This is a genomic window from Bacillus sp. MMSF_3353 (genome assembly GCF_030733445.1).
Lineage (GTDB): Bacteria > Bacillota > Bacilli > Bacillales > Bacillaceae_G > Bacillus_A > Bacillus_A wiedmannii.
Genome location: NZ_JASHJA010000031.1, coordinates 1 through 42523, shown reverse-complemented (window position 1 = coordinate 42523; position 42523 = coordinate 1). Strand labels below are relative to the sequence as shown.

Annotated in this window: 29 protein-coding genes and 4 pseudogenes; 8 read left to right on the top strand and 25 right to left on the bottom strand. The window is 31.8% G+C overall.

The annotated features are described in order from the left end of the window. Positions 1-109 precede the first annotated feature (109 nt). The 11 genes and pseudogenes from RBB48_RS27735 to RBB48_RS27685 form a co-directional block, all read right to left on the bottom strand. Positions 110-3391: a VaFE repeat-containing surface-anchored protein gene (locus RBB48_RS27735; RefSeq protein ID WP_306008461.1), complete on the bottom strand. Its 3282-nt coding sequence runs from the start codon at positions 3389-3391 to the stop codon at positions 110-112. 735 nt (positions 3392-4126) lie between these two features. Then, positions 4127-5056 (bottom strand): DUF3994 domain-containing protein, encoded by a 930-nt coding sequence (locus tag RBB48_RS27730; RefSeq protein ID WP_306008462.1) that lies wholly within the window; start codon positions 5054-5056, stop codon positions 4127-4129. 278 nt (positions 5057-5334) lie between these two features. After that, the gene (locus tag RBB48_RS27725; RefSeq protein ID WP_306008460.1) at positions 5335-5724 is read right to left on the bottom strand and encodes a hypothetical protein; all 390 of its coding nucleotides are present in this window, start codon (positions 5722-5724) and stop codon (positions 5335-5337) included. Between the two features lie 291 nt (positions 5725-6015). After that, on the bottom strand, positions 6016-7128 hold the full coding sequence (locus RBB48_RS27720) for an RNA-guided endonuclease TnpB family protein (protein WP_306008459.1): 1113 nt from the start codon (positions 7126-7128) through the stop codon (positions 6016-6018). An 11-nt stretch (positions 7129-7139) separates the two neighbouring features. Further along, on the bottom strand, positions 7140-7538 hold the full coding sequence (tnpA, locus tag RBB48_RS27715; RefSeq protein ID WP_000762752.1) for an IS200/IS605-like element ISBth16 family transposase: 399 nt from the start codon (positions 7536-7538) through the stop codon (positions 7140-7142). A 157-nt stretch (positions 7539-7695) separates the two neighbouring features. Next, positions 7696-7821, bottom strand: coding sequence for a hypothetical protein (locus RBB48_RS27710; protein ID WP_017658030.1), 126 nt, complete (start codon positions 7819-7821; stop codon positions 7696-7698). Next, the gene (locus RBB48_RS27705) at positions 7818-8891 is read right to left on the bottom strand and encodes a response regulator aspartate phosphatase (RefSeq protein ID WP_306008458.1); all 1074 of its coding nucleotides are present in this window, start codon (positions 8889-8891) and stop codon (positions 7818-7820) included. The genes RBB48_RS27710 and RBB48_RS27705 overlap by 4 nt, the downstream gene beginning before the upstream one ends. Positions 8892-9141: 250 nt before the next feature. Next, entirely contained in the window at positions 9142-9285 is a 144-nt protein-coding gene (locus RBB48_RS27700; protein ID WP_252196083.1) for a hypothetical protein, read from the bottom strand. Between the two features lie 268 nt (positions 9286-9553). Next, positions 9554-9858: pseudogene (gene tnpA / locus RBB48_RS27695) on the bottom strand (IS200/IS605 family transposase); the annotation flags it as partial. 74 nt (positions 9859-9932) lie between these two features. Next, complete coding sequence (locus RBB48_RS27690; protein ID WP_071732440.1) at positions 9933-10160, bottom strand: hypothetical protein; 228 nt, start codon at positions 10158-10160, stop codon at positions 9933-9935. A 160-nt stretch (positions 10161-10320) separates the two neighbouring features. Beyond that, positions 10321-10920, bottom strand: coding sequence for a hypothetical protein (locus RBB48_RS27685; protein WP_088063461.1), 600 nt, complete (start codon positions 10918-10920; stop codon positions 10321-10323). A gap of 260 nt (positions 10921-11180) precedes the next feature. Here RBB48_RS27685 and RBB48_RS27680 point away from each other — a divergent pair, with 260 nt between their 5' ends. Beyond that, entirely contained in the window at positions 11181-11387 is a 207-nt protein-coding gene (locus RBB48_RS27680) for a hypothetical protein (RefSeq protein ID WP_088063460.1), read from the top strand. Between the two features lie 237 nt (positions 11388-11624). Here RBB48_RS27680 and RBB48_RS27675 read toward each other — a convergent pair. Next, positions 11625-11822 (bottom strand): annotated as a pseudogene (locus tag RBB48_RS27675) (5-deoxy-glucuronate isomerase); the annotation flags it as partial. Between the two features lie 868 nt (positions 11823-12690). Here RBB48_RS27675 and RBB48_RS27670 point away from each other — a divergent pair. Continuing rightward, on the top strand, positions 12691-13410 hold the full coding sequence (locus tag RBB48_RS27670; RefSeq protein ID WP_306008457.1) for an S-layer homology domain-containing protein: 720 nt from the start codon (positions 12691-12693) through the stop codon (positions 13408-13410). Between the two features lie 697 nt (positions 13411-14107). Then, the gene (locus tag RBB48_RS27665) at positions 14108-14404 is read left to right on the top strand and encodes a hypothetical protein (RefSeq protein ID WP_215559195.1); all 297 of its coding nucleotides are present in this window, start codon (positions 14108-14110) and stop codon (positions 14402-14404) included. Between the two features lie 100 nt (positions 14405-14504). On the opposite strand, the pseudogene RBB48_RS31760 reads toward RBB48_RS27665, so the two are convergent. Continuing rightward, a pseudogene (locus RBB48_RS31760) lies at positions 14505-14606 on the bottom strand (IS3 family transposase); the annotation flags it as partial. Between the two features lie 550 nt (positions 14607-15156). Here RBB48_RS31760 and RBB48_RS27655 point away from each other — a divergent pair. Continuing rightward, positions 15157-15831, top strand: coding sequence for a hypothetical protein (locus RBB48_RS27655; protein ID WP_088063447.1), 675 nt, complete (start codon positions 15157-15159; stop codon positions 15829-15831). A gap of 217 nt (positions 15832-16048) precedes the next feature. Here the strand turns inward: RBB48_RS27655 and RBB48_RS27650 are convergent, their stop codons facing one another. The 3 genes and pseudogenes from RBB48_RS27650 to RBB48_RS27640 all read right to left on the bottom strand — a co-directional run. After that, entirely contained in the window at positions 16049-16438 is a 390-nt protein-coding gene (locus tag RBB48_RS27650; RefSeq protein ID WP_306008456.1) for a hypothetical protein, read from the bottom strand. Between the two features lie 258 nt (positions 16439-16696). Continuing rightward, on the bottom strand, positions 16697-17110 hold the full coding sequence (locus RBB48_RS27645; protein WP_000212604.1) for a CDI toxin immunity protein: 414 nt from the start codon (positions 17108-17110) through the stop codon (positions 16697-16699). Between the two features lie 9 nt (positions 17111-17119). Next, positions 17120-17677, bottom strand: a pseudogene (locus tag RBB48_RS27640) (pre-toxin TG domain-containing protein); the annotation flags it as partial. Between the two features lie 164 nt (positions 17678-17841). On the opposite strand from RBB48_RS27640, the gene RBB48_RS27635 reads away from it, so the two are divergent. Beyond that, positions 17842-18468 (top strand): ATP F0F1 synthase subunit alpha, encoded by a 627-nt coding sequence (locus RBB48_RS27635; RefSeq protein WP_088063445.1) that lies wholly within the window; start codon positions 17842-17844, stop codon positions 18466-18468. 239 nt (positions 18469-18707) lie between these two features. On the opposite strand, the gene RBB48_RS27630 is transcribed toward RBB48_RS27635, so the two are convergent. Next, on the bottom strand, positions 18708-26306 hold the full coding sequence (locus RBB48_RS27630) for a non-ribosomal peptide synthetase (RefSeq protein ID WP_306008455.1): 7599 nt from the start codon (positions 26304-26306) through the stop codon (positions 18708-18710). Positions 26307-26672: 366 nt separating this feature from the next. Here RBB48_RS27630 and RBB48_RS27625 point away from each other — a divergent pair, with 366 nt between their 5' ends. The 3 genes from RBB48_RS27625 to RBB48_RS27615 all read left to right on the top strand — a co-directional run bounded on the left by RBB48_RS27625 (position 26673) and on the right by RBB48_RS27615 (position 30484). Further along, the gene (locus RBB48_RS27625) at positions 26673-27599 is read left to right on the top strand and encodes an aldo/keto reductase (RefSeq protein WP_306008454.1); all 927 of its coding nucleotides are present in this window, start codon (positions 26673-26675) and stop codon (positions 27597-27599) included. Positions 27600-28083: 484 nt separating this feature from the next. Next, complete coding sequence (locus tag RBB48_RS27620) at positions 28084-29736, top strand: pyridoxal phosphate-dependent decarboxylase family protein (protein WP_306008453.1); 1653 nt, start codon at positions 28084-28086, stop codon at positions 29734-29736. A gap of 103 nt (positions 29737-29839) precedes the next feature. Next, positions 29840-30484 (top strand): GNAT family N-acetyltransferase, encoded by a 645-nt coding sequence (locus RBB48_RS27615; protein WP_001019440.1) that lies wholly within the window; start codon positions 29840-29842, stop codon positions 30482-30484. A gap of 833 nt (positions 30485-31317) precedes the next feature. On the opposite strand, the gene RBB48_RS31755 is transcribed toward RBB48_RS27615, so the two are convergent. From RBB48_RS31755 to RBB48_RS27575, 8 genes are all read right to left on the bottom strand, one after another. Next, positions 31318-31671 carry a hypothetical protein gene (locus RBB48_RS31755; protein ID WP_371878399.1) on the bottom strand — a complete coding sequence of 118 codons (354 nt, stop codon included), beginning with the start codon at positions 31669-31671 and terminating at the stop codon, positions 31318-31320. Positions 31672-31720: 49 nt separating this feature from the next. Next, complete coding sequence (locus tag RBB48_RS27605; protein ID WP_088063441.1) at positions 31721-32287, bottom strand: acyltransferase; 567 nt, start codon at positions 32285-32287, stop codon at positions 31721-31723. Beyond that, on the bottom strand, positions 32280-33410 hold the full coding sequence (locus RBB48_RS27600) for an aminotransferase class I/II-fold pyridoxal phosphate-dependent enzyme (protein WP_306008452.1): 1131 nt from the start codon (positions 33408-33410) through the stop codon (positions 32280-32282). The genes RBB48_RS27605 and RBB48_RS27600 overlap by 8 nt, the downstream gene beginning before the upstream one ends. 19 nt (positions 33411-33429) lie before the next feature. Next, positions 33430-35988, bottom strand: coding sequence for a glycosyltransferase (locus RBB48_RS27595; RefSeq protein ID WP_306008451.1), 2559 nt, complete (start codon positions 35986-35988; stop codon positions 33430-33432). 176 nt (positions 35989-36164) lie between these two features. Beyond that, the gene (locus RBB48_RS27590; protein WP_306008450.1) at positions 36165-36956 is read right to left on the bottom strand and encodes an enoyl-CoA hydratase; all 792 of its coding nucleotides are present in this window, start codon (positions 36954-36956) and stop codon (positions 36165-36167) included. A 746-nt stretch (positions 36957-37702) separates the two neighbouring features. Beyond that, a complete protein-coding gene (locus RBB48_RS27585; protein ID WP_306008449.1) occupies positions 37703-38512 on the bottom strand; it encodes a class I SAM-dependent methyltransferase in 810 nt (269 codons plus the stop codon). A gap of 395 nt (positions 38513-38907) precedes the next feature. Next, on the bottom strand, positions 38908-39318 hold the full coding sequence (locus RBB48_RS27580; protein ID WP_306008448.1) for a hypothetical protein: 411 nt from the start codon (positions 39316-39318) through the stop codon (positions 38908-38910). A gap of 540 nt (positions 39319-39858) precedes the next feature. Continuing rightward, a partial coding sequence (locus tag RBB48_RS27575; RefSeq protein ID WP_306008447.1) for an amino acid adenylation domain-containing protein occupies positions 39859-42523 on the bottom strand: 2665 nt, incomplete at its 5' end.

The window sequence follows — 42523 nt, the reverse complement described above, 5'->3', positions numbered from 1 at the left end:
TTCTAACCGCAAGGACTGCGGGGTTAGCCTAATCAATTAGAGTTCGATAGAACTCTTTACTTAGGAATCCCCCACTTTCACTTCTAAACGAAGTGAAAGTGGGGGTAGTTCAAGCGTTTTTACGTTTTAAGAAAATAACTCCACCAACAATTAACAGTAATGCACCTGCAGCCATAGAGATCCAACTTGTAAGGTCAGCACCTGTTTGCGGTAACCATCCAATTTTAGATTGAATTTCTTTCTTAGGTTGTGGTTGTTCTTTTACTTGCTCTTTTGGTTGTTCTGAAGTTGGAGTATTTTTATCTTGATGTGGCTGTTCTGGTTTTGGTTGTTCCGGTTTTACTTCTTTAAATTTCACCGTTTGACCCTTATCTTCGATGTCAACGTGAATAGCTACCAAGACATTATCTTGATACAATTCTTCAAACACTACCACTTCTTTTCCTTGTAATGCAGAAGCATTAAATGTGAAATCGAGTGTGATAGAACCATTTTTCTCTTTTGGAGTAAACTTAGATTCTACTGTTACTTCTTTACCATCAACTAATAATGGTTTTTTTGTTGCTTTATCCATTAGTTTACCTTTTACTACGTACTCTTTACCCACGATTAAGTCTTTGTATTCCACTTTATCTTGGATTGTTACAGTTTTAGAAGCGTCTAACTCTTTAGAACCATCAGCTTTATTTGTAGCTGTCGTTTTAACAGAAGGCTCTACAAATCGAACTGTTTGACCTACATCGTTAATATCAGCGTGAGTTGCTATTACTTGACCTTCATGTAATAATTCTTCAAACACTACTACTTCTCTTCCTTGCTGTTCAGCACCAACAAAAGTAAAGTCTAATGTTACAAAACCATTCTTTTCTTTTGCAATAAACTTAGTCTCAGCTGTTACTTCTTTACCATCAATTAATAATGGTTCATTAATAGCTTTGTTCATTAATTTACCTTTTACAGTGTACTCTTTACCAACAACTAAGTTAGTGTACTCCACTTTATCCTGGATAGTGATAGAATCCTTTGAATGAATCTCTTTTCCACCATCAGCTTTGTTTGTAGCAGTTGTTTTTACTGATGGCTTAACGAACTTAACTGTTTGACCTTTATCATTAATATCAGCATGTGTAGTAACAACTTTTCCGTCTTTCAGTAACTCTTCGAATACTACTACTTCTTTTTCTTCTAAACCAGTTGCATCAAAAGTGAAATCTAATGTAATAGAACCAGCTGCTTCTTTTGGTGTAAACTTCGTTTCAGCAGTTACTTCTTTACCATTTACAACTAATGGTTTATTAGTCTTTTTATCCATTAATTTACCTTTTAAATTGTACTCTTTACCTACTTGTAGGTCTTTGTACTCCACTTTATCTTGAATTGTTACAGACTTAGAAGTGTGCATTTCTTTTGTACCATCTTTTTTATCAGTTGCTGTTGTTTTAATTGAAGGAATCTTCTCATCTTTGACGATATGTTTAATTATTTGACCATTCTCTTTGATTTCAAAAGAAAACGTCTCTTCATTTAAAATGTAACCGTTTGGTGCAATAGTTTCTTTATATGTGTATTTTCCAAATGGTAGCTTTTCAAATTTAGCGATACCTTTATCATCTGTTTTACCTTTTACTACTTCTTTTCCTGCTTCGTTATAAATCGTAAATTCTGCATTTGGAAGCTTATTGTTTCCATCCGCAACATCTACCTTTGTAATTTCCAGATCACCTTTGATAAGATGATTAACTGCTAATAGCTCAATAATTTTTCCATGTTCCTTTATTTCGAACACAATTGGTTCTTTAACAAGAACGTAACCGTTTGGAGAAGTCTTTTCTACAAATGAATACTTACCATACGCTAGATCTTTAACGTTAATTTCGCCATATTTATCTGTCTTATATTCGCCAATTACTTTTCCACTTGCATCTTTTAACTCGAATACTGCACCTTCTAATTTTTTACTAATATCTTCGTTATCTACTTTTAGTAGTTTTACACTACCTTTTACTTCGGTGTTTTCTACTGTAAAAGTCAGTGTTTTATTGTGTTCTTTAATTTCAAAAGGATACTTTGTTTTATTTCCAATATATCCATTTGGTGTTTTTGTCTCTAAGAAATAATACTTCCCAAATGTAAGGCCTTCAACATTTGCAATTCCATTTTCTTTTGTTACTGCCTTTTTCACTTCTTTTCCATCTTCAGTAAAAACAGTGAATTCAACATTAGGTAGCACTTTACCTGAATCACTAAGTTTTTTTATTTCAATGTTCCCTTTTGCCTTGTTGTTTACTATTTGAACAACCCCTGTTTCTCCTGTCTTAACCTCAATAGTTTGTGGTTTATCACCTAAAACATAGCCTGTTGGCGCTTTTATTTCTTTTACAGTATAAGTACCAATTGGTAGGTTATTTAATCCTGCCGTACCATCAGCACCAGTCGTGATTTTTCCAACTGATTCATTATTTGCATTAAAGACCTCAAATACTGCACCAGCTAATACTTCTCCATTTTCTCCAACCTTTTTAATTTTTAAAGCACCAGCAGCTTCCCAATTTACTGCAAGGTCACTACTAAGCTTTTCTTCATTTCTTTCTAGTAATACTGTAGCATTCTGAACAGTATCCGTACCGCGGTAAGCAATTGCTTGAACTTTTGTTAAGTTTGCAGCAACACTTAGATTAAATTCACCTGTTTTTGTATTTTTAGGAATTTGGATACGGAATTTCTCTCCAACTGACAGTTGATCTTTCACTTCACCATTTTCACTAACAATTTTTACTCCATTAGGTGCATTTTTCGCTACTACTTTATAAGAACCACTCTTAGCATTTGTTTGTACTGTATATAGATTCGTTTCGAAGAACTCACCTTTTAATTCTGCTTTTTGTTTTTCAGCTGGGATAACATTCATATAGATATCTTGTGTATCGCCGCTATTATTAGCAGCATTGATAATTGCCTTAGCCGCTTTTTCAACATTTTTATTTTCATGTTTCAGTTCATTTACATCAAGTTGACCTAATGCATTCCAAACTGCAAGCTGAGTCGCGTAATGTGCTTCATTCTGATTAGCTACTCCTAGCTGCTCAACATTTTTTTGTGGGAAACCGTTTAATAGGACCCTATATACTACATTATCTGTTTTCCCCATTTCAGGAAGATCTTCACCATTTGGTGATTTTAGTCCCAGAGTTAAGCAATAAGCAATTTGACCACTTGAATTTTTAATCATTTCAGTTCGAATGTACTTGCCTAAACTATTACTATAACTCCAGTTCATTGAATATTTCTCGTGCGTCATAACCTCTGCACTAGCCCTTGGTAAAAACACATTAAGGCATAATGCTAGTACTGATAATAATGTAAAAACTCTTATAATAACTCTCTTACCCAATTTTGAAACCTCCCTAAAATAAATTAATCCGATTGTATATCGCAATATCTAAAACATTCACGACCAACCCGAGTATCATTATAAAACAACAAATTACAAATATTAAATGCATTTAATAAAAAATTCGAAAAATTTACACATTTTAATGTTTTTCAAGTTTTCAAATGAAATTACTATATACAAATCTCAAAACACGCCCACAATTAACAAAACAAATATGTATGTTAAGTATGTTAATAGCAGTTCTTTTACTCAAGTTATTAATTTTCCACATTTTTTTAGCTAGCGGAATAGGCAGATTTAATTCCCCTGTTCTTCATTCTGCTAGGGCTCAACAATAATTATGAAAACTAAATTTCAAGTCTATTTGTAGGTACTACAGTCTCAAAAACTCGGAAAAGGAGGCACTAAAATAATGAGGAAAGTAATTTAAGTTTTAGGTATCACTCTAGGATTGGTAGCCGTTTTTCAGATTTAGTTTTACCTCAAACAACATTACTCAAAATGCTGAACATGGGGAAACATTTTAATACTTAAAAAGAGCCATACAATCTGGCTCTTTTTTCATGACATTACTTTGCCTTTTATGGGGGGAATATTTGGTGTATACGAATCAGCACGCTTTAAAATCAATTTATTGCTTGCAGCGGCTTCCATTTGTTGCAATTGTCGCATCCGTTGTAGTAATGCTACAGTATCATAATTTATGAATCCCCCACCCTTTGTAAACAATATTTACTTCTGTCTTTCTACTTCCAATTTGTTACCTTTATTATCTACCATTCTTAAAGAACCTGCTCTGAGAAACTCAACTGTATAATCTACTACCGCATTCATTTGTCTAGCATCTATCTTCTTACCGTCTTTAACAAATTCAGTAGGAATCATAGTTACTTGCTTCTTGTCTGCATTATATAACCATGTACCTGTCATATGGTTATCTTCATAAGAAGACTTACCAGTATCATCATAGGCCGTGAATGAATTATCTTCTCTAAGGTCTAAACCTTTATGAAACTCAGAACCTCTGTAACTACCCCACGTGCCAAATAACTCTTTACCGTCTGCGGATAATTGCACATTATCATCATCGGACTTAGAAGTTGAAGGAGTATCAGTTTTTGCCCCTGTACCGAAACCAAGATCGTTTGCTTTTTTTACTGTAGCATCTTCAACTGGTTTGAAACCAGTTTTCCAATAACCATTACCTTCTCTGATTAAATCCATTGTTTCTTTTGCTTTTGATTTATCTATGTCTTTAGCATTCGTTTTTGCCATCTTAGCCTGAATTGCATATGCCTTACTATAACAGTCTACCGCCTTTAATATTTCTTTATGTGAGTCTTGATACTCTTTAGGCGCTTCTATTTTATTAAACTTAGTAATAGTCTTTTGTAACTCAGCTTCTTCTTTTACTAACCCTTTTACTAATTCCTTTTCGTCCTTCGTTTTATCTAATGCTATCTCAGTTATAGAAGAAATTTTATTCATTAATTCAGAAGATAAACCCGTCATACGAACTGGATACTGCTCTTTTGATAACTTTTCCTTAGTTTCTGATTTAGACTCTACTTTTTCTTTTGGCTTTGCGTCTGTTTTATCGGTACCACAACCTGCCAATAGCATAAATGGTATCGCTAACGTTACTAGTTTCTTTGCTTTCACGATGCCCCATCCCCTTAGAAAAAATTGTATATAATTAACATATTGTACCATAACATAATTTGTATAAATAAGATAGAAATTTTACCCATCATTAATTAAAATGTAGACTCTACATAAAAAAAGCACTTAAACATTAAATAGCTGTTCGAGTGCCTTATTTCTTCCCTATTTTTCATGTAATTTAAAAAAGAGTCTCCAATTAAAGCGAATGCTGCCCCTGCTGCTACATGAGTCGGTCCTCTCAAATATATCCTCCTTTCTACTATTCAAGCTTTATCTTAACAGTTGGCGAAAATATAATATCCTTTCACCCAGCGCTCTTTTAACCATCTCAGTTTATATTCCATGCTTGGTGTATGAGTTGCTGCAGAATCCATTAAGTTATATCTATCTATAATCTCCAAACATCTAATAGGGTTTGTTAAAGTATTTAGAAATTCCAAGTCCTCGCTTTCGAGAGACTTCCATACAATTCCTTTAAAATTAATTGGCAGCAGTTCTAATATCATATCTCTATCCAAACCTGATGTTTCTAAGAAATTTTGAAGATGCGAGAGAGATAAATAACTCCAGTTTGTACTTTGGTATTCTTCCCCTAAAAATGTATATCGATCTAAGTCATTACAATTTAATTCATAACTCTTTATTGCTTCTATTCCCCATTTCATCTTTTTCCCCCACAATCACTATTTCCGTACTCAACCGATAGTTATGTTCACGAATCCCTATTATTAAAAAAGATCCAAGCATCAGTAATACGCTCAGATCTCTGTTTAATAATTAGATTAAATAAAACTTTATTAGCCTCTTTTTAGAAAAGTGAACTACCCGCCACTTAAGATCCTAACGGACTGTTTGAAGTGGGGGCTTCTCGGTTAGTCGTTACTTTTGGTAGCTAACGAATTCGTCCTAAGACAGCCGAGCTAACTCCCTTGTTCCAAGGGTTATTTTATTGCTATCTATGCTAACACCAATAGGCGTATTGCTTCATTTTTGATATTGATAGCTGCGTTATAATCTCTATCGATATTTACACCGCATATACAAGAATAAACTCGCTCAGACAATGACATATTTTTCACATTTCCACAACTGCTACATGTTTTTGTGGAAGGAAACCATTTGTCTATTTTCACAAGCTGTTTGCCTTGTTCATTTAGTTTATAAGCTAAGAAAGAAGTGAACATACCCCAAGCATTATCAGCGACGCTTTTTCTAAAATGAAGTGCTTGCGATATTCCCTTCATATTTAGATCTTCAATAGCTACAACATCAAAATAAGTAGCTAACTCTTTAGACTTATGATGAAGGAAGTTCTTACGTTGGTTCGCTACTTTTTCATGTAATTTAGCTACACGGATACGTTGTTTATTCCAACGAATAGAACATTTTGTTCTTCTTGATAATACTCGTTGAGCCTTTGCTAATCGGTCTAACATTTCACGATAGAACTTAGGATAATTGGCTCTCTCATCCTCAGAACTGACGTATAATTGATCCATCGCAAAGTCTAATCCAAAAACTGTTTCTACTTCTTTTTGTACGATCTCTTTTTCGTATTCAGTCAAAATGGACACATAGTATTTACCAGTGGGTGTCATAGAAATCGTACATGACTTGATTATATGGTCTTGTGGTATTTCTCTATGCTGTTTGATACGTACCATTTTCAGTTTTGGCAATTTGATATGACCGTTAAGCAACATAATATTTCCGTTCACTACATTCGTTGTATAAGACTTTCTGTCTTTTTTGCTTTTGAATGTTGGGAAGTCATTTTGACCACGAAAGAAATTTTTATAGGCAGTTTGCAAGTTTAGTTGAGCATTTGCCAAAGCTAATGAATCAACTTCTTTTAACCACTCAAATTCTGCTTTGTATTTCGCAGGAGTGGGAATCTTTTGTTTCTTTAGTTGATCCTTATCATCTTTATGTTTTTCATACGCTTCTTTCCGTTCAGCTAACATTCTGTTATACACGAAACGTACACAACCGAAGGTTTTACGCATAAGATGTGCTTGTTCTTCTGTTGGATACAAACGGAATTTATATGCTTTATTCTGCTTTGTCATATCATTTCACCTCACTTTTCACTTTGATTTTCAATATATGTTTTTACTACGTCTATTGGCGAACCACCAGTAGTTAGCAAGCAAAAACTTCTTGACCAAAACATCTCTTTCCAAAGTTTCTTTTTCACTTGTGGAAAGTCTCTTTTAATAAGTCGAGAACTTGCACTTTTATAAGCATTGATGAATTTTGTCATTTCTGTATTAGGGTGTGCCTTGAACAAAATATGAACGTGGTCTACATCATGATTCCATTCAACTAATGTGATGTTATAGTTTTCAGATAGTCGAACAAACATATCTTTTGCATAGTCTGACATATCATCATCAAACACATTTCTTCTGTATTTCACGACCAACACAAGGTGATAATATAACAAGAATACTGAATGGTTATTGCTATCTAATTTCATTTATATACCAGCCTTTATAATTTATAAGACTGATTATATCAGAGGCAAAATAAAAAGGAAAACCTTTTGGCTACGCCAAACCGAAATTCATCTCCCACCTACCGTTGGGCTAAGCCCTTCACACGCTTGAGGAAGGAGAATTCTTTCGGGAAATTCGTTAAATATGTTCCCCATGATCCATAAATACTTCAATTGATTCTTGTTGTGGTACGTCTTTTACATTAGTAAGACCAAAAGTAAAAACGGTGGACAACATCATCATTAATAAGATAGCTTTTTTCATTTTAGCGCCCTTCTTTCTTTGCTTATTTTGTCTGCGTCTAAAGCAATGTGTAAATATTTGCTTGCCTTTTCATGATTTTTTGAATTGTAGAATTGGTCACCTAAAAGAGAAGCATACTCTTTTACCCACTCATATAATTCTTCTGCTTCAAAATACGAAATACCTTCTATAACTAATTTCTCAAATTCTTCGAGTGGCGCTTTATTATGTAATGCCCTTAAGATTTCGAAATGATGACGATAACCTACATCACTAAGCTTATAACCTTGTTCAATATATTCATTAGCAATAGTATGCTTTCCTAGCTTGAAATGTTCTCTCGCTAAAAGAAACATAGTTTTAAAGTTATTCTCTAATGAATTCTCTAAATGTTTAACTGCTAACTCTGGCATGTTTTGACTAGCATATAAAAGTCCTAAATTATGCTTAACGCGTTTAATTAGAATTTCATCACCTGATTTTTTGAAAGTGTCTAATGCTGAAAGTAAATATTCTTCTGCACTTTCAAATTCATTTAGTCGTATGTTTGCCATTCCTAAAGTATTTAAACATGCAGCTATTTTCAATTCATATCCTGCGTTATTTATAAATATTTCATTTGCCTTCATAGCATATTGAATTGCTTGAATTGGTTTCATTATATGGTAGTAGTAAACAGCAACCCAATAATTAAATTCTGCTTTTTCAATTTCATCATGCATGTAATCTAGAAGCTTTTCAGCTTCTTCAAAATGAACCCTTGCTTCACTATTGTTTGCCGTATTGATGGCGTAAATAGCTTTAAATAAATGATAATAGTACTCTAAAAATGTTTCATTTTCGTCTGGTAAAGGTTCGACTTTGTCTAAAATATCTTTCGAACCCTTCGTATCACGAATTAGAAGGCTGTACCGCGCATTTAGTAAAGCGTAATACATTAATATTGTTTGATCTTCCTTGATATAATTAATTTTACTTTCAATATCTTCTTTTATCTTTTCGGACTGTAATACACGTTGTGCAATCATAGCTTGATACCAGTCATTTAATAATTTGGTGATTTTTTCGTTAGAAATGAGGTTAACACTCATCTGCTCCTACCCCCTTTTATCAAATATTATCACGGTATACTTGTATTTATAAATATATTCACAATATTTTAACTTGAGAAACTTATTTTTGAATATTCACAGAAGAAAATAAAGAAAGTAATTCAAGTTTTAGGTATCACTCTAGAATTAGTAGCTATTTTCAGATTTAGTTTCACTTCAAGCAACAAAATACTGAACATGGGAAAATATTTTAATACAAAAAGAGCCATTCTATCACAAATGGCTTCTTTCATTTCATATATTTTCTTTGCTGTGCCATTTCAGATACAAGTGCATTGATTGTAGAGATATATTCTCTTTCAATAGCCTTTATGATGAAAGCCTGTTCTTTTGTAGGAAGTAGCTCGATTTTTACTGTTATCGTTTGGTACATTTTTCTTCAACTAAATTCCTAATAAATCTAGCTCTCTTAAGACTTTTGTATTCGTCTAAAGTTATAACTCTTACAATTGACCACGAACCAAGCCACATCATTTTTCTGATATAACCACTCGGAATTTTAATTTGAGAAGTATCACAAGCATTTCTCCCACACAGAACAAACAAGGCATTATTGTAGTCATCTCTATATTCTCTGTTGAATTTATGGTCTTTCATAAATTGTTCAAATCCGCAATTACTACATTTAATTTGCACCTTTCTCAGCTCCTTGTTTTTTGTTTTTCTACATATTTTTTAAAAGTTGCACTCGATACATTTCCTGCGGTAGATACAAAATAACTACATGCCCATAAACTTGGAAAATGTTTAGGGTAAGGAAATTCCTCTCTCAATTTTTTTGAAGTTACTCCTTTGATTTTTTCCATAATATCAAAGGAATAAATGTTGACAGCGTGTTTAAAAACATATGTGTATGGTCTTTGTTACACTCTAAAGCGACAATGACAATTTCTAATTCGTCGCATATTTCTTGTACCAACTCCCTAAAGCACTCTTCTAAATCTGTCCGGTATGATGCTCCCTACTTTGTTCAAAGAAATCCGTTATCCATTCTATCCCTTTCCCCTTTTAATTAAAAAGCTATCTGTTACTCTTTATTTTATATATACTTTTCTTTAATTTAGGCTTTTTATGTAACCTTACTTTGCTTCCATTAATATCAAAATCCAACTTTTCTTCTTCTAAAGCCTCCATTTTCTGCTTATGTTCTTTTTCTATTCTATCTTTTTCTTCTTTTCTCTTAGTCGCTTTAGGACCAATTACGAATAGAATTAAGAAAATACTAACCATTACAATGAACGTAGTCACTAATACTCATCCTCCCTTATCAAAACCTCATACACCAAAAGCTTTTTAACTTATTAGATTTAAATTAGAAACCTAAAGGAGAATAAGTACTAGTATATATAGAAGGAATAAATATAGATGTTACCTTCACTATTCCTCTATCTCCTTATATAAACCAAAATTATAAATGGCGCAGTAAGGCTGGTACTAACAATGTCGTTACAAATATAAAAATGGAACTATATCTTAAACTTGAACTCCATTTCCCATATTTCGGATGTTCAAATTTCTTATAAAGCATACCTAGTGCTAGAGATATTAAAAACATTAATACAGCTGTCCCTAAAATTATAGAAGTGATTAAACCCACCATATTACTCATAAAAGTTTGAAAATCAAAAGAACGTGTTGTCAACATTAACACCGGTAAAATCCTTATTAATAGTATGAGAATGAAAGACCCTACTCCAAAATATATTGATCTTTTTTTCCACTTTATATGTTTAAACCATAAAGAAGCGCCAAAAACTAATAATGATATTAAAATTACTACAGAAAGGATCAGGAAAATAACATCAAAGAATGCAGGCACACTCGCATGAACTGCCCCATCTATTTTGTCTCCCCCATCTTTTATTACATCACTGCCTCCATTAAACAAAGAACCAAACCAATCTACAATCCAATCGGTCATCCAGGAAATATCGAATGGTAGATCTTCATTTTTTGTTTGTGCAGGAGCAACTGAGTTATATACCTCCAAATTATTCTCCCCCTTAATTGAAATTAAGCCCTTTACTTTAAGTATATAAACTTAACGAACCAAAACTAAGAAAATATCAAATCATATCTTATCTTATTAGATAGAAGAACCACACTTTCGAACTTGAATTCTGTATCCCTTTATTCATCACCAATATTTTTTTGTTAGTTAACTTTGCAATATAAGTTTGTATATAATTCCTTTCAAAGACACAAAATATCGAAGTGTCTATTAATAATTCCATTTTTTTATCTCATTCCAAAAAGGAGCTGTATAATATGGACAAAGAAAATCTATTGAGCGAACAGATTAATCGCGTCCCTTCGGATGCCCTGAATACCCCTAGTAAGGAACAAGAACAACTGCTAGAAACATCATCTCAAGTGAAAAATAATCCAAACAATAACAATAACGAAAGTAACCAAGACCTATACAGCACAGACTCACCCATTTTAGATGTAGATAGAACAACAAACAAAAAATAAATTACAAAGAAAAAACTTAATAACAGTAAACTGATTTTTCCATAAAAAATAACTATCAGGTCAGAAGCAAACGTCAAAATAAAGGATCATTTCTACATACTTACTGAAAGAATTCTCCTTCTTCAAATGTGCGCAGAACGATAGCCCGACAGTAACAGTAAAAAGGATCTTCCTTTCTGCGTATAAATAGAAAAACGAGCACCCTATCACTATAAATAGGAGTGCTCGTTTTTCTATTTATTCCTTTTCTGGCCAAATTTTCACGTTTGGTTCTAATAACCACTTGTGGTCTTCCTCCATAATGCGATCATTCCATGGGTTATTCTCAAGATGTCGAATCATCCAACAAAAATACATTGCATATCCAGGCGCGGTTGCTTGCGGGTGGTCTAGCTCACCTGGAATTGTAATAAAGCTATTATGTACAACGCGATAATTTTGCTTCTTGGTACACAAAAGGAATTCTTTTAAAATTTGTAAGTATTTCTATCTTCCAGCGTAGTGTTTCATATTTACAAGCTAATCAACCTTGAGGATACACCGGTAGAAACATTTCACCGATTTGCTTATTAGACATTTGATGTCCATATGCAAGGCTCATTAGAACCAGAGCATGCAGGAGCATTCATAGTTCTTTCTCCCATTTACACCAACTCACAGTAATCTCTAATTAATTTATTGTAATTCCTAATATTAAGATGTAAAATAATATTATCTTATATGCGCTTAAGATAGATCGGAATAAGAAAAGGAACCCTTCTGGGTTCCTTTTTCTATGCAAAATAAAAAGCATTCTATTTAAATGCTCTGTGCTCTTATTGTTTCTATATGACACTAATTCCTACTGCCATAAGGATACCTCATACAATACATACTAACCCTACTAATATTGAAAACTCTGGTAACCCAAAATGTCCAAGTATCATACATAGAATTAAGCCTATAGGATATACAAAGACTTCTATCCAATTTATCCATTGATTTTCCCTAGCTATATAAGACGAAGTTATACGATAATTAAAACTCCTAATACAATTAAAACAACACACTTTCTTCAAATGTAATCCTTATTACTTGTCCTTTTACTGTCTCGATAATTGAAACTACCCCTTTCCTCTTTATAAAATCAAAAATATTATAACCAAATCTAGTTACTGGCCTATCTTGCAATTTTTCAAATATGGCACCGTTATATTTTTCATCCACAAAAATATATCTTTTAAACCTATTATATTTATATATAATTAAAATAGGTTTCAATATACTTATTAAGATAATATATCGTTTTTAAGGAGGAAATGTTTTGAAAAGAAAATTAGTTGAATTATGCTCAGCACTATCTATTAGTACCTTAACAATACTTGGAGTTGGACATTATAACGCTCATGCTGAAGAAGCCTTTGCTGATGTACCACAAAACCACTGGTCATATACAGCGATACATGACTTAAAAGAAAAACAAATCCTATTTGGATACGGAAATGGGATCTTTGGATTTGGAGATGATGTAACACGAGAACAAGTAGCCATCCTTATGTACAATTACCTCAAACCAGAAAATAAAGAAACATATACTAACCCTTATTTAGATATCAATTCTCTCACAACCCATTACTCAAAAGAGATTTTATCTCTCACAAACTTAGGAATATTCACTGGAGATGAACATGGTAACTTCCGTCCTAAGGATACTTTAACACGTGCTGAAATGGCTTCTGTATTAACGAAGGCATTTCAGCTAAAAGTAACAGGAGCATTTACTTTTAAAGATATACCAAATGGATATTGGGCAAAAGATGCAATTCATGCTATTCATTCCAACCATATTGCGGAAGGCACAGGTAACAATAACTATAGTCCATATATGAAGGTATCTAGAGAACAGTACGCACAATTTATTTATAATGCTATGAACAGGAATAATAAACAAGGTAATAATAATTTACCGCTTATTCTTGTTGAAGAAGTTGGAGAAATTGGAGAGTCCCATGTTACTAATGGAGGAACAATATTTAAAGGATAAAACGCACTAATACAATATTAATAATTAACCATCTATATCTACTATTGAATAATACACCGTAAGTTTGCTAATACTATAAAAACTAAGTCTCCAATTCCCCTGGAGCTGAGCAGTTAGTTCATTCTAACTGCTCTTTTTATTTTTTATCGTCACCCTTTCATAGCACCTCCATATGTTGTATAGAGATATCTCCTTCTAAATTATCATTGATGCCTCTTTCAAGTCCTAATACACACCTTAAAAAGAGCACTTTTAAAAAGTGCTCTTTTTACTTTGCATGTCACTCATCCTACGATGAATTGAGATTTTAACTTATGAATAATTTGTGTAATTATTCCCAATACTAATAATAGATTGGTAACAGCCAATCTGTATTCATAATGAATCTCTGATTTTCTTGTATAAATTATAAATATTTACACATACTATTAACGGAATGGTTGAATCATTGTCATTGAAAATGTTCAGCACTTCCGCTCCTTAAGAGAACAGTCTACGCAACTGTTCTCTTTCCTATTTCCTTTTTTCACGCATATAATCTGACAAGCATTATTAACTCTAACTCCCCTACAATCAATCGCTTTGCAACATTCTCATCATTTCCTCAACAAATTCTCAATATTTTTCATGGACAACAGCACACTTTCTCAACAGTTTTAATATCTTAATATTAAATACTGAAAGGAGATGTTGAAAAATGACTTGCTTCATTATTTTAGGGTTTATGCTTATTTTAATAATAAGCGGTTTTCATGCACATAGTATTCATATCATTTTCAAAATAGGTTCAGATACAAAAGCTGTGCCAAGTTGGTCTTTCGTTAATAAAATAAACTTCCAAACATTAAAAGAATTAATAAAAGGACTAAATAAGGATAAACTTAAAATCCTTACAATAGGAGAACTTGTTATTCCTTTAAGTTTCTTTAATAAATTATTTATCAAAACATTAATTTTTCTATTCCTATTCTTTTACTCTCAATACTTAAACTAACGTAATATGAGATGAGTTAAAGAATAACAATCACTAATCGTAGCAAGCCAAAAATTGATCACCTATTATAAAAACTGGTTCAGAAGAGTTAAACAAAACATTAAGCGGCCGTTTGAATGTGAGTCCGGTATTGTACTGGACTCATTCCTTTTAACTGCGCTTTAATTCTTTTGTGATTGTAATAACCTATATAATTATCTAATTCTATCTTAATATGTTACATATTTTCGAATTTTGTAAGATAAATTACCTTCGCTTTGTCTTGTTCTGTAATTCCCATAGCTGGATCCCCTTTCTTCTTTTATATAGGAAATCCATGTCTTATAAATCATATATTTCCCTTCATCTACGGACTATTTCAATGAATTCCTTAAGACAAACGATTCATTTATTTCCTTCGTATTTAATCTATTTCTAAACATTTCAGATATATTCTTTGATAAATCCCACTATATTCATTCCATATTTTTCTCTCCTAAATGAACCGTCGTACATATTATCCACAACATATTTATAGGTTTTTATATTATTTTTAACAAAATCTGCTTACATTTAAATAGACATACAACTTTAATCTGTCAACTCCACCTATATTGATAAATATAAAAAATCGGATTTATTCGACAATTCAATGACTTATAACAGGAAAATATATACATTAAATGAAACCTGATATATCTTTAATTTGTAAGTTGTAGTTAGTTGGCCAACTTTCTATACAATTTAATAATTAAAAATATGGGGGATCTAAAATGAATCAAGTATTAAGAAAAAGTAAGAAAAAAATGATGTATCTAGTTGGTTCACTTCTAATTTCTCTATCAATGTTTTCAACTACTAGTTTTGCAGCTACAGAAGGTGCTGTAAAAAGTGTTACAAATAGTACCTATACTGGGATTGCAGCTGATATAAATCTACCAAAATCAGTTGTTGTTAAAGATGGGTATGTGAATTGGTATTTAGGTATTGGAGCATCTAAAGTTGAGGGTGGTATTTCCAAAACACCAAGTGGATATAAAGTATTTCTAAATTCAGGATATAATGAATCAGGTCAAAACAGTAAGTATTGGAACACACAGTATGATGCATCAATTAAAGATGGTGATCGAGTAAACCTTAAAATAGTTAATAACGGAAATGGTACGGTTACTATGTATGTAAATGGAAGCCCTAGATATGCAAATCAGCCTGTATATGGCTCATTTTCTCAATATGAACCTGTAAAAATGGTTCAGGGGGTTGAAGATACTGGACGCAATTCCTTTAGCCAAGCTAGCTTTTCAAACGTACTTCTAAGAACAGATACATCTGGGGCTACCTACAAAAGTTGGAACGGTTCAATTTCTTCCTCATTTTCAAGACACGGTACTTATGGTAACAATTTCACAGTTTATTCTCAAGTACCATTAAGCGCAAGTTTACGCTAAAGGTGTTATTTGAATCATAATGTTTTTGAAAAAAAGTAGTTGCACATGCAGCTACTTTTTTCTATAGAGTACATTGTAATAGATATCAGCGCCAATATAAATAACATCTTTCAACTTTTTCAAAAGTAAGCTGTTTATTTAAATGTTATGTACAAAAAAACGTAGAAATATTTAATCTCTACGCTTTTTATAGGTTAATCAATTCATTAATTTACTATTACAATTCCTCAAATTCATCAATTTCAGCCTTACGCTTTAAAAATAGTTCCATATCTTTATTCTCTCTTTCTATTAAACCAAGAGCATGTGTATCATCCAAGGCTAACTCTTTATATCCCCATATATAATCTATAGTTGTATCTTTGACATGTCTGTGTTCTGCACAATACCATTCTATAGGTTGTAACGCATCAGATATTTTAAATAATTCTGCTGGATACCATGATGGCATATTTTCACGTTCTCCTAAGATTAAGTATGTTAATTCACCACTTTGTAACTTACATATGCCATAAACAACATACTCCTTCTTAATAACTAAGTTAAATATTTCCTCGGTTGCCTTTGTTAGATAATCTCCAATGTTGTACAAACAAGCTACTTTCATAATAAACGCCCCTTATTCATTTTTTATCTTTAAATTTAAAATCATCAAATTCACCAGTTTTTGTATTTTTTTACATAATGTATTTCCACACCATTTACACTATGGGCCATTTTGACCTATCCATCTTCATTAGGCTATCTAGAATCGTTCATAGTTACAGTTACCCTTATTTTCTAATACTCTCTGGTGATTAAATTTTTACTTAATACTAAACAAACGTAGGAATCAATGATCCTACGTTTGTTTATAAAAATCTATTTATTTAACAATATTTTTTACGTCTCCAATACGTATATCACCATCATGATGATACTCAATAACATACCCCATATCTGGTGAATATATCCAAGTATCAAAACTAACAGCTGTAACATCATATATTACATTTAAAACTTGATGTAAATTTGTTTTGATTACTGGTACTCTAGCATTATCCCAAATAATATATACTGTCTGAGAATATGTTCCAAAACAGTTCTGTAGATATAATTTTATTTCATCCTCATTATATAAATCACCATAGTTTTCAATGTTGGACCAATCTACTCTCCCCCATTGTGTAATAGGGAATGCATTTTCAAAACTTTTTACTACCATTTTCCCTTGAGTATTCTCTAAAATTTCAATGTCTTCACCTAATGCTTCAATACACTCTTCCAACAATGTTGCCATTTTATTACCTCATTTATTTAGATATTTTAATAATGATTTAAAGGTTTCTTCGTCTCCTTCAAAAGGAATTGCATATTTAATTGCTTTATCTTTTTTTCCATTTCTAAAATCTTCTACATTTATATGCATCCCTTTACTAGGATCATAATCTAATCGCCATCTTGCTTTATGATCAGCTGTCTCTCTGCCAACAATTTTACCATAACCAGCGCTTTTTTCCATTGTTCCTATAAATGGTTGTGAATCTGCCCCAAAATCCCCCAATAAGCTCATTGCTTTATTTCTTGCTTGTTCATATATTTGAACCTTATCAAGAACAATCTCACCTGAACGACCACCTTTAGCAGCTGCTTCTAGTGCCTTTCCTTTCTTTTCAAGATCGCCAATCTTCCCTACAACCTTACCAACAACTCGTGTTGTACCACCAGATACAACGGCCAATGTGCCCCATACATAATCGTCTGGACCGTATTTTTGACCTGTTACTAAGTCTTCACCTTTGATAAGTTGTCCAATTTCTTTTCCTGTACCAATTATTGGTATAATACCCAATACGAATGATAAATTATTAAATCAAGATTTATTATTATGCAAAATTACATTTAAATTGTAGTTGATAATCATTCTTATTGTAACTATAATGATTACATGTTAGGTGATATACGAAAGTTATTTACCAATTAAACCTAACTGCGCATTTAACTACAACCGGAATGGAGATGTTATAAGGTATGAAAAAAATCATTTTAGCTGGTGCATTAGGAATTGCAGCTCTTGCAGGCACAAATCTACCAGGATTAGAAGTAACAAAAGCAAGTGCAGCTTCTATCGAGTCAAATTTATCAACAATTGAAGGGCGTGTAGTTGAGGTTACTGATAATGTTATCTCTGTTGAATCAACAAAGTATTCAGAGCCTATTAGTATTTATTTCAACTCTACACCAAATGTAAAAGTTGGTGATCAAATAAAAGCTACTGGTGCAATGATGCGTAATTTTACGGACTATATGGTTGCAGAGTCAATTGAAAAGGTTCAAGGTACTGATACATTACACCAGGGAAGTTATTTAAAACATGTTTTTGCATACGAATATGAAATAGGACATGTTACAAAAGTAGATAAGTTTAAATCTGGAATAGAAGAATATAATTATGTAATTGTTCAATATACTGGAAATGACGGAAGTAAACGTAATGTTACAGTTTATTTGACACACGGGCAGAAATTTAATGTAGGTGAAAAGGTTAAAGTTCATATGGCGAACGCTGAAAGAAGTAATGAGTGGTCGATAACAGATGAGATTGAAAAAGTTAATGATTCTCAAGCATTAACTGATGATCGATGGATTTGGTCTTAATATAAAATTGTATTTTTTCTCTTATTGAAAAGAATTATTTGTCTTGGTTAATTTCTTTTGTTAGTAATATGAAGAATTGAAATATTATCCAACTAACTAAATGTATAAACCTTTTAATCGAAAAGAACTTGTAGATAAAACTACAAGTTCTTTTTACTTTTCCAAAAAACAAGCGAAAGTAAACAAATATTCAAAACTTCATATTTATAAACCAATCTGTTCAAAATCGATTGTATATTCTATAGCAATATTGGTTCTTTAACGGTTGGTAAAAACTCGATACTCATAGCGTAATGTAATAGCAAATTGATATACTCTTGATTTGGCTCTAAACAATGTATATTCTTCAAATATCCTTGCGTGTATAAACAAGATGGTATAGCTACTGATAACTCTTCTACAGATTCTAATAAAGGCATTATGAGCTCTAAAGCTTTCTGTTCATCAGTAGTTAGATTCGTATTAAAAAACTTCTCTATATACTTCTCTTGTTTCATTAGCAGGATATCGTATCCAAAAGATTGTAAACTATTAATAAATTGATCCCATTTAAGCTGATTTGGATTACAGATATGCATGGTTTTATTTACTGTATTGGCCTTATAAGATAATTCAGTAATAGCTAAACTTCCATAGTCTACAGGCGTTAAATCTACATACGTATTGACGTCAGGAGCTATGCTAGATAGGCATATCCCTTTTAATAATCTATAAAATGCGTTTTCATTAATATTGTATTGAAATTTACCTGTTTTAGAGTTACCCACTAAATTCCCCACACGGTATATCGTGGCACGAACTCCTTTTTCCATTGCTTCTCTGACCATTTTCTCGCCTTGAAACTTACTTTCTAGGTACAGATTATCTAAATTTTGCCCTCTATCAAAATTAGACTCAAAGAATTCAAATTCTTTTGGATCGCTTTCAGCCTGACCTACTACACTTAAAGTCGATATATAATGAAAACGTGCATTTGTGTTCTTAGCTAATTCCAATAAGTATTTTGTAGACTGAACATTTACCTTTTGAAAATGCTCACGTTCTCCATAGTGTCTAACTTCTCCACCACAATGTATGATTGACTCTACCTTATTCTTTAAATGGTCCAATTGCTTTGAATCTAGACCTAGATTCATCAAAGATAAATCTCCTTCAATTAATTCTACTCTCTCCTCTAACTTTTGAAGGATTTCTTTACCGAAATAAAACTCCATTCTTTCTTTTAACTTTGCACCAATTACTTGATTCTCATTTTTTCTTACTAAACAGTATATAGTCGTAGATGGCAACTGTAATAACCGTTCTAAAATATGTGCCCCTAAATATCCTGTTGCCCCTGTAAGAAAAACTGCTTTTGGATAATTCACCATATCTAACTCACATTCTTCTAATTTAGTTGTTTCATAAACAGGAGTCGTTTTCGTTTCATTTTCCATACGAGCTACATTCATATTTTTCTCTTTCTTGAACGACATATCTTCCATCTCTTCAATATGAGAGGCTAATTTTTCTATTGTTCTATACTTAAAGAAATCTTGAATTTTCAAGTTAGGGTATAACGGTTTTAATTTGACTAATGCCGGCATAATTTTTAAAGAATGTCCACCCAAATTAAAGAAATCATCTTTTAAACCTATAGATTTTATGTTTAGAACTTCAGACCATACTTTTGCAATGTTTTTTTGCACTTTAGTTTGAGGCTTAAGTATACACTCATCGTTTTGCTCATTATCAAACTCTATTTCTGGCAGTTTTTCGAAATCAATTTTCCCATTAGCCGTTATTGGTATTTCTAACACATGAGAGTAATATTTAGGGATCATATATTCTGGCAATACATTTGATAAATATAAAGCTAACTTATTTTTCTCTATTTCTAAACCGTCCACTGTTTTATAATAAGCTTGCAATAGCATTCCATCTTTCGTTTGTGTTACCACAGCCTGATTTATCCCCTCAAATTGTAATATTGCATCTTCTATCTCCCCTAGTTCAATTCTGTGCCCTCTAATTTTAACCTGCTTATCTTTTCTTCCCATAAATTCTATATTTCCATTTGATAACCACTTTGCTAAATCACCTGTTCGGTATAACCTTTTACTGTTATCTTCTGAAAATGGATTTGCAATAAATGCCTGTTTTGTTTTTTCTTCCTGCTTCCAATACCCTTGGGCTAATCCTAAACTCTCAATATATAATTCGCCAATGCCCCCTACCGGACAATGTTGCATATATGAGTTCAATATGTAAACCTTTGTGTTAGAAATTGGAATGCCAATCGGTATACTACCTAAAATGTTATTTTCGCATTCTAAGTCTGGTATGAAATAATACATCGCTGAAACAGTTGCTTCCGTAGGACCATACTCATTTACCAGTTGTACTTGGTTTTTAAAAGTATTTTGCCAACTCCTAATAGCATTTGTTGATGCGGCTTCCCCTCCCATTATCATAAATCTTAACGAACGTATCTTTTCACTATCCAGTTTATTTAATGAAGTCGATAGTTCATTAAAAAATACTGTTGGTAAATCAGAAATAGTTGCTTGTATTTCTTGGACAGCTTGGGCATATGCTGCAGTTGAATAGCGCTGTTCATCACTTAATACATATAGTTCCGCCCCATTTAACAAAGTAGAAAAAATTTCCGATACAGAAGAATCAAAACTATGGGAATAAAACTGTGTTACTTTATCATTTGGTGAAATATGAAATACTTCATTTCTCCATTCAACTAAATTTAATACTCCTTTATGAGTTAATAATGTACCTTTTGGTTTGCCTGTTGATCCTGAAGTATAAATTACATAGGCCAAGTCATCTGGTTTATTTAAAATTTTCACATCACCATTTATTTTCGTACAATATATATCCTCTATTATTGAAACGTTATAACTACTTGAATTCAAATGATTTTTGTATTTGTAATTCGTTATAATTCTACATGCCTCGCTGTCACTTACTATATAATTTATTCTATCCTCAGGGTATTTAACATCGATTGGTATATAGGCAGCACCGGCTTTTAATATTCCAATCATAGAAACGATACTACTCATACTTCTATCTAAAAATATGGCTACCTTGTCACCTTTTTTTATACCTTTATCAAGCAAATGTTGCGCTACTTGATTAGAACTCCTATTTAATTGCCTATATGTTAAAGACTCTGTTTCAGTCGCTATAGCAATCCGATTTGATTGTGTTTCTACTTGCTTATAGAATTGCTCCTGTATATTTTGAAAATAAGGATACGGTCTTTCTGTATGATTTACCTTTCTATATAGAGATTCCTCTTCCAGTGATAGGAATGAAAGATTCTCATATGCCACTGTTCTTTGATGAATAAATGCGTCCAGTATATTAAGTAAATTTTGAGTAAACCTATTAATTGACTCTTCCTTGAAAAGATTAATATTATACTCAAATGAAATCTCTACATAATCCGATCCTTCTTCAACAGCTAAAGAAATGTCAAACTTACTAACATCTTGTTTATTAGGTAACAATTGAAGCTTGTACGCATCATGTTGTTGCAAAATATCTTTCTGGTAACTAAACATAGTAGAAAAGATCGGGTTATTTCCAAAGCTTCTATCAGGATTTATTTGCTCAATTACTTTATCAAATGGGTATGATTGGTTTTGGAAAGAATTCAAACATTTTTCTCTCACTACTTGTAATAGCTGTTTTAAATTTTTTACATCATTTAATTGTGTTCTAATAGCTAAAGTATTTACAAAAAATCCTTGTATTTGTTCAAATTCTTGATAATTCCTTCCAACAACCGGTGTACCTACAATAATGTCTTTTTGATCCGTTAGATAATGTAACAATTGAATATATGCTGCGAAAAATAGCATATACATCGAAACATTCTCTTGTTCACATACTTGTTTCAAAGACTCTTTCATTTTATTATCTAACTTCATTTCAAATACTGTACCTCTATTTGTACCTTGATGATTCTTACTAAAATCTAAGGGAAGATTTAGTATAGGAAGAGGTGCTGCAAGTTCGGCCATCCAATAAGATTTTTCTGTATCCCACCGACCTAGATTTAACTGCTCTTGTTCCCACTCAACATAATCTACATATCGATTAGAGATAGTTGGCAACTCAGGATTTCTTCGTTTAGCAAAGGCACTATATACCTTCATTAATTCATCTAATAAATTCCTTACACTCCACTCATCAGTAATAATGTGATGTAAATTGATATATAAATAGGATTTTTTCTTATCAAGATTAAAAATTCTAATCCAGAAAAGCGGTCCATTTTCCAAATCAAATGGTGTATGATCCGTTTGATTTATTGTTCTACGTATATATTCTTGTTGTTCCTTTTTAGCCATGTGTTCAATCTCATGGTGTATCAAGTCAATCGCTATTGATTTTAATATGACTTGTCTAGGCTCCCCATTTTTTTCAATAAACACTGTGCGGAGCATCTCGTGTCGTTCAACTAAAAACCTTATGGCGTCCTGTAAAATATCTTTTTTCAAACTCGGCTCAATATATATGTGTAGTGGTGTATCGTATACTCTATTAATAGCGTTTGATTTATTTAAAAACCAGATTCTTTTTTGAGCACTTGATAACTGATAACTTTCCTTATCTGCAACTTTTAATATTTGCATCTTCTGTTCTTCTCTATCATGATTTGCTTCCATTAATTTATCGATGTAAGCAGATAGACTAGCAATTGTTGTATGCTCAAAAATATCTCTAATTTCTATTTTCAAATGAAACTTTTTTTGAATTTGATTTAATACTTGCACAGCAATTAGTGAATGTCCCCCAAGTTTAAAAAAGTCGTCATCTCTACTGATTCTATATTTCCCTAAATTTAAAATCTCTGACCATGTTTTTGCCAACCTTTTTTCTGTGCCACTTATTGGTGGTATATATTGATTTTGCATATTTTCAAGTAAAGATGGGATTTGTAATTCTAATTTTTTTCTATCAACCTTACCACTTGGTGATAATGGAAATGTTTTAAGATGAAATATATAATTTGGCATCATAAAATCTGGTAATCTTTCACTTAAGAATGTTTTTAAGTTCTCTTGTTTTATCTCTGTATTGTCTTTTGATACATAAAAGCTAGCAATTTTGTCATTTTGATAAGTTACTACTACTGCATCTTTTACCTCTGGGTGTTTAAATAATGCTCTTTCTATTTCATCAAGCTCAATTCGATACCCACGTAGTTTTACTTGATTATCTTTCCTTCCGATAAATTCTAAGTTTCCATTTGGTAAAAGACGTACTAAGTCCCCAGTATGATATATTTTTTTATTGCGATTATATGATTTTTCGAAAGAAATAAATGCCTCTTCTGTTTTTTTCTTTTGATTTATATATCCTTTAGCAACCCCATCACCACTAATGAATAATTCACCTACTACTCCTGACGGGCATAACGTGTTGAACGGACTGACCACGAAAACTTTACTATTAGCAATTGGTTTACCTATTGGGATATTAGAAATTTCTTCTTTTATCTCATGATTTACTTCATAAATGGTTGTACATACAGTAGCTTCAGTAGGACCATATGCGTTAAGAATTGGAATCTTTAACCCTACTTTACTTTGCCATTTACGAACTGATTCAGCAGGTATGGTTTCCCCTCCCACAAATACACATTTTAAGGAATTTAATTTAAGCAACATTTCTTTAGGCATATCAGCTATTAATTTAAAAAATGCAGTTGGTAAAAGAACAAATGTAATACCATTCTTGTTAATTACATTTATAAATTCTTCTGCAGAACGTTTTTCCATTTCAGAAATTACATGCATTCTTCCTCCGCATAACAAAATCGGAAACATTTCCATAATGGAGGCATCAAAAATCATTGTTGCAAATTGTAAAAATACATCATTTTTGTCTAAATTAAATTGATTCATTAATGAATATGATAAATTAATTACTCCTCTATGTGGTACAACTACTCCTTTTGGTAAACCTGTTGAACCTGACGTATAGATAATATACGCAGCATCTTCTATGGTATGTGTAGGCGCAATATTTTCTATAGAATTAGCGTAATGAAAATCTTCTAGATAAATTGTATGAATCGCAAAACTTTCAACCAATCTCCTGTATTCTTTCTTCGTAATAATCATTTGACTTTCGCTATCTTTTAAGATGTATTCTATTCTTTTTTCAGGAAACTTTGGATCGATTGGTACATAAACTCCACCTGATTTTAGTATACCTAGAATGCATACAATTGTATCGATCTCTCTCACCATAGTAATACTTACACGCTGTCCCTTTTTTATATCATTTTCACGTAAATAATTCGCAATTTGATTTGACCTTTGCTGCAATTCATAATAGGTAATCGATTTATCCCCCATTGAAATCGCTATTTGATTTGGCGATTTTAATGCTTGTAGATCAATTAATTGATCTAATGTTTTTAAATTAGGATATGCAAGAGTATTTGAGTTTATATCTTTGTATAAACGATGATCCTTTTTTAAAAGTAAATCCAATGAATGGATAGGTTCGTTCACATTCTTCATTAGTTTTTGTAACAAATATATATATCTTTCAACTAAATCATTCATACTATCTGGTTTATATAATGCTGAATTATAGTCAACCTCAATTTTATTCTCTGTTTCCCCTTCATATCTCATTATTCTCCAGGTCATGTTAAAAGGATTTACTCTTTTACAATCTGTTAAAACTGTGGACTCAATATCGGGAATTTTCAATTGAGGTATCCTTACCGTATTAAATGCTGTTGAATAAATCATATTATGATGTGTATTATTATTTAGATTTAAATCTCTTACTATATGTGAATATGGATTATGTTTATACTTAATAGCCAAATGAACAGATTTATTCACCTTGTTAAGTATTCCCTTAAATGTATCACCTTTTTCTATTGTTATACGTATAGGTAATGTATTAACAAAATAACCAAAAGCATTCCCTTCTTCCGTTTGTGGTCTAGTATTAATTGGAATACCTACAATAATTTCTTCAGCATTTGTCATTTGATGAAGCAAGGCACAATAAGTACTTAACATAACCCGATAGACACTTATGTTATTTCTTTTAGCAAAACATTGTATTTGATAAAATAGATCGGCATCAATATTCTTGCTTATATTTTTGTTCGTATACATCGGTTCATTCATTTTATTAATAGTAGCAGGAAACTCTGTAGGAGGTAATTCACCTTGTAAATAATCTTTCCAATAGGATGATCCTTCTATATATATTGCACTGTCAATAAAACCTTCCTCAAATTCTACAAGGCTCTTATAAGGAGATTCTAATACTAAACCCGTATTTTCTTGAAGTAATTCACAATACGTATGAGACAATTGTTGGATAAAAATTCCTAAACTACATCCATCATAAATAATGTGATGAAAAATCATATGTAAAATAAATTCATCTTCACAAAATTTAATGATGTGGAATTTAAACAAAGGTCCCTCTTCTAAACTAAATTTCTCATTCACTATAGAGTCTAAAAATTTTTTAAAAATAGATTTTTGTTCTGTGTTTTTAAAAGCAGTTAAATCCTTAATTGGTATATCAAAGTCTATACTCTTTTGAATGAATTGTTTAATTTTTTCGTCCCTCTTAATAAATAGTGTACGTAGCGCCGGGTGAGATTGCACTATTAAAGTAAGCGCTTTCTTAAGGGTATCTATTTGAAGATTTCCTTTTAGCTTTATTATGTTAGCTTCATTGTTCATAGCATTTTCTAATTCCATTTGATGAGCTATCCATAATGCTTCTTGCCCTACTGTTGCATCCAATTCTTCTACAATTTCATATTGCTTTTGTATTTCCTTCATATGAATTTCTCCTTTTATAAATATTTCAAAACGAATAATATTTACAATTACAACTATATGTACACATTCTGCGATTTGTAAATGTATATTTTCCGACTAAATTCAACATTTATTTCGCTTATTGCATAGTTATTAAAATGATGAATAAAATTCATATTTATACCGTGAAAGTCCATACTTTTATTCAATTTAAGCATAAAAAACCATTTCACTAATAATTCCAATTACTTTTTATAAATTAATCTCATATATATTTATTAAAATATATACTCTAATTTACACCTCGAAAACAAATTCAAGAATATTCCAAATGGTGGCTATATATATTTCTAATAATATAAACTGAAATGGAGGAGTCCGTACATAATGGAATATAGATTATTAGGTAACACGGGATTAATAGTTTCTGAGATAGGATTCGGCTCTTGGGCAATTGGTGGAGATGAATGGGGAACAGTAAAAGATAATGAATCACTTGATGCAATTGAGAAAGCAATCGACTTAGGGGTTAATTTTATTGACACTGCTGATGTTTATGGACTAGGTCATAGTGAAACACTCGTTGCAAAAGCTATAAATAATCGCAGGAAAGATATAATCCTTTCTACAAAAGGTGGTTTAATTGGTCATCATTATGACCCCAATCAACCAGCCGTTTATGGAGATCCTCAAAAGATCATTGATGCGTTTGAGGCTAGTTTACTGCGGCTTAAAACGGATTATATAGATGTGTACTTTTGTCATATTTGGTGGGATAAACCTGAAGAAACAGAAGCCTTTCTACAAGCTTTCCAAACCTTAAAAAAATCTGGAAAAGTGAGAGCTGTTGGCGTTTCTACTAATGATTTAGATTATATAAAACATTTTAATCAGAATAATGATTTAGATGTCGTACAATTCGATTATAGTATTTTGAATAAAGAACCTGAAAAAGACATCCTTCCTTATATTGAAAAACATAATTTAGGTGCTGTGATAAGAGGTCCACTTAAGATGGGAATTTTAACTGGGAAATTTAATCATGAAACTCAATTTCCAGACGATGATTTAAGAAAAGATTGGCCAAAAGAAAAGTGGTTTAAAGATAGCTTAAACACAGTAGAGAAATTACGTTCACTTTTACGTTCAAATCGAAGTTTAGCGCAAGTTGCTTTACGTTATGTTTTAAGTCACGCAGCCGTTTCAGTTGCTATTCCTGGTGCAAAAAATTCTACTCAGGTTGAAGAAAATTCTTCACACTTAACTCGTCCATTATTATTAGATAATGAAATTGAATTCATTAAAAAGCTTTGATCAGATCATTATTCACCTACAAAAATTATGCTGATTCTTCTACCAAATCCATACTACTACTTCTTCTCAACTAGAACATATTTTTAACACTTCCACCCTATTTTTTTCTCTTTCTCCAACAATATCTACAGTTTATAAGGTAGTTGAGCTCTTATATTCAACTACCTTATAATAGTTCTACATTAGAGTAAATTATCTACTACATTAGTTGAATACATGCTAGGACATCATGCAAACCAAATAAACAATTAATTCAGAAATATTTTTAGAAACTTCATTATCTCACAATTACTTTTTTTAAAATAAATCAAAAAATTTTTCTTTACTTTAAATTCCATAGTTCATATAATCTTCTATGGAATTACATTTTTTTCTAAATAGCTCCTCATTTCTAAGTATTCAAAAGGGCAATTACAAATTATTACACCCTTATGTTTAACCAAGTAAAATAAAAATCCAGTTTTTCACAAGGAGAAGTGACTGCATGCAAGATATTTTAAAATTATTTCCGAGCGTTGACGGAAATGAAGAAAAACAACAACTTTTATTAGAATCTATGCAGAAAATAATTAAAAATCTTGACCGATTAAAAAATGAAGAGCGAGCTACTTTAGGTAAATGTGAGGAAAAATCCGAAGGATACTACAATGGCTTAATTCACCAAAGTCATATTCCACTAGCTGGAATCACTATGTCTGAGGTTATAGAAGAGCTAAACCAATTTATGAATGGTCATCCTTATCCAAATAAATATTACTTGTCTAACGCTGTACCACTACCAAGTATACCTTCACTATTAGGTGTAATAACCATGGCCCTTTTAAATGGTAATGGTGTTTGGGATGTATATGGTCCAGGGGCAGCTGAAGCAGAAGTAAAAGTTGTATCCATGCTTTCAAAACTGATTGGTTATAATCCGCATAATAGCGGTGGCTATACAACATGGGGTGGACAAGGATGCGTGTTTTCGAGCTTGCGCTTAGCAATTTCTAAACAATTCCCATCAGCAAAAGAACATGGCGCTCCACAAAATGTATATTGCTTTGCTTCTGAAAATGCACATTATAGTTTATTAAAGTCAGCTGAAGCAACTGGCATCGGATCAAATCACTTAATAAAAGTGAAAACTGATCCATATACAAATTCTATGGATATAGAAGATTTAGAGAATAAAATGATACAGGTTATTAAAAATGGCGGTATCCCCCTCTATATTCTAGCTACTATGGGGTCAACAGATACATTTACCATTGATGATATAAAAAAAATTAAAGAGAGTGCTGAAACAATACAGAAAAAATATAAATTAAAGCCTATTTATATCCATGCTGATTCTGCAATGGGCGGATTCTATAGCTTCTTTAATAATTATAATTTTGAAGAAAATCCACTCTCATTTGAACCTAATGTAAAAAACGCCTTACAATACGTACAAGATAAAATGCAATATATGTCTCTTGCAGATAGTGTATGTTTTGATTTTCATAAATTAGGACAAACACCTTATGCTTCAAGTATTTTAATCGTAAAAAATCATACTGATTTACAACTGATGGACATTGAACAAGATGATACACCTTATCTTGGTAATAGATCATATGGTAGTTATCATACAGGCTATACCTTAGAATGCTCACGAGCTGGTAGTGCTATTCCCATGTATATCAATCTATTAGCCTTTGGAATTGAAGGATATCAAAAATTATTAGCAAATTATATTCGTGTAAATCTATTATTTAGAGAGAAGTTGCGCAAGGCCTTGCCTCAAGTCGCAATCACAAATGATTTTACATTTGGGCCAATTACAACTTTCCGTTTCTATATGAATGGAGATGGCCAAGAAAATTGGGAAAAAGAACGAATAGGCCTTGCAACAAAAGAAGAGATTGAGGATACAAACCGATTAAATATAGAACTATTTAATTACCTAGGAAAAAATCGCGATCAAGTATTTTTTGGTGACACAACTCGTTCTTGTGTAGTAGATGTAATAAACAGTTATGATAGAAATCCAATTTCTACATTAAAATTCTTTTCTATCTCTCCATATACAACTGTTGAATGTATAGATGAGATCGTAGAATTTCTTTATAAATATATTTCAATTGCTACTAAACAGATTTATTTATATGTTTAATAATCATTTTTGTTAGCGCTTTAATAGTTAAACTTAACTAAATTAAATAAAATTTTTAATCCTTTTAATTACTATTAATTACATCAGGAAAGAGGAAAAACATATGAATATAGAGCTACTTGATACACACCACGTGAAAGATGCAGCACATTTACTTGCACATTCTTTTGTGAATAATGAACCTCTTGTAAGCAGTTTACAAATTCCTTTTGCTCCTTTTCACAAAATGTGCGAAGAAATGATGAAACAAGCTGTATCTCAAGCTATGTCATTTGTAGCAATAGAAAATTTTCAAATTGTTGGGGTTCTTTTAACAAAAAAAGTAACTCAGCCACTAATAGATACAGAGAAAGCGATTGAACTATGCCCGCAAATGGAACCTATTTTTCAACTTTTAGATACATTAGAGACAGAATCTATTGAGTTTTCTCATTTAGATAAAGAAAAATTGGTTTATCTAGATATGGGCGCTTGTCATCCAGATTGGATGGGAAGTGGTATAGTCACTACCCTTCTTTCACATGCCATTCAAGAAATAAGTAAAAGAGATTATGATTTTATTGCTGCTTGTACAAATAAAATTTCTCAAAAAATCCTAAAAAAACTGTGTACGACCTATGAAATGAATGAAATAGTGTATAGTAATTTTCTTTATAAGGAAGCATACCCATTTGCTAACACAACAACTTCCTTAGCAGCACAATTACTATATATACCTCAATCCCAATTCGTCATTAAGGCCATATAAATTTGCGAAGAAGACTAGCTGTACTTTTGTGCAGCTGCTTTTTTATATAGAGTAAATAAGTAATAGATATTCTTACATAAGTGATACCTTTCACAATTTAACTTCTTCGAATTCAATAGCCACTTTCTCAGCATGCCTTATTTCTCTGCTTAACCTACCTAAAGATCCCCTTCTATTTATTTCAACATGTTTTCATTTCATACGCTCCATTATTTCGTCTATACCAGGAACTTAAATACTTTTCCCCATTTTAATGTCTAATCTTTTATTGTTTAAGTAACGAGTTATACACAGACTCCCACTCTTAAACACTTTAAAACATATTACCTGATAACCCCTTAATATTCCCTATAATACTGACGGTTACAAGTCTCTTTCATTTCATTTATCTATTCATATTACATACCCTATAGCTATCTAATCTTCCTTAAAGAATTCCATTTAAAATACATGATAAAAGGAAACAAACGTGTGATATTTAGCATTTAAGAAAAAAGAGTGAGAATTACTGGATTCCCCTTTCTTCTCTTCCTTTTAAAAAGCTCTTTTAAGTCTAATTCAATTGTATTCCTGCTTAATAACATGCTCACTAATCATTAACAATTTGTATAGCTATATAAAGACTCTACTAATTCATTAAAGGAATCTCCTTCCCCCTATCGAATTATTGTAGAGGAAAGGAGAGGAATACATGGAAATTCTAGGATTAGACCCTCGCGCATTAGCGACTTTAGGTGCACTTGAATACACCAATCGTCGCAATAAATTAATCGAAGACTCGGAGAATAACATATACGAGTGTAAAGAAATAAAAGAAATACTTCAATCACTCCCTAAAGAGAAGCAGATTGAGGTTCTTGAGAATCAAGCTCACTTTGAAGCTGTGGCAAAGATGATTGAACAAAACAATTTAATTCTTTTAGAACAGATGAAAGCTCTACAGCTAATTCAGAAATAACAAACTTATGATTAATTAATTCTACATATGCTTCCATATATAATGTCTTTTTATCTATACCATTAGCCTCTGTTTTGATAGGAGCTTTTATTATGCTTTGATTCATATTTTGAATTTGAATTGTTTCTTTCACATGTATGAATAGATCTTCTAATAAACCTGGTGTAGACTCTACTATAAAGATAGCCCCATAAATAATACAGTAATCACATAATATCCCCTCATACATGTCTTTTTTAATTTTTTTGAGAAATGCTGCAACAAAATCTTTTAAACACTCAGGAATTAAGGCTTTTTAAAAATTCATTTTCTAATTCTACTATCTTTTTTTTACGAGCTTTTATTTTTCTTACAGGCACCCCAGCATACATATACCATTCATCTAAACTTTCTTTTACCATACTCATCGCACCAACTGCCGCTCCTTCTCCTATTACTACATTTGGAAAGATAATAGCGTGCGCACCAACAATAGCATGCTTTTTTAAAGTAACTTTTCCAGCTTTCACATTTTTATATTGATGTGGAACAGTCGGTCCCATTAATGTATTTCCGCTAAAATCATCAATTGCTGCATATACAATTGTTTTTGATGAAATATTTGCAAAATCATGCATTTCAATCCCCATTTCTCCTCCATATAAAGCTGTATATGCCGCTATATGCGAGTAACTTCCAATTGTAATTTTGCCACTTAAAATGCAAAAGTCATCGATTCTTACATTATTTCCAATAGATATAGCACCTGGATTATATATGCTGGTTTTTTTACTTATTAATACATTTTCCCCGACAGATAGAAAGCCAATTTCGCTCAACTCTTCTTGACTATAAAAACTATTCATCTGTGGACATCCCCTTCTGCATTAAACACATTATAATTTTCTCTACGATTTCTTTTGTCATTCCTTCCCATAAAGGGAGACTAATTATTCGTTTTGCTATTTTATTTGTATTTGTTAAATCTGTAGACTTATATTTTTTAAAAAAATCTTGTTGATGACAAGATGGTGAAAAATATGATCTAGCTTCTATCTTTTGCTTTTTCAACTCTTCTATTATCTGCATATTGTTAATTTTTTCTGAACAGAGGATAGGCATAAATTGATGAATAACTGCTTTAGTCTTTTGAACTTGCCAGCCTTTTTTTATTAATGCCGTACTTTGTAATAACTGTTTATACCATTCAGAGATACGAGTTCGTTCTTGCATTTTTTGATTCCATTTATTTATCGTTGTAATCCCAATAGCTGCTGCATATTCAGTCATTTTACAGTTAAACCCCATCATCGTACATTCACGATTATGATCAAATCCAAAATTACCCATTCTTTTAATTTGATTTATCTCTTCCTCATTATGGCTATATATCATACCACCTTCACCAATTCCGAAAGGCTTTGTTGCATGAAAGCTATATACAATCATACCACTAAAATTCTGACCGTAATGTACACCCTCATGCATTAATCCAAACCCTGGTGCCGCATCTACAACAACCGGAACGCCCTTTTTCTCTAATTCTTCATAGTCTTTCAAGTCCATCCATGATCCGAATGTTGCATATGGAACAACAACTGCAACCTCTTCTTTTAATTCATCAATCTTATCCAAAAGTACCGTTTTATCCATACACCAATCATCTAATGAAATATCAATAAAATAAGGCTCCAACCCACACCAAATAGCTGCCAATGGAGTAGCAGGGAAAGTAAAACTAGGCATAAGAGCATACTTTCCTTTTTTTCTTTTCTTACATTGAATTGCCGCCATTAACCCTAGCGTTGCGTTTGCTACTGTTGTAACTGTTCCCCTGTTCTGAAAAAATTCCGACATAATTGTTTCTTCAAAACGTTGATTTATAGGTCCATAATTTGTATATATGTGGGATATATCAATTCGCTCTAATTCATCTAAGTACTCGTTTGCAGGTACAATTGACGCACGTAAAAAAGGAATATTCTCCATATGCATCTATTCCTTTCTATCATTTTCGGACAATATAGAGCATATCCGTTTCAGATAATCCGAATTTCCTAGCAATTTCTATTCCTTGTTTCTGAGCTATGTTATACAATTCCACCTTAAATCCCGCATCTGTTAATCGTTGAATAAATCCCGGTCGATTATAAATCCTAACATGATCTTCTTGACCAAAGGCTATTTTTCTCAATAATGGCGTTACAATAGATTTATCCTCTATAATAAAATCTACATTCATTACGATTGGCACTTGAATAATTCCCCATCCATTTGGCTTTAGTACCCTATATAATTCTCGCATTGCTTTTTCATCGTCAGGCACGTGTTCTAATACATGACTACATAAAATAACATCGAAGGTATTATTTTCGTATGCAATTCTCGTAATATCAATTTCCTCCATTAAAGAATCCTTTGGTTCTAAATCCCCACATATATAAGTAATGTTTTCAAACTGGTTAAGCCATCCCCTTACCTTCACTTCAGGTGCAATATGAAGCATAGTATAATTCCTACTTAACAAATCTGTTTCTGTTTCAATGTACGCACGATACAACCTGTCACGATCCATCGAATAGCAAACTGGACAGATACCTGTATCTTTATTCCACATCTCAAATTCATATTTTAGAAAATCATAATGTGCTGGCCAAGGAGAAAAACTTTTAAATTCTTGATTGCAATATTGGCAATAACAAATATTTTTCTCAAATATTTGAGTAACTAGTTTAATTAACCCACTTTTTATCTTTTCATTATAAATTTGATCTAGTTCTCCACTTCTTACTGCATCCTTAAGTATAAATCCCGCATTCTCCAAACAATAAGATAAGCTCTCTTTATAATCTTGTTCAGTATTTAAAAACCCACTATTATGTGCATCTGTAATTAATTCAATCCATTCTTCAATTGTCATTAATATAAAGTACATTTGTTTTTGATTTTGTCCACTATGTTGTCTAAAGTAGCTAAGAGGTTCCTCTATATAAACTACTTTTCCTTTCCTCATCATATCTAACCAAGTTGCAATGTCATTAATAGAAGAATACGCTTTCCCCTTAAAATAACCAAATTTCCCTCCAAAAAAATTGCGATTAAACAAAACCGTTGTCGGTTCTCCAACTACGTTTTTCAAGTTTTTCAACATATAATTCCCTAGTGTTTCCCCTTCAAAAATTGTAGTTTCTGTGGCAATTTTCAAATTCAATGTTGAGGGGGGTAATACCTCTCCATTCTCATCAATCAGTTCACGGTACGACGTCACAAATGCAATGTTTTCTAATTCAAAAAAGTATTTCATCATTCTCTCAATCTTTTCAAGATGAAATAAATCATCATCTAATAAAAAATTTATATATTCACCAGTAGCAAGCTCTATACATTGATTAAAATTTTCAGCCACCAATGGATTTTCATTTTTAACATATGTTATACATTCATGTTCTTTTAAGTATGGCTGGATCATTGTTTTTACTTCATCATTTGTACTATCGTCAGAAATTATAATTTCAATATTTTCATAGGTTTGATTCAAAGCACTTTTGAGGGCTAATTCTAAGTAATGAGGTCTATTGTAGGCAGGAATTAGTATACTGACTTTTGGGAGGTGCGAGTTGATATTCATACGCTCTTTTTTCTTTTCAATATTTATTTTCTTTAGCTTGATTTGTTGATAGTAGTCCAATGAATATAATATGGATGATGGAACAATTCTTCTTGCATAGTCTAGAAAATTTGTAATAGCTCTGTCTAACTCCTCTTCGGAGGATAAGAAACCATATTTTTCTCCAGCTATAATAATACTATGAGAAAAATCTTCTAACCCATCCATCATTTTATTAGATTCATTTAACTGCTGATTAGAATGTAATCGAAAGTAACTGAGTGTCTCCGCTATATATACTGCTTTCCCTTTACTCAGTAAGGATAACCATGAAGCTACATCTACGTTGCAAAGATACCGCCTTTTATCAAATACACCATACGGCTCTGTTAAATCACTTTTACGAAATAAAACCGTTGTCGGTTCTCCTATATAATTCTTTTGATTCATAATCACCATTTTTCCTAATTGTGACCCATCTATAATCGTATCTGTATAAAATAAACGCATCGTTGAATAAACATCTGGCAATAGGTTTCCTTCTGCATCCATTACTTGGCGATGGGATGTTACAAGCTTAATTTCATTATCTAGGTCATTTAAAAAGTATTTCATCATTTTTTCAATTTTATTTACATGAAATAAATCATCATCCATTAAGAAATTTATATACTCACCTTTCGCTTTATGAAATAACATACGTGAGTTCTCAAATTGTCCAAGAGTTGACCTATGTTTTATATAAATAATATTTGAATGATCATACAAGTACTTTTGTAACACTTTCTCTGTTTCGTCGTTTGTACTATCATCCCCTATTATAATTTCTATATTAGGATACGTTTGTTCTAATACACTACATAAAGCTTTTTCAAAGTAGTGCGGACGATTATACGTAGGAATTAATACACTTACTAAAGGCGTTTGATTTATTTCCTTTTCATTTGTACCATTTTCCATTCTATTCCTCCGCCTTTTTATTTATTTTCACTTTTGAAATATACATGCTACTACAAATCTATTTATTAGACGAACTAGATCTGAGAGGTGTTGCGAAAAACAAATAAATAGCTTTAAAAACAGCATCTATGTTGACATAGTATAGAATAAACCTGGATAACTTTTTTCGTCCCATTCTATTTATTTGTAAAATGCGGCATTCTTTTTTCAATAAATGCCTTTACCCCCTCCTTCACATCCTCTGTTTGAAATACTTTTCCAAAGTAACGCGCTTCAATCTCAAGCCCTTCTTGTAAAGGTACTGCTGTCCCTTCGCGAATTGCCAACTTCATATAGGCGAGAGCTGGAAGAGAAAATTTACTTATATCCATTGCAATCTCTTTTGCTTTATTTAACGCCTCTCCTCGAGGGGTAATGTAGTTAACCAAGCCTATTTCTTTTGCTTCTTTAGCTGTAATCGATTTCCCTGTGAACATCATCTCTTTTGCTTTCCCTTCTCCAATTAATCTAGGTAAGCGTTGGGTTCCTCCAGCCCCAGGAAATAAACCTAACGTAATTTCCGGTAATCCAATTAAAGATTGTTCTTCTATTATCCTTAAGTCACAAGCAAGTGCTAATTCACATCCACCACCTAGTGCTAACCCATTAACAGCAGCTATAGTCGGTTTAGACAGATTCTCTAGTTGATTAAGAGGTTGTTGCAATTCAAATGATTTCATCTCGGCATATTTTTCACCTTTGCCCATCCAATCTGGAAATTCTTTTATATTCCCTCCTGCTACAAAGGCCTTTTCTCCACTTCCAGTTATAATTACGACTGAAATATCATTATCAATTTCTATTTCCTCTAATACATCTACTAATTGTTGAAATACTTCTAAACTTAAAGTGTTGACTGGTGGATTTTGAATTGTAACGACTGCAATACTTCCTTCTTTATTACAAGTTACTACTCGTTCATTCTTCATAAAAAATCCCCTTTTAAACTACCTAATTTTTCACAACACCAAGCATCTTTACTTCACTCACCATCAGCCTAAATTTCCAAATATGGTTCCGCTTTTAGAAATTCATCAATTTATTGTATGAACTGTAGAAGCATAAAATGAGCAATCCTTTCTTGGCACCATTTTATAATCACAACATATTTTTAAATTGTTCTTTTACTGTATTAATTTGGCTTCATGTTTCTTTGGTTTCCGTTACACAGTTTCTGAAGCTGGGATGACTCTTAGAAAAAATGAGATAAGAAGACTGATACATGAGGAACATTAAATGAGAACAGTTTAAGAAAGACACTATTTTAGTAACCACTTGTATTAAAGTCTTTCTTAACTAATTTGTTGTAATTACAATTGAACTACCCCCACTTTCACTTCATTTAGAAGTGGGGAATTCCTAAGTAAAGAGTTCTATCGAACGCTAAATAAAAAAGCTTATCCTTTAACACGTAATGATAAGCTTTTTTATTATTCTTTTCATTTTTTGTTTTCGGAAGTATTTCTTTAAGTTGATAGCAGTGCAGTGCTATCCCATCACTATAAAGCAAAAACTTTATAGTGCTCTCAAAACGGAAACAACAAGTTGCATTTATATAAATAGCTTTTGGAAAATTGATAATTTTGTTTAGGGATACTTTAAGATTTTAGCTTGAGAGGCATATAGTGCAACCTCATACAGAGTGATTAGGATATTAAACTTAAACGTGTTATTTTTAGCATTCTAAATAATCGGGTTCAATGTATTTTTCTGTTTCAGGAGAGCTTTTAATTTCTATAGGATATTTCTTAAAAGCTACAACAGTAACCCTATCTTCTTGAACTAAACTTCTGGATTCATTTATAGAAGAGAAACCTGTTCGCGTTAAAAAATTGTATAGAGAGGATTTTGTCATCCAAAAACTAGTAATGTTATCTAATGATGCCCATTTTGATTTTAAACGTTCTTCTATTGATGAATTAGCAGAGTGTTCTAGCATTGTGTGCCCCTTATATTCATAATTTTTATAGAGTACTGATACATTGGGAGTATGAGTGATATGAGTATCAATTATTACAAACCTTTTGCATACTTCATACACTTTTTCTAAAAAAGGGAATACATCTGAGCAATCTAAATGATATAAAATACCAGAGCATAAAACAATATCAAATTGACCATATTTTTCAGCACTTAAATTTCTTACATCATCTTGATAAAAGGTTAAGTTTTCCAACTTTAATAAATCTTTAGCAAATATAGCTTTTTGTACGTTTGATTCTCTTCCTTCTATCCCTACAACAGTTGCTCCTTGCATAGCAAACTCAATAGCGTAATGCCCCTCTAAACAAGCTAAATCTAAGATTCGAAGATTTTTAAAATCACATTGTGTGATATCTTGAATCATTGTCACAATTTTTTTTAACGCAGGATTTGGTTGTCGAATATCTCTTGTATATAGAGTATCCGTTAATTTAATATCATAAGCGGTCCATTCACCATATTTACGAATAATGTTTTCTTTTTCGAGAACAAAATCTTTCATGATACAATTCGCCACCTTTAACATACTATTATGTGTAATATATATCTTTATAAGATCAATATATGTGTGTATAACTTGTATTTAGACGAAGGTAAACATTTTAAGTCTAATTCTATTGTATTCCTGCTAAATAAAATTCTCACTAATAAAAAATATGTTATATAACTATAAAAACTCTACCAAATTATTAAAGGAATCTCCTTTCCCCTATCGAATTATTGTAGAGGAAAGGAGAGGAATACATGGAAATTCTAGGATTAGATCCTCGCGCATTAGCGACTTTAGGTGCACTTTAGGTGCACTTGAATACACCAATCGTCGCAATAAATTAATCGAAGACTCGGAGAATAACATATACGAGTGTAAAGAAATAAAAGAAATACTTCAATCACTCCCTAAAGAGAAGAAGATTGAGGTTCTTGAGAATCAAGCTCACTTTGAAGCTGTGGCAAAGATGATTGAACAAAACAATTTAATTCTTTTAGAACAGATAAAAGCTCTACAGCTAATTCAGAAATAACAAACTTATGATTAATTAATTCTACATATGCTTCTATATATAATGTCTTTTTATCTATACCACTAGCCTCTGTTTTGATAGGGGCTTTTTTTATGCTTTGATTCATATTTTGAATTCGAATTGTTTCTTTCACATGTATGAATAGATCTTCTAATAAACCTGGTGTAGACTCTAATTCCTGCTTTTCAATTTCCTCTGTGACGGCACTGATAAATTCCCATAGTACTTTTGCACCTAGTAGTTCTGCTAAACGTTTTTCACGCATTTCAAAAGTTTTCATGTTCATATTTAACCACTTCCTTCTCCTTTCGAAATAAAAAAGAAGAGACTGCTCCTCTCATCTTTTTTCACCTTCTTTTGTATTTTGAAATCCAAAATTCTTATTTCCCCACTACAATTCTTAATAATTTAAGATAATCTATCACATCCTTGTTAGTTGATTACTTATCCTATTCCCACAACGCAAAAAAACCTTCCAGGAATACATTCGTATTACAAATTAGCGTATATCGTTATACACTTCCTTGTAATGAATCGTAAACCCGAAAGGTTTGTGGTTATTTAACAATGATTAAAAAGGAAAAATTTCCTTGAACTTATTATATAATAAGTTCATTTCTATTTCAGTTAAAGAAAACGACATATTCATACTTTCTTATAGAAGGACTTTCTTGACGCTACTCTCTATTGAAGACTAAAAGTAATATATGATAGTTTACTTTCATACGCTGACTAAAAGCCGCCCTTTTCCAATGATTTCACCTAAAAAATTTCTATGTTTTTTTAATTACTTTCCTTTAAAATAGCTCATTTCTCATATTCCCGATCAGCTTTTTAAAGTATAACTTTGTTTTAAAAAATTTGCTACAGAACCACTACCAGTAACACTCGTCATATAAGCAATAATTTGTTGTATATATTCACTATTAATAATAGGCCATTGAACACCTAATAATTTTAGCTTTTTTTGAGTTTCAGTCGAATCAAGCTTTATTGGTTTATAACAATTATCTTTTGGCTCTTCAAATGTCATGAGATTTTGAATATCTTCCTGTTTCTTTTTATCTTTAGATAGTTCTAAAATAAATTGCTGATACTCTGTTTCAGAAATTACTTTAATTGGATATCCCATTGAATTTAGTAACTTTACAAGTTCCTTTAAATTTAACGTAAGATGATTGTATATATGATTTACGCAATCTTCACTATTTTCATGCACTTCATTTGATGTTACAAACCCTGTGATAATTTTGCTGCAATAATCTACAGGTGTAAATTCAACTTCACTTGATAATAATACATCTGTCACGATACCATATTGTAATATAAATTTTAATTTGCTCATAAATGCATTTTCGGTGAAGTTATATTGATGTTGTCCATCAATATATCTATTTGTAAGATTTCCTACTCTATAAATAGTAGCATCTGTTCCCTTTAATATTGCCTTGAATATTTCATATTCTGCTAAAAATTTACTTTTCACATACACATTATCTTTGTAATTTTGTTTTACATAAAAATCGCTTTCTTTAAATATTGTTTCCTTTTCACTTAATACAAATTGTCCTGCTACACCAGTTGTAGATATATGATGTAAATCCTTAGTATCACCAACAAATGCAAGAAGTTCTTTCACCGCCTGGACATTCGCTCTTTCAAATTCACTATACTCGCCAAAATGTTTTGTTAAAGCCGCAGCATGAATAACAGTTGAGATTTGTTGATGAAGCTCCTTGTATAATTCGTTTTCTAATCCCATATTTTGTTTAGCTAAATCACCTTGCACAATAAAGATACGTTGATTTACTAAAGATTGATATCTTACAAATTTATTTTTAAAATAAAATTGTAACATGTTTAATAAACGATTTTTCGCCTCTAGTTTATTTTCCCCACGAACTAAACAATATACCTTACATTCTGTAGTATCCAATAGTTGTTCTAGTAGATGTATACCTAAGAATCCTGTAGCTCCTGTTAAAAGTATTTTGCTACTATTACTAAATGCATATCTTTTTGTTTCCTTTAGCTTCTTTGGAGGTGTTAACAATTTAATATCTAATGTATCTGAATGTGAATTTACTCTATATCCATATTGAATTTTTTTAGCTATATTATTAATAGTTTTTAATTCAAAGTAATCTTTAATAGTTACATTCCAACCTTCAGAAAATGTTTTTACTAAAGTACTCATAATTTTTAAAGAGTGCCCACCTAGTTCAAAAAAATTAGCGTTTATCCCAATGACAGAGGAGTCAATCCCCAATACCTCTGACCAAATTTCTACCAATTTTTTCTCTACTCTATTCCGAGGTGCTATATACCCATCGCTCGTTTGTATAATAGAATCCCATGCAGGTAAAGCATTTTTATCTACCTTCCCATTAACAGTTAACGGCAATGATTCTATCTTGATAAAATGAGCCGGTACCATATAATTTGGAAGATGTACCTCTACATGTTTTCTCCACTCTTGTATATCTCCTTCACCTACAATATAGGCTACTAAGATTTTATCTCCAAATGTATCTTCTTGCGCTACCACAGTAACTTCTTTAATGTCTGGATGTTTTCCTAAGATTGTTTCAATTTCACCTAACTCAATTCGAAATCCTCTAATCTTAACTTGTTTATCAGCTCTTCCTATATATTCTATATTTCCATCAGGTAAATATTTAACTAAATCACCTGTCCGATATAATCTATCATTAGAGCTATTCTTGAATGGGTGTGGGATAAATGATGCTTTTGTTAATTCAGGTTGATTTAAATATCCTCGCGCTAATGCGATACCTCCTATATAAAGTTCACCCACTGTTCCAATAGGGACAAGTTTTTGAGCTTTATTTAATACATATACCTCTACATTGGGAATAGATCGACCAATAGGTGGTGTCCCTTCACCACTATAAATTTCTATAGTAGCAACCGATGCCTCTGTTGGACCATATGCATTAATAAAGAGGTGATTTTTCACCCACCGTTTTGCCACTTGTTCACTACAGACTGAACCCGCAGAAATAACAGTTTGTAATTCCTCAAAATTAGATTCATCTAACAGATTTAGTACCGTAGGTGGTAAAAATGCATGCGTAATTTTATTTTCTAGCAAAAACTGAGTAAGTGGCTCAACTGGCATAATATCTTGTTGACCACATACATATAAAGTTCCACCCGACACCAGAGTTGCGAATATATCATATAGTGAAACATCAAATGCAATTGAAGAAAACTGAACTACCTTACTACTCGTATTTAATTTTGTAAAATCAATGCTGGCATTAATAAAATTGCATAGACCTTTTTGTGCATAAAGGACACCCTTTGGATTTCCTGTGGATCCAGATGTATAGATTACATATGCTAAATTATCTGGTTTAACTTCAATTGTAGGATTTGTATTTTTTTCTCTCGAAATATTCATTTCATGTTCTTTTATATCAATACAGTCTATTTCTTTAGGTATCCACTGTGTTAGATGACTTTGT

Excerpts from the sequence above, each read along its gene's own strand:
- RBB48_RS27725 (WP_306008460.1), bottom strand. The coding sequence starts at position 5,724 with ATGAAATGGGGAATAGAAGCAATAAAGAGTTATGAATTAAATTGTAAT.
- RBB48_RS27720 (WP_306008459.1), bottom strand. The coding sequence starts at position 7,128 with ATGACAAAGCAGAATAAAGCATATAAATTCCGTTTGTATCCAACAGAA.
- tnpA (WP_000762752.1), bottom strand. The coding sequence starts at position 7,538 with ATGAAATTAGATAGCAATAACCATTCAGTATTCTTGTTATATTATCAC.
- RBB48_RS27710 (WP_017658030.1), bottom strand. The coding sequence starts at position 7,821 with ATGAAAAAAGCTATCTTATTAATGATGATGTTGTCCACCGTTTTTACT.
- RBB48_RS27705 (WP_306008458.1), bottom strand. The coding sequence starts at position 8,891 with ATGAGTGTTAACCTCATTTCTAACGAAAAAATCACCAAATTATTAAAT.
- RBB48_RS27700 (WP_252196083.1), bottom strand. The coding sequence starts at position 9,285 with ATGTACCAAACGATAACAGTAAAAATCGAGCTACTTCCTACAAAAGAA.
- RBB48_RS27680 (WP_088063460.1), top strand. The coding sequence starts at position 11,181 with ATGGACAAAGAAAATCTATTGAGCGAACAGATTAATCGCGTCCCTTCG.
- RBB48_RS27665 (WP_215559195.1), top strand. The coding sequence starts at position 14,108 with ATGACTTGCTTCATTATTTTAGGGTTTATGCTTATTTTAATAATAAGC.
- RBB48_RS27655 (WP_088063447.1), top strand. The coding sequence starts at position 15,157 with ATGAATCAAGTATTAAGAAAAAGTAAGAAAAAAATGATGTATCTAGTT.
- RBB48_RS27650 (WP_306008456.1), bottom strand. The coding sequence starts at position 16,438 with ATGAAAGTAGCTTGTTTGTACAACATTGGAGATTATCTAACAAAGGCA.
- RBB48_RS27645 (WP_000212604.1), bottom strand. The coding sequence starts at position 17,110 with ATGGCAACATTGTTGGAAGAGTGTATTGAAGCATTAGGTGAAGACATT.
- RBB48_RS27635 (WP_088063445.1), top strand. The coding sequence starts at position 17,842 with ATGAAAAAAATCATTTTAGCTGGTGCATTAGGAATTGCAGCTCTTGCA.
- RBB48_RS27630 (WP_306008455.1), bottom strand. The coding sequence starts at position 26,306 with ATGAAGGAAATACAAAAGCAATATGAAATTGTAGAAGAATTGGATGCA.
- RBB48_RS27625 (WP_306008454.1), top strand. The coding sequence starts at position 26,673 with ATGGAATATAGATTATTAGGTAACACGGGATTAATAGTTTCTGAGATA.
- RBB48_RS27620 (WP_306008453.1), top strand. The coding sequence starts at position 28,084 with ATGCAAGATATTTTAAAATTATTTCCGAGCGTTGACGGAAATGAAGAA.
- RBB48_RS27615 (WP_001019440.1), top strand. The coding sequence starts at position 29,840 with ATGAATATAGAGCTACTTGATACACACCACGTGAAAGATGCAGCACAT.
- RBB48_RS31755 (WP_371878399.1), bottom strand. The coding sequence starts at position 31,671 with ATGTATGAGGGGATATTATGTGATTACTGTATTATTTATGGGGCTATC.
- RBB48_RS27605 (WP_088063441.1), bottom strand. The coding sequence starts at position 32,287 with ATGAATAGTTTTTATAGTCAAGAAGAGTTGAGCGAAATTGGCTTTCTA.
- RBB48_RS27600 (WP_306008452.1), bottom strand. The coding sequence starts at position 33,410 with ATGGAGAATATTCCTTTTTTACGTGCGTCAATTGTACCTGCAAACGAG.
- RBB48_RS27595 (WP_306008451.1), bottom strand. The coding sequence starts at position 35,988 with ATGGAAAATGGTACAAATGAAAAGGAAATAAATCAAACGCCTTTAGTA.
- RBB48_RS27590 (WP_306008450.1), bottom strand. The coding sequence starts at position 36,956 with ATGAAGAATGAACGAGTAGTAACTTGTAATAAAGAAGGAAGTATTGCA.
- RBB48_RS27585 (WP_306008449.1), bottom strand. The coding sequence starts at position 38,512 with ATGAAAGATTTTGTTCTCGAAAAAGAAAACATTATTCGTAAATATGGT.
- RBB48_RS27580 (WP_306008448.1), bottom strand. The coding sequence starts at position 39,318 with ATGAACATGAAAACTTTTGAAATGCGTGAAAAACGTTTAGCAGAACTA.